The sequence below is a fragment of the Ancylobacter sp. GW821-FHT10E12 genome, from assembly GCF_058809335.1.
Window position 1 is genome coordinate 1 of the sequence record NZ_JBXASN010000007.1, and the last position, 53541, is coordinate 53541.

Annotated in this window: 58 protein-coding genes, 1 tRNA gene and 2 pseudogenes (1 of these 61 only partly in view); 43 read left to right on the plus strand and 18 right to left on the minus strand. The window is 66.0% G+C overall.

Annotation, left to right across the window (positions count from 1 at the left end):
- Both AC1RU4_RS10675 and AC1RU4_RS10680 read left to right on the plus strand, forming a co-directional pair.
- Nucleotides 1-299, plus strand: a 299-nt coding sequence (locus tag AC1RU4_RS10675) for a hypothetical protein (protein ID WP_492891061.1), incomplete at its 5' end; no start/stop codon positions are given.
- Nucleotides 300-1123: 824 nt separating this feature from the next.
- Nucleotides 1124-2356, plus strand: coding sequence for a DUF3363 domain-containing protein (locus AC1RU4_RS10680; RefSeq protein WP_492891346.1), 1233 nt, complete (start codon nt 1124-1126; stop codon nt 2354-2356).
- On the opposite strand, the gene AC1RU4_RS10685 is transcribed toward AC1RU4_RS10680, so the two are convergent.
- Nucleotides 2357-3253, minus strand: coding sequence for a LysR family transcriptional regulator (locus AC1RU4_RS10685; RefSeq protein ID WP_492891062.1), 897 nt, complete (start codon nt 3251-3253; stop codon nt 2357-2359).
- A gap of 173 nt (nt 3254-3426) precedes the next feature.
- Here AC1RU4_RS10685 and AC1RU4_RS10690 point away from each other — a divergent pair, with 173 nt between their 5' ends.
- From AC1RU4_RS10690 to AC1RU4_RS10700, 3 genes are all read left to right on the plus strand, one after another.
- A complete protein-coding gene (locus tag AC1RU4_RS10690) occupies nt 3427-4650 on the plus strand; it encodes an MFS transporter (protein ID WP_492891064.1) in 1224 nt (407 codons plus the stop codon).
- A gap of 31 nt (nt 4651-4681) precedes the next feature.
- Nucleotides 4682-5881: a serine hydrolase domain-containing protein gene (locus AC1RU4_RS10695; RefSeq protein WP_492891065.1), complete on the plus strand. Its 1200-nt coding sequence runs from the start codon at nt 4682-4684 to the stop codon at nt 5879-5881.
- A gap of 98 nt (nt 5882-5979) precedes the next feature.
- On the plus strand, nt 5980-6852 hold the full coding sequence (locus AC1RU4_RS10700; protein WP_492891066.1) for a LysR family transcriptional regulator: 873 nt from the start codon (nt 5980-5982) through the stop codon (nt 6850-6852).
- Here the strand turns inward: AC1RU4_RS10700 and AC1RU4_RS10705 are convergent.
- A complete protein-coding gene (locus tag AC1RU4_RS10705; protein ID WP_492891068.1) occupies nt 6849-7505 on the minus strand; it encodes a hypothetical protein in 657 nt (218 codons plus the stop codon). The genes AC1RU4_RS10700 and AC1RU4_RS10705 overlap by 4 nt on opposite strands.
- A 123-nt stretch (nt 7506-7628) precedes the next feature.
- Here AC1RU4_RS10705 and AC1RU4_RS10710 point away from each other — a divergent pair, with 123 nt between their 5' ends.
- Nucleotides 7629-8612, plus strand: a complete 984-nt coding sequence (locus AC1RU4_RS10710; protein WP_492891069.1) for a quinone oxidoreductase family protein — start codon at nt 7629-7631, stop codon at nt 8610-8612.
- Between the two features lie 22 nt (nt 8613-8634).
- Nucleotides 8635-9456, plus strand: coding sequence for an oxidoreductase (locus AC1RU4_RS10715; RefSeq protein WP_492891070.1), 822 nt, complete (start codon nt 8635-8637; stop codon nt 9454-9456).
- A gap of 80 nt (nt 9457-9536) precedes the next feature.
- Here the strand turns inward: AC1RU4_RS10715 and AC1RU4_RS10720 are convergent, their stop codons facing one another.
- Nucleotides 9537-9914: a winged helix-turn-helix transcriptional regulator gene (locus tag AC1RU4_RS10720; protein ID WP_492891347.1), complete on the minus strand. Its 378-nt coding sequence runs from the start codon at nt 9912-9914 to the stop codon at nt 9537-9539.
- Between the two features lie 106 nt (nt 9915-10020).
- On the opposite strand from AC1RU4_RS10720, the gene AC1RU4_RS10725 reads away from it, so the two are divergent.
- Nucleotides 10021-10632 carry an NADPH-dependent FMN reductase gene (locus AC1RU4_RS10725; RefSeq protein WP_492891071.1) on the plus strand — a complete coding sequence of 204 codons (612 nt, stop codon included), beginning with the start codon at nt 10021-10023 and terminating at the stop codon, nt 10630-10632.
- A gap of 127 nt (nt 10633-10759) precedes the next feature.
- On the opposite strand, the gene AC1RU4_RS10730 is transcribed toward AC1RU4_RS10725, so the two are convergent.
- Complete coding sequence (locus AC1RU4_RS10730) at nt 10760-11689, minus strand: AraC family transcriptional regulator (protein ID WP_492891072.1); 930 nt, start codon at nt 11687-11689, stop codon at nt 10760-10762.
- A gap of 98 nt (nt 11690-11787) precedes the next feature.
- On the opposite strand from AC1RU4_RS10730, the gene AC1RU4_RS10735 reads away from it, so the two are divergent.
- The 16 genes and pseudogenes from AC1RU4_RS10735 to AC1RU4_RS10810 all read left to right on the plus strand — a co-directional run bounded on the left by AC1RU4_RS10735 (nt 11788) and on the right by AC1RU4_RS10810 (nt 26677).
- Nucleotides 11788-12606 (plus strand): SDR family oxidoreductase, encoded by an 819-nt coding sequence (locus AC1RU4_RS10735; protein WP_492891073.1) that lies wholly within the window; start codon nt 11788-11790, stop codon nt 12604-12606.
- A gap of 182 nt (nt 12607-12788) precedes the next feature.
- Nucleotides 12789-13412, plus strand: coding sequence for a class I SAM-dependent methyltransferase (locus AC1RU4_RS10740; RefSeq protein WP_492891074.1), 624 nt, complete (start codon nt 12789-12791; stop codon nt 13410-13412).
- 113 nt (nt 13413-13525) lie between these two features.
- Nucleotides 13526-14416 (plus strand): LysR family transcriptional regulator, encoded by an 891-nt coding sequence (locus tag AC1RU4_RS10745; RefSeq protein ID WP_492891075.1) that lies wholly within the window; start codon nt 13526-13528, stop codon nt 14414-14416.
- A gap of 183 nt (nt 14417-14599) precedes the next feature.
- Nucleotides 14600-16588 carry a conjugal transfer protein TraG gene (locus tag AC1RU4_RS10750; RefSeq protein ID WP_492891076.1) on the plus strand — a complete coding sequence of 663 codons (1989 nt, stop codon included), beginning with the start codon at nt 14600-14602 and terminating at the stop codon, nt 16586-16588.
- 11 nt (nt 16589-16599) lie between these two features.
- Nucleotides 16600-17061, plus strand: a complete 462-nt coding sequence (locus tag AC1RU4_RS10755) for a CopG family transcriptional regulator (protein ID WP_492891078.1) — start codon at nt 16600-16602, stop codon at nt 17059-17061.
- A gap of 145 nt (nt 17062-17206) precedes the next feature.
- Entirely contained in the window at nt 17207-18190 is a 984-nt protein-coding gene (trbB, locus tag AC1RU4_RS10760; protein ID WP_492891079.1) for a P-type conjugative transfer ATPase TrbB, read from the plus strand.
- Entirely contained in the window at nt 18187-18519 is a 333-nt protein-coding gene (locus AC1RU4_RS10765; RefSeq protein ID WP_492891080.1) for a TrbC/VirB2 family type IV secretion system protein, read from the plus strand. The genes trbB and AC1RU4_RS10765 overlap by 4 nt, the downstream gene beginning before the upstream one ends.
- Nucleotides 18519-18800, plus strand: coding sequence for a VirB3 family type IV secretion system protein (locus tag AC1RU4_RS10770; protein WP_264812132.1), 282 nt, complete (start codon nt 18519-18521; stop codon nt 18798-18800). Before AC1RU4_RS10765 ends, AC1RU4_RS10770 begins: the two co-directional genes overlap by 1 nt.
- Nucleotides 18801-18810: 10 nt before the next feature.
- Nucleotides 18811-21248 (plus strand): annotated as a pseudogene (gene trbE / locus AC1RU4_RS10775) (conjugal transfer protein TrbE).
- A complete protein-coding gene (gene trbJ, locus AC1RU4_RS10780; protein WP_492891081.1) occupies nt 21245-22006 on the plus strand; it encodes a P-type conjugative transfer protein TrbJ in 762 nt (253 codons plus the stop codon). The pseudogene trbE and the gene trbJ overlap by 4 nt, the downstream one beginning before the upstream one ends.
- A gap of 10 nt (nt 22007-22016) precedes the next feature.
- Complete coding sequence (trbK-alt, locus tag AC1RU4_RS10785) at nt 22017-22304, plus strand: putative entry exclusion protein TrbK-alt (RefSeq protein WP_492891082.1); 288 nt, start codon at nt 22017-22019, stop codon at nt 22302-22304.
- Between the two features lie 3 nt (nt 22305-22307).
- Complete coding sequence (trbL, locus tag AC1RU4_RS10790) at nt 22308-23666, plus strand: P-type conjugative transfer protein TrbL (RefSeq protein ID WP_492891084.1); 1359 nt, start codon at nt 22308-22310, stop codon at nt 23664-23666.
- On the plus strand, nt 23663-24352 hold the full coding sequence (gene trbF, locus AC1RU4_RS10795) for a conjugal transfer protein TrbF (protein WP_492891085.1): 690 nt from the start codon (nt 23663-23665) through the stop codon (nt 24350-24352). Before trbL ends, trbF begins: the two co-directional genes overlap by 4 nt.
- Nucleotides 24349-25305 (plus strand): P-type conjugative transfer protein TrbG, encoded by a 957-nt coding sequence (gene trbG / locus AC1RU4_RS10800; protein ID WP_492891086.1) that lies wholly within the window; start codon nt 24349-24351, stop codon nt 25303-25305. The genes trbF and trbG overlap by 4 nt, the downstream gene beginning before the upstream one ends.
- Nucleotides 25302-26453 carry a TraB/TrbI/VirB10 family type IV secretion system protein gene (locus AC1RU4_RS10805; protein ID WP_492891087.1) on the plus strand — a complete coding sequence of 384 codons (1152 nt, stop codon included), beginning with the start codon at nt 25302-25304 and terminating at the stop codon, nt 26451-26453. The genes trbG and AC1RU4_RS10805 overlap by 4 nt, the downstream gene beginning before the upstream one ends.
- 2 nt (nt 26454-26455) lie before the next feature.
- Complete coding sequence (locus AC1RU4_RS10810) at nt 26456-26677, plus strand: DUF2274 domain-containing protein (RefSeq protein WP_492891088.1); 222 nt, start codon at nt 26456-26458, stop codon at nt 26675-26677.
- Between the two features lie 38 nt (nt 26678-26715).
- Here AC1RU4_RS10810 and AC1RU4_RS10815 read toward each other — a convergent pair whose 3' ends face one another.
- Nucleotides 26716-27270, minus strand: a complete 555-nt coding sequence (locus AC1RU4_RS10815; RefSeq protein WP_492891089.1) for a hypothetical protein — start codon at nt 27268-27270, stop codon at nt 26716-26718.
- A gap of 165 nt (nt 27271-27435) precedes the next feature.
- Between AC1RU4_RS10815 and AC1RU4_RS10820 the strand changes: the two genes are divergently transcribed.
- From AC1RU4_RS10820 to AC1RU4_RS10840, 5 genes and pseudogenes are all read left to right on the plus strand, one after another.
- Nucleotides 27436-27837: a GFA family protein gene (locus AC1RU4_RS10820; RefSeq protein WP_492891090.1), complete on the plus strand. Its 402-nt coding sequence runs from the start codon at nt 27436-27438 to the stop codon at nt 27835-27837.
- Between the two features lie 213 nt (nt 27838-28050).
- The gene (locus AC1RU4_RS10825) at nt 28051-28368 is read left to right on the plus strand and encodes a hypothetical protein (protein WP_492891091.1); all 318 of its coding nucleotides are present in this window, start codon (nt 28051-28053) and stop codon (nt 28366-28368) included.
- On the plus strand, nt 28365-28718 hold the full coding sequence (locus AC1RU4_RS10830; protein ID WP_492891092.1) for a toxin-antitoxin system TumE family protein: 354 nt from the start codon (nt 28365-28367) through the stop codon (nt 28716-28718). The genes AC1RU4_RS10825 and AC1RU4_RS10830 overlap by 4 nt, the downstream gene beginning before the upstream one ends.
- Nucleotides 28715-29113 carry an HVO_A0114 family putative DNA-binding protein gene (locus tag AC1RU4_RS10835; RefSeq protein ID WP_492891093.1) on the plus strand — a complete coding sequence of 133 codons (399 nt, stop codon included), beginning with the start codon at nt 28715-28717 and terminating at the stop codon, nt 29111-29113. Before AC1RU4_RS10830 ends, AC1RU4_RS10835 begins: the two co-directional genes overlap by 4 nt.
- Nucleotides 29110-30150 (plus strand): annotated as a pseudogene (locus AC1RU4_RS10840) (recombinase family protein); the annotation flags it as partial. The gene AC1RU4_RS10835 and the pseudogene AC1RU4_RS10840, both read left to right, overlap by 4 nt.
- Nucleotides 30151-30726: 576 nt before the next feature.
- Here AC1RU4_RS10840 and AC1RU4_RS10845 read toward each other — a convergent pair.
- From AC1RU4_RS10845 to AC1RU4_RS10855, 3 genes are all read right to left on the minus strand, one after another.
- A tRNA-Ser gene (locus tag AC1RU4_RS10845) sits at nt 30727-30818 on the minus strand.
- 85 nt (nt 30819-30903) lie between these two features.
- Nucleotides 30904-31611 (minus strand): hypothetical protein, encoded by a 708-nt coding sequence (locus tag AC1RU4_RS10850; RefSeq protein ID WP_492891094.1) that lies wholly within the window; start codon nt 31609-31611, stop codon nt 30904-30906.
- A gap of 169 nt (nt 31612-31780) precedes the next feature.
- Complete coding sequence (locus AC1RU4_RS10855) at nt 31781-32491, minus strand: glutathione S-transferase family protein (protein ID WP_492891095.1); 711 nt, start codon at nt 32489-32491, stop codon at nt 31781-31783.
- Nucleotides 32492-32820: 329 nt separating this feature from the next.
- On the opposite strand from AC1RU4_RS10855, the gene AC1RU4_RS10860 reads away from it, so the two are divergent.
- Nucleotides 32821-33117 (plus strand): hypothetical protein, encoded by a 297-nt coding sequence (locus tag AC1RU4_RS10860; protein WP_492891096.1) that lies wholly within the window; start codon nt 32821-32823, stop codon nt 33115-33117.
- 192 nt (nt 33118-33309) lie between these two features.
- Here the strand turns inward: AC1RU4_RS10860 and gatB are convergent, their stop codons facing one another.
- Nucleotides 33310-34785: an Asp-tRNA(Asn)/Glu-tRNA(Gln) amidotransferase subunit GatB gene (gene gatB / locus AC1RU4_RS10865; RefSeq protein ID WP_492891097.1), complete on the minus strand. Its 1476-nt coding sequence runs from the start codon at nt 34783-34785 to the stop codon at nt 33310-33312.
- Between the two features lie 205 nt (nt 34786-34990).
- Between gatB and AC1RU4_RS10870 the strand changes: the two genes are divergently transcribed.
- Complete coding sequence (locus AC1RU4_RS10870) at nt 34991-35275, plus strand: DUF6455 family protein (protein ID WP_492891098.1); 285 nt, start codon at nt 34991-34993, stop codon at nt 35273-35275.
- Nucleotides 35276-35520: 245 nt separating this feature from the next.
- Nucleotides 35521-36156: a glyoxalase superfamily protein gene (locus AC1RU4_RS10875; RefSeq protein WP_492891348.1), complete on the plus strand. Its 636-nt coding sequence runs from the start codon at nt 35521-35523 to the stop codon at nt 36154-36156.
- Nucleotides 36157-36171: 15 nt separating this feature from the next.
- On the opposite strand, the gene AC1RU4_RS10880 is transcribed toward AC1RU4_RS10875, so the two are convergent.
- The 6 genes from AC1RU4_RS10880 to AC1RU4_RS10905 all read right to left on the minus strand — a co-directional run bounded on the left by AC1RU4_RS10880 (nt 36172) and on the right by AC1RU4_RS10905 (nt 40006).
- Nucleotides 36172-36738, minus strand: coding sequence for a hypothetical protein (locus AC1RU4_RS10880; protein WP_492891099.1), 567 nt, complete (start codon nt 36736-36738; stop codon nt 36172-36174).
- Between the two features lie 130 nt (nt 36739-36868).
- Nucleotides 36869-37165, minus strand: a complete 297-nt coding sequence (locus tag AC1RU4_RS10885; protein ID WP_492891100.1) for a chorismate mutase — start codon at nt 37163-37165, stop codon at nt 36869-36871.
- Nucleotides 37165-38655 (minus strand): Asp-tRNA(Asn)/Glu-tRNA(Gln) amidotransferase subunit GatA, encoded by a 1491-nt coding sequence (gene gatA / locus AC1RU4_RS10890; protein ID WP_492891101.1) that lies wholly within the window; start codon nt 38653-38655, stop codon nt 37165-37167. Before gatA ends, AC1RU4_RS10885 begins: the two co-directional genes overlap by 1 nt.
- Nucleotides 38656-38660: 5 nt before the next feature.
- Nucleotides 38661-38948 carry an Asp-tRNA(Asn)/Glu-tRNA(Gln) amidotransferase subunit GatC gene (gene gatC, locus AC1RU4_RS10895; RefSeq protein ID WP_492891102.1) on the minus strand — a complete coding sequence of 96 codons (288 nt, stop codon included), beginning with the start codon at nt 38946-38948 and terminating at the stop codon, nt 38661-38663.
- A 108-nt stretch (nt 38949-39056) separates the two neighbouring features.
- On the minus strand, nt 39057-39362 hold the full coding sequence (locus tag AC1RU4_RS10900) for a hypothetical protein (protein ID WP_492891103.1): 306 nt from the start codon (nt 39360-39362) through the stop codon (nt 39057-39059).
- Between the two features lie 326 nt (nt 39363-39688).
- On the minus strand, nt 39689-40006 hold the full coding sequence (locus AC1RU4_RS10905; protein WP_492891104.1) for a hypothetical protein: 318 nt from the start codon (nt 40004-40006) through the stop codon (nt 39689-39691).
- 233 nt (nt 40007-40239) lie between these two features.
- Here AC1RU4_RS10905 and AC1RU4_RS10910 point away from each other — a divergent pair, with 233 nt between their 5' ends.
- Complete coding sequence (locus AC1RU4_RS10910; RefSeq protein WP_492891105.1) at nt 40240-41106, plus strand: hypothetical protein; 867 nt, start codon at nt 40240-40242, stop codon at nt 41104-41106.
- A gap of 39 nt (nt 41107-41145) precedes the next feature.
- Here AC1RU4_RS10910 and AC1RU4_RS10915 read toward each other — a convergent pair whose 3' ends face one another.
- A complete protein-coding gene (locus AC1RU4_RS10915; protein ID WP_492891106.1) occupies nt 41146-41850 on the minus strand; it encodes a metal-dependent hydrolase in 705 nt (234 codons plus the stop codon).
- Nucleotides 41851-42025: 175 nt separating this feature from the next.
- Between AC1RU4_RS10915 and ruvX the strand changes: the two genes are divergently transcribed.
- Nucleotides 42026-42505 carry a Holliday junction resolvase RuvX gene (ruvX, locus tag AC1RU4_RS10920; protein WP_492891107.1) on the plus strand — a complete coding sequence of 160 codons (480 nt, stop codon included), beginning with the start codon at nt 42026-42028 and terminating at the stop codon, nt 42503-42505.
- Nucleotides 42506-42507: 2 nt separating this feature from the next.
- Nucleotides 42508-43443: an AEC family transporter gene (locus tag AC1RU4_RS10925; protein WP_492891108.1), complete on the plus strand. Its 936-nt coding sequence runs from the start codon at nt 42508-42510 to the stop codon at nt 43441-43443.
- 101 nt (nt 43444-43544) lie between these two features.
- On the opposite strand, the gene AC1RU4_RS10930 is transcribed toward AC1RU4_RS10925, so the two are convergent.
- Nucleotides 43545-43910: a hypothetical protein gene (locus AC1RU4_RS10930; protein WP_492891109.1), complete on the minus strand. Its 366-nt coding sequence runs from the start codon at nt 43908-43910 to the stop codon at nt 43545-43547.
- 145 nt (nt 43911-44055) lie between these two features.
- Between AC1RU4_RS10930 and AC1RU4_RS10935 the strand changes: the two genes are divergently transcribed.
- The 4 genes from AC1RU4_RS10935 to dprA all read left to right on the plus strand — a co-directional run bounded on the left by AC1RU4_RS10935 (nt 44056) and on the right by dprA (nt 48087).
- Nucleotides 44056-45009, plus strand: coding sequence for an aspartate carbamoyltransferase catalytic subunit (locus AC1RU4_RS10935; RefSeq protein ID WP_492891110.1), 954 nt, complete (start codon nt 44056-44058; stop codon nt 45007-45009).
- Nucleotides 45002-46300, plus strand: a complete 1299-nt coding sequence (locus AC1RU4_RS10940; RefSeq protein WP_492891111.1) for a dihydroorotase — start codon at nt 45002-45004, stop codon at nt 46298-46300. The genes AC1RU4_RS10935 and AC1RU4_RS10940 overlap by 8 nt, the downstream gene beginning before the upstream one ends.
- A 65-nt stretch (nt 46301-46365) precedes the next feature.
- On the plus strand, nt 46366-46971 hold the full coding sequence (gene plsY, locus AC1RU4_RS10945) for a glycerol-3-phosphate 1-O-acyltransferase PlsY (protein WP_492891112.1): 606 nt from the start codon (nt 46366-46368) through the stop codon (nt 46969-46971).
- A 3-nt stretch (nt 46972-46974) separates the two neighbouring features.
- Nucleotides 46975-48087, plus strand: a complete 1113-nt coding sequence (dprA, locus tag AC1RU4_RS10950; RefSeq protein WP_492891113.1) for a DNA-processing protein DprA — start codon at nt 46975-46977, stop codon at nt 48085-48087.
- Nucleotides 48088-48091: 4 nt separating this feature from the next.
- Here dprA and AC1RU4_RS10955 read toward each other — a convergent pair whose 3' ends face one another.
- A complete protein-coding gene (locus AC1RU4_RS10955; RefSeq protein WP_492891114.1) occupies nt 48092-48280 on the minus strand; it encodes a hypothetical protein in 189 nt (62 codons plus the stop codon).
- A 238-nt stretch (nt 48281-48518) separates the two neighbouring features.
- On the opposite strand from AC1RU4_RS10955, the gene topA reads away from it, so the two are divergent.
- The 4 genes from topA to AC1RU4_RS10975 all read left to right on the plus strand — a co-directional run.
- Nucleotides 48519-51170, plus strand: coding sequence for a type I DNA topoisomerase (topA, locus tag AC1RU4_RS10960; RefSeq protein WP_492891115.1), 2652 nt, complete (start codon nt 48519-48521; stop codon nt 51168-51170).
- Between the two features lie 213 nt (nt 51171-51383).
- Nucleotides 51384-52004 carry a helix-turn-helix domain-containing protein gene (locus AC1RU4_RS10965; protein WP_492891116.1) on the plus strand — a complete coding sequence of 207 codons (621 nt, stop codon included), beginning with the start codon at nt 51384-51386 and terminating at the stop codon, nt 52002-52004.
- A 90-nt stretch (nt 52005-52094) separates the two neighbouring features.
- A complete protein-coding gene (locus tag AC1RU4_RS10970; RefSeq protein WP_492891117.1) occupies nt 52095-52955 on the plus strand; it encodes a transporter substrate-binding domain-containing protein in 861 nt (286 codons plus the stop codon).
- Nucleotides 52956-53088: 133 nt separating this feature from the next.
- Nucleotides 53089-53541: the 5' portion of an amino acid ABC transporter permease gene (locus tag AC1RU4_RS10975; protein WP_492891118.1), read on the plus strand. The gene runs 219 nt beyond the window's last position; 453 of the gene's 672 nt are visible here — the first part of the coding sequence; its start codon is at nt 53089-53091; the stop codon falls past the right edge of the window.

The following is a 53541-nucleotide window of genomic DNA, read 5'->3' on the forward strand; positions in this document are numbered from 1 at the left end:
ATCCTCCACGCTACGAAGGAACCCGACATGCTCCGATTTTGCACCACGCCAATACTGTGCAGGGACCGGACGGTTACGAAGGAGCGGAGGGCAAGATAAAGGAAACCGGCACTACGTCGGCCGGATTTCTGAAATTGTTGTTGTCTGCACCCTGGTTAGGGTCGCCGCTCGCGGCACCATGCTTTTGGACCCCGCGTGCCGCGACTTGGCGCAACGCCTTGGCTTTGCTGGGTTTCGACCGGCACCATGGCCGCCGAACGCCCGATTTTCTTGAGTTTTGGCCGGAGGCGCATCCATGAGCGCCGACGACGAAAACCGCTTCCGGCCGAAGCCCGGCCGCATCAGATCCGACGCGCGGCCGGGGAAGACCAAGAGCTTTTTCAGCCAGGCCAAGAAGATCGCCCGGCAGCATAGCGCCAGCCCTTCCAGATCGTCGCCGCGTTCAGCACAGCGCCCAGGCAAAAGCCCGACCGGCAAGAGCGCCAAAGCCTCGCGTTCGACCAAGGGGCCTGGCGTGCAACGCGGGCGCGGTGCGGCCTTCGTTCGCGCCCGCACTCTGTCGGGTGGCTGGCGACACAGCGCGCCCGGAATGCGGCGCGTCGTCGTCAAGACCCGTTACGTCCAGAACGCCGACAGGAACGGCAAGTCCGCCGCCCATCTGCGCTATATCCAGCGGGACGGCACATCGCGCGACGGCGAGCGCGGCCAGCTTTATTCGGCGACCGAGGATCGCGCCGATGGCGACGCCTTCGTTGAGCGCGGCAAGGACGATGAGCGCCAGTTCCGATTCATCATCTCGGCGGAAGACGGCGCGGACCTGACCGACCTGACCGCACACACTCGCGACCTGATGAAGCAGATCGAGGCTGACCTTGGCACGAAACTCGATTGGGTCGCGGTCAATCACTACAACACCGGCCATCCCCATGTGCATGTCATCGTCCGGGGCAAGGACGACCTGGGCGAGAATCTTGTCATCAACGGCGACTATCTCGCCAACGGAATCCGCGAGCGCGCCAGCGAGCTAACGACGCTGGAGCTAGGCCCCATGACCGAGATCGAGCAGAGCCGCAAGCTATCGGCCGAAATCGACCAGGACCGTTTCACCCGTATCGACCGGGCGATGACCGAGGAAGCGGACGAACGGTTCCTCGACCTTCGCCATGAGCCGGACGAACCGCGCCGCCAGTTCAACCGGACCCTGCGCCTGCGCCGGCTCGCCAAGCTGGAGAAGATGGGGCTGGCGATCGAGCACGCGCCGGGCGTCTGGGAAATGAGCGAGCGGATGGAACCGACCTTGCGCGAGATGGGCGAGCGCGGCGACATCATTCGCAACATGCACAAGGCGTTGAAGGCGGATGGCTTGGAGCGCGACCCGCTCACGTTCCAAATCCATGACGGGCCGCCCGAGACGCCTATCGTCGGCCGGGTTGTGGACAAATATCTGTCCGACGAGCTGGGCGAGAACCTGACCGTCGTGGTGGACGGGATCGACGGCCGGACGCACCATGTCGCCGGCATCGACCCGGCCCGCGTCGAGGATGCCCGGATCGGCAGCATCGTCGAGATAGGTCCGGCCGACACCACACAGCGGCCATCAGACCGCACCATTGCCGCCATCGCCGAGGACGGCATCTATCGGCCAAGCCGCCATCTGGAGCAGGCGAAGTTCGAGGGCCGCGTTCCAGGCGGCGACTACGAGGGCTATGTAGATGCTCATGTGCGCCGGCTGGAGGCGCTGCGCCGGGCCGGGGTCGTCGAGCGGATCGACGCCGACCAATGGCGCATCCCCGACGATTTCGAGAACCGCGCCGCCGCTTATGAGGCCGGCCGCAACAGGCAGGCCAGCGTTCGCGTCCTTTCGGTGCTCGACCTTGAAAAGCAGATCGGCGCGGATGGCGCGACCTGGCTGGACCGGCGCTTGGTGTCGCTCGATGCATCCGACCTGGCATCGGCTGGCTTCGGCCAGCAGGTGCGCGAGGCGATGGACCAGCGGCGCGAACATCATATCGACCAGGGAGACGCCAGCCGCAGCCGAGACGGCCGAACCTTCTACCGACGCAATCTTCTCGCCACGCTACGCGAGCGCGAGGTTGCCAGCGTCGGCGCGGAGATCGCCGCTAGCAAGGCGCTTCCGTTCCGCGCCGCCACGGATGGCGAGAACGTCAGCGGCAAGTTCACCGGCACCGTGCAGCTAACCAGCGGGAAGTTCGCCGTGGTCGAGCAGAGCCACGAGTTCACCCTTGTTCCGTGGCGGCCGGTCATCGACCGCCAGCTCGGCCGCGAAGTCGCGGGCGTCGTGCAGGGCGGATCGGTGTCTTGGCAGTTGGGACGGCAAAGGGGATTGGGCCTCTAGCTATCCGTGGGACGCCGGAATGAAGTTCTCTCCCATGAAATCCACAAAGGCGCGGAGCTTGGGAGAGAGATGCCGGCTGGAGGGCCAGAGGATGCGGAACGTGACGGAATGTCTGATCTTGTCATCGAGCACGCTCACCAACGATCCAGCGGCAAGCTGGTCACGGATGGCGAAGTCCGGCAGGCAGGCGACACCGAGTCCCTGTTCGGCCAGAAAGATCAGCGGCTCGATGGCGCTGGCGACGGCTGCCGTGGGAATGTCGGCGGACATGGGAGCATCTTTCCCATGCAACGGCCAGTCCTCGATCTTTCCGGTGCTCGGATAGAGATGGCGCAGCCCGCGATGGGCTGACAGATCAGCCGGCGTCTCCGGTGCGCCGCGCTCGACGAAATAGGACGGCGAGCCGACGAGTTTGTAGTAGAATGTGCCGAGTGCGCGCGTCATCAGGCGCGAATCGTTGACCTCGCCCGTCCGCACAACGGCGTCGAAGCCTTCTTCGATCACATCGACCATCCTGTCGGTAAAATCTAGATCGAGTTCGATTTCGGGCCATGCCCGCATGAAGGCGGCGAGCGTCGGCATCATCAGCATCCCCACCAGTGGCAGGCTCACCCGCAGCTTTCCGCGCGGTGCGCCCCTGGTCTGCGATAGTTCCAACTCGGCAGCCTCGATTTCGCAGAAGATGCGTCGGCAGCGTTCGAGGAACAGCGCGCCCTCTGGGGTTAGCGTGACGGTGCGCGTCGAACGATGGAAAAGACGCACGCCGAGCCGTTCTTCAAGTCGCGCCACGGCTTTGCTGATCGCCGACGACGAAACGCCGAGCTTCTGTCCGGCGGTGGTGAAGCTGCGCATCTCCGCTGCCTGGACGAAGGCATTGAGCGAGCCGAGGCTATCCATGGACACAGTTCCATTGATGACAAAAACGTCAGAAGTATTTTGAACTGTAGCCCAGTTCTCCACAAACGGAAACACGTCTAGCTTTTGGACAATGCCGTCATCGGCGGATCGCGCCGGTTCGTTCAGATCGCTCCATCCGCCAGCGGCTTCTCAGACAAGGCTCAGGCGGATCAATGACGACGACGAACACCAGCGAAACCCCTCCTAGCGAACAAGCCGACGTATCTTCCGTCGTGGGCGATAGGCTTCCGTTGGCCGCGCTTCTGGCGCTGGCCATGGCGGCGTTCATCACAATCCTGACCGAAGCCCTGCCGGCTGGGCTGTTGCCGCAGATGGGCGAAAGCCTGGCGGTTTCCGAGGCCCTAGTCGGCCAACTCGTCACCATCTACGCGGTCGGATCGCTCGTCGCAGCCATTCCGCTGACCACCGCCACGCAAGGGTGGCGGCGTCGGCCGCTGTTGCTGATTGCCATCGGCGGCTTCGCTGTCGTCAACACGGTGACGGCTGTTTCAACCAGCTACCCGATCACGCTTGTCGCACGCTTCTTTGCAGGCGTCTTCGCCGGGCTGCTTTGGGCATTGGCCGCCGGCTATGCGGCGCGCATGGTGCCCGAGCATCTGAAAGGCCGCGCCATCGCCGTCGCCATGGCCGGCACGCCCGTAGCGCTGTCGGTCGGTATCCCAGCCGGCACCTTCCTGGGCGCGGCGTTCGGCTGGCGCGTCACCTTCGGCCTCATGAGCCTGCTGACCGTCATCCTCGTCTTTTGGGTAGTCGCCAAGGTGCCGGACTTCCCCGGACAGGCGCGAGGAAAGGGCTTCGCGCTTCGAGCGGTCTTCACCCTGCCGGGTATCCGGCCAGTGCTGTTCGTCACGCTCGCCTATGTGCTCGCCCACAACATTCTCTACACCTACATCGCGCCCTTCCTCGTTCCCGCCGGCATCGCCGACCGCATCGACCTCGTGTTGCTGGTCTTCGGCGTCGCGGCGCTTCTCGGCATCTGGATCGTCGGCGTGCTGATCGACCGATGGCTTCGCGAACTCGTGCTGGCAAGCGCTGCGCTATTTGGTCTTTCCGCGCTGGCGCTCGCCATCGCTGGCACCGTCCCGGCCGTAGTTTATGCGTCTGTCGCTATATGGGGGCTGGCGTTCGGCGGCGCGGCGACGCTGTTCCAGACGGCATCGGCCAAGACGGCGGGCGAAGCGACCGATGTGGCGCAGTCCATGATCGTCACTGTCTGGAACATCGCCATCGCGAGCGGCGGGATCGTCGGCGGCATCCTGCTCGAAACCTTCGGCGTATCCGCCTTCCCGTGGAGCGTGCTGGCGCTGCTCGCCGCCGCGCTGACCGTGGCTTGGTCCGCCCGCACGAACGGCTTTGAACCAATCCGCCACGCCTGAACAAGCCCACTACACGCACACGGAGCCACCTATGTCGCAGTCTGAAACCTTCGCAGATTCCTCTAGCTCGGAAGGCGGCGTTTCTTCGCTGTCCGAACACCTTGATGCTGTCATCGACGCCGCCATCACCGAGAATCGCGTCGTCGGGGCAGTTGTCCTCGTCAGCCGCGACGGCGAGACCGTCTATGCTCGCGCCGCCGGTTTCGCTGATCGCGAGGACGGCAAGCCAATGGAGATCGAGACGCCTTTCCGCCTGTCTTCGGTGTCCAAGGTGTCTGTCTCCGTCGCGGCCATGGTGCTGGTTCGCAAGGGCAAGCTCTCACTCGATGCGCCGGTCACGACATGGTTGCCCGACTTCCGGCCGCCGTCGCCAAACGGCGAAACCCAACCGATCACCATCCGCCATCTTCTTACCCACACGGCCGGACTCGGCTATGGCTTTTTCGAGCCGGCAAACGGACCCTATCATCGGGCCGGGGTATCGGATGGGATGGACTTCTCAGACCTGACGCTGGACGAGAATGTCCGGCGTATCGGTTCGGTCCCGCTGCTGTTCGCCCCCGGCACGGCATGGCACTATTCGCTCTCGACCGATGTGCTGGGAGCCGTGATCGAACGCGCTGCCGGTCTTCCGCTCCCTGAAACGGTGCGCTCCTTCGTGACCAATCCGCTCGGGCTGACCGAAACCGGCTTTGTCATCGCCGATCCCGCGCGTCTGGCCGCTGCCTATACCGGCGAGCCTGCCGGCGTGCGCCGCATGGCCGATCTGGAAATCATCCCGCTTCCGTTCATCGAAGGCTCCGAAGGTCTGCGAATGGCCCCCGGCCGCGCTTTCGATGGAAACGCCTTCCCATCAGGCGGTGCAGGCATGATCGGCTCGGCGGGCGATCTGCTCACACTGCTCGAAACGCTGCGAAACGGCGGCGAACCTCTGCTGTCGGACGGTCTTGTCGAGGAAATGGCGACCGATCACACGCCGGACATGGAGCTTGGACCGTGGCCCGGTCGTGGCTTCGGGCTTGGTTTCACCGTCCTGCGCGATCCAGCCACGGCTGGCCTACCGGAGACACGCGGCACATGGCGGCTGGGCGGAGCCTATGGGCACTCCTGGTTCGTGGACCGGGCAGAGAGGTTGTCCGTCGTTGCCTTCACCAATGCCGGACTTGAAGGACAATCGCCTGGGGGGCGTTTCCCCGACGACATCACTCGGGCGACCTATGCTGGGCTTTGATCCACATGCGGCGGCGGCACTCAGCACCGATGGTTGACCGACAATGGGGAGCGCCTACCTCGCTGGGGTCGCGCATTCCCCTAGCGTCGCTCATCCAAATGCTCGCCGTCGCCGAGCACCTGAACTTCCGTCACGCAGCAAACGCGCTCGGCGTCAGCCTGTCGAGCGTCAGCGCGCGCGTAAAGACGCTGGAGGAAGACCTTGGCGTCCTTCTGTTCGAGCGCCATGCAAGGGGCGTCCGACTGACGGAGGCAGGACGCCTCTTCGTCGAGCGTGTCGCGGCCGGCGTCGATCAACTCGACCATGCCGTTAAGACGGCTGGCATGGCGGCGTCAGGAGAATGCGGCCGCCTGCGCATCGGCGTCCATGCCTTGATCCCTCGCAGCTTCCTCGCGCAATTGCTTCAACGATACAGGGAAGACCATCCCTGCATTGAGATCGAGATCAGGGAAGGCACGGCCCGCGACGCGCTCATGCAACTGCGCGCCGACCGCCTGGATATAGTGTTCGCGGCCGGCACGCCGGAGCTACCCGACTGTCACTCCCGGCCGATATGGAGCGAACCACTCGTCGCCGTTCTGCCGGATCGGCACCAGCTTGCCGGGCGCTCCGCCGTCACCTGGGCCGATCTTGCAGGGGAGACGTTCCTTGTCCGTCATGGTGGCACCGGGCCGCAGGTGCATGACCATATCGTCCTACGCCTTGCTGGGCGCTGGCCCGCTTCCTCTATTCACCGCTTCGACGTGGAGCGCAGCACGTTGCTGTCGATGGTCGGGCAAGGCTTCGGCATCACCATCGTTGGGGCTGCAACATCGTTCCTGACGACCTCCGGTGTCGTCTTCCTTCCCATCGCGGACGAGTCGGAGCCGGTTCCTTTCTCGGCGGTATGGTCGCCGTTCAATCGTAGCACCGCGCTACGAAACCTTCTCACCCTCGCAAACGAATTGCGGCCGTCGATCCAGGCGAACTAAACCCCGCGATTCGTATCGGCCAGTCCTACAGCGGTGGCTCGAAGCAGGTGCCGAAGGCGAGGACCAAAGTCGAGGGCTACATGCCCCCATTCCGGCACCTGTTCGTATAGCCGGGCGAGTGTCGGCGTTGGATGTGATACCTGCCAGAAACCAGCGGCAAGCATGAGCGCGGTCGCCAGCAGGTTCTGAATTTGGTCGATGGTCATGCTGCTGGCCTGAGCCAGTGTAGCGGCGATGTCGTAGTGGGCGGCAAAAGAGTTGGTTTTGAAGCGGCGAGCGCGCTCCATTTCCACGCTACCTTCCAGACTCAGCGTCACATGGGTCAGGAGGTCGCAGAAGACCGGGAGGGAGGTGATGGTGTCGGCAACGACCTCGGCAACCTCGATCGGCTCCAAGCCCGTCCGATTCCCAACACAGCCCTTGATCGTGTCGCGCCACTGCCCCCAGCCGCGCTCCGCCAGTTCAAGGAGCAGTTCCTCCTTATTGGCGTAGTAGCGTCGCACGCCGGTTCGGTGCAAGCCGGCGCGGTCGGTAACGGCCGCCACCGTCAGGAAGCGCACGCCTCCCAGCTCAAGGGCAAGGGACTCGGCTGCATCGAGCAGATTCTCAGAACGCAGCTGCTTGTCTTCGGCTGAACGGGCTCTCTCTCTCATTCTCAAATTTTAACGCATCTCGCCGTGCGTTACATCAAAAATCATGCTATTGACCATTTAACGCATCATAAGGTGCGTTAAATGTAGAGCACGTTGCCGACCCCCACAGAGAGGGAAATTCTCATGAAGGTTGTTCAGGCCACCCAGTTTGGAGACCCAACCGTCCTCGTCGTCGCGGAATTGCCAGACCCGGCACCCGGCCAAGGTGAAATCGCAATCGACGTCACCCATGCAGCGGTCGGGCTTGTCGATGTCTTCTTCCGCCAGGGACTATTCAAGGACGTGCCGGGCATGGCTCAGCCCCCCTTCATTCCCGGTCTCGAAGTGGCGGGTACGGTGCGCGCGTTTGGCGAGGGCGTCACCGGGTTCAAGATTGGCGAAGAAGTCGTCTCGATGTCGGCCGGTGCAGGCACAGGCGGCTACGCCTCCGTGTACATTGCCCCGGTGCGCGGAGTCGTGTCGATCGAAGGCTCCGGTATCGACCCGGCACTCGCTGTGGCCGTGATACCAAACGCGGCGATGGCGCATGTCGCCCTGACCAGGGTTGCGCATCTCTCCGCAGGTGAGAGCGTCCTCATCCATGGTGCGCTAGGCGGTCTTTCCGCTGCATTCCCTGGAATCGCCAAACGGCTCGGTGCGTCGCGTGTCGTCGGTACGGTGCGCACGAGCAAGCTGGACGCCGCCGCGAACACGAAGCTGCCATATGACCGGATCGTCGATTCCAGCGAATTGCCAGGAATTCTCGGCGACGAGAAGTTCGACATCATCATCGACCCTGTCGGCGGTGCAGTCCGCAGCCACAGCTTCGCACTGATGAAGCCGGGTAGCCGGCTCATCGTCGCTGGCAATGCCAGCGGTGATTGGGGACATCAAGTAAAGACCAACGACCTATGGCTGGGTAGCACGACCGTGTCCGGTTTCAACGCTGGCGCCTATCTGCCAACGCACCCCGAAGTGATCGGCCCCGCACTCGAAGCGGCATTGAAGGCTGTCGCCGCAGGATTGGGCGATACCGAAATCGACGTGCTTCCGTTTAGCGATGCCGCCCTCGCACATGAGCGGATGGAGAGTCGCGCTCTCAACGGCCGCATCGTCCTTACACCGTAGTTATGGCTGAGGAGCAACAAACATGACAATCAAGACAAAGCCTGTCGCCCTCATTACTGGAGCATCCTCCGGCATGGGCAAGGATTTCGCCCTGCGGCTGCTTTCTGAGGGTTACACCGTATATGGAGCAGCCCGCCGGATTGATCGGATGCAGGACATCGAAGCGGGTGGAGGCACAGCGCTGGCGATGGACGTCACCGAAGACGCGATGATGGTGGCCGCCGTCGATCGGATCATCAGCGAACAAGGCCGGATCGACGTGCTGATCAACGGCGCGGGCTATGGGCAGATGGGCGCGTTGGAAGATGTGCCGGTCGAAGCGGCTCGTCGTCAAATCGAGGTAAATCTCATCGGCGTAGCGCGTCTCACGCAACTCTGCCTCCCCCATATGCGCGCGAGGAAATTCGGGAAGATCATCAATATTTCTTCGATTGGCGGCAAATGCGCGTTTCCTCTGGCCGGCTGGTATCACGCCTCGAAGTTCGCGCTGGAAGGTTATTCCGATTCACTGAGGATGGAAGTTCGCCCCTTCGGCATCGACGTCATCGTGATCGAGCCGGGCGGCACCGACAGCGAATGGTTCCCCGTCGCGATTGCCCAGCTTGAGCAGTATTCCGCAAAGGGCGCTTATTCCCGTCTGGTGGCGGCAATGCAAAAGTCTCCATCCTGGAAAAGGAAGATGCCGGCACCCAAGGTCATCACTGATCTCGTTGTCAGGGCGCTCAAGGCCAGGACGCCTCGAACCCGCTATCACTGGGCTTCGGGATCGGGAATGATCCTGTTTCTGCGGCACATCCTGTCCGACCGTATGTATGACCGCCTCGTGATGTCGCAGCTTCGGTAGATCGGAAGCTGGCCAGATGCGAACATCGAGCTTCGGTATCTTCACTACTTCCTAGCCGTGGCCGAAGAAATCGGAACGATTCACTTCCTGGTCGCCGTGGCGTGTGCGTTGCGGGCGGCGACGATTTCGTCGCGATGCTTCAACGTCCATTCGTGAAGCGTCTCAAGCGGCTCGATGAGCGTGCGTCCGAGCTCGGTTAGCGCGTAGTCGACCCTCGGCGGGTTCGTCGGCGTTACCGTTCGCAGAACGAGGCCGTCGAACTCCAGACTCTTGAGGGTGAGGGTCAGCATGCGCTGGGAAATTCCTCCGATTTCGCGATGAAGCTCGCTGTAGCGAAGCGGCCCGTGCGAGAGCACGCCCACGACCATCACGGTCCACTTGTCGCCAACGCGAGCGAGCGTCTCCAACACGGGCGCACAGCTCTCGATGGCGTGTGCCAGCTTTGGACGAACAGGCATGTGCGTATCACCCAAAAAAGTGCCTCCTTGCGGAATTCTGAGCCGCGAATGATATTTTCGCAACGCACATAATGTGCGTGAAATCAAGGGTTCGCAAGGAGACTCCATGACCGATCCGCTTCGCATAGGCATCATCCCCGGAACCACGCGCGAAGGTCGCTTCGCGGACAAGCCGCTGAGCTGGCTCACCTCCCTCGCCAAGCGCCGCACCGACGCTACGTTCGAGGTCGTCGATCTCCGGGACTATCCGTTCCCGTTCTTCGACGAAGCAAGCTCGCCGATGTACGCCGCGCCGAAGAGCGAAGTCGCGCTCAGGTGGGCCGAGAAGCTCGGTGAACTCGACGCGTTCCTTTTCGTTACCGCCGAGTACAACCACTCCATCCCCGGCGTCCTCAAGAACGCGCTGGACTACGCGTACGCGGAGTTCAACCGCAAACCGGCTGCCTTTCTGGGCTACGGCACGAGCGGTGCCGCGCGCGCCGTGGAGCATCTCCGTGGTATCCTCGCCGAGCTGCAAGTCGCAACGCTGAAGCAGGCCGTCCACCTCAACTACACCGAGTTCGTGGGTATGCTAATGCAGGGCAAGACGTTCGACGATTTCGACTACCTCGAAACCGGCGCCCTGGCGATGCTCGATGACCTCGTTTGGTGGGCTGCAGCGCTGCGTGCAGCGCGTCGTCTCGACGCGGAGCGTCTCGCGGAAGCGAAGGCGACATAGTCGCCGTGCTTCCAGAGCGAATCTCGCCGGGGGCGGCAACTTCAATCGCAAGGACTCAGTCATGAACCGACTGAATGGCAAGGTGAGGTGGTCCCCGATCCCTGAACAGGGTCTGGCGCGTTCTAGGTTAGACGGTAAGTGCCCGGCTCGCGCGCGCGTATTCGCCTGGCGCTTGGCCGACCTCACGGCGAAAGGCCGTGCTGAAAGCGCTAGCGGACTGGTAGCCAATTGCGGCTGCAACAGCGTCCTGTGGCAGTTGCTCGCGGTGAAGGATATCTTTGGCAACAGCCATCCTCCATTCAAGCAGATACGTCATCGGCGGTACACCAACCAGTCGTGTGAAGCGCTCGCTAAACGCGGTCCGCGACAGATGAGCTTCCTGGGCTAGCGACGCGACGCTCCACGGGCCTGCGACATCAGTATGAAAACTGGTTAAGGCTCTCCTGACATGGCTGTCAGCAAGTCCTGTGAGCAAGCCCGGTCGAAGTTCCAGCCCAGGTCGCTCTGAACCGTAACGTAGCGCCTCAACGAGCAGCACCTCGATCAGTCGTTCCAGCACGAGGCTACGTCCAAGCCGCTTTTCGCGTGCCTCTTCCGTCAAGAGGTTGATCGTGTCGGCAAGCCTTCGGGCTGTGCTGTTAACGCAACTGATATGAACAAGGGTAGGCAGGATTTGGGTCAGCAGCGGAGCGTTGGCGGGGCTGAATCGGAAATAGCCTCCCAATAGCTGAAACTCCGGCTCGCCCCGTGTTTCGCCGTGACGAACTTCCGTCATTGCATCGGGCGTTTGGTCCGGCTCAACGCTATCAGGATCAACGTCGGGACCGCTGGCGATGACGAAACTTGGTGCGGACGGCAAAAGGATGAAATCGCCCTCTACCAGTTCCACGGGATCGCAATCCTCGACGTGCAGGTGACAGCTTCCCCTCATGACAATGCCGAGGCCGGCGCTACCGATCCGTGGATAGCGGACACCCCACCGACCGGAGCCGCTGACGACCTTCGAGACGACGGTACGGGGTTGCATGAGGGTTATGAGGGAAGAAAGCGGGTCCAATCTGTACGTCCTGTAAAGATTTGCGGACGCGAGATTATAGATCGCCCGCCGATATGACGATAGTCTCCAGTTAATATTCTTGAACGAATGGAGAACGCATGAGCACGGTCCTGATAACCGGCTGTTCCTCGGGTTTTGGCAAGGCCACGGCCCAGCTCTTCCTTGAAAGGGGCTGGAACGTCATAGCCACGATGCGCCGGCCGAGTGAGAGCGACATACAGGGGCCAGATGACCGTCTGCGGGTGCTCGCCCTCGACGTGACAGATGCAGCCAGCATCACGGCGACAGTCAGCGAAGCGACTGGCCTCTTTGGAGGCGTGGACGTTCTCGTCAACAACGCCGGAGTTGGGTTGTTCTCCCCCCTCGAAACGACTTCGGATGAAACGATACGGCATTTGTTCGAGACAAACGTCTTCGGCGCAATGGCGATGATCCGCGCGATCGTGCCGCACCTGCGCGAGCGGAGAGCGGGGACGATCGTCAACGTTACATCCAGCTCGACCTTCAGTCCTATGCCCATGACCGCTGTGTATGCCGCCAGCAAGACAGCGGTCGATGGTCTGTCCGAAGCGCTCTACTACGAACTGGCGCCGTTTGGCATCCGTGTGAAGATGGTTGAGCCCGGCTATGGCCCAGGCACGCACTTCTCCGCGAGCGCAATGGCGCTCAATGATGAAAACTCGATTCCAACTCCCTACCAGGCGCAGGCGCACGTTTTGATGAGTGCTCTGCCGCAGGTGTCAACGAGCGCGCATGATGTCGCCGAAGGCGTGCTGCGAGCGGCCAACGACACCAGCCCAGCGCTCCGGTTTCCGGCCGGGCCGGATTCGGTCGCCATCGCCACAAAGCGAGCCGAACTAACCGAAGAAGCCTTCTTGGCGATAATGCGCCAAGCATATGGCGTGCCGCAGCAATAGCGGCGAAGTCTGTCCTCGCCCGCCACACCGAGACGGCGGGCCTTAGTGATTACGGCTCAGGGGTCGCACCGACCTGGGCGGTCCAGAGGGCAAGGCTCAACATCGCAGAAGCCCTGCTGCCAGCGCCCGCACGCTTCTGGAGCGGCGGCTGGTTTGAGATCATTGATATGGAGGTTTCAGCCATGACGGCAGCCCAGACCTGTTCCGATTATTCTCGCTTCTTCCGCTCTTGGATCGCCAATCCGCTGCGCGTTGCGGCTGTTGCTCCATCGGGTCATTCACTCTCGCGCCTGATGACGGCGGAAATCTCCCCTGCGGATGGTCCGGTTCTTGAGCTGGGGGCTGGGACGGGAGCATTCACGCGAGCGCTTCTCGACCGTGGCGTCGCCGAACACGATCTCACGCTCGTCGAGTTCGGCTCTGACTTCGCCAGGCTTCTGCAATTTCGATTTCCACGGGCGCGGGTGCTCTGGATGGACGCATCGCAACTGGCCAGCCACGAGCTTTTTCACAGTGCGACCGTCGGCTCCGTGGTGAGCGGCCTGCCTCTGTTGTCGATGCCGCCCCGAAAGGTGATTGCAATCCTGTCGGGGGCGTTCAGCTACGTTCGACCCAATGGGGCCTTCTATCAGTTCACCTATGGTCCCCAATGCCCCATCCCCCGGAAGATACTGGATCGGCTTGGGCTCAAGGCAACGCGCATCGGCGGAACCGTCTGCAATCTTCCTCCGGCGGCGGTCTACCGCATCACGAGGCGACGCCCCCTCGGCATCATGCACGGGCGGGCTGCCTTCTCACCGGCATGACGATCATGCGCGCTGCGGCTCATTCCATGAGGCGGGCGTGACCGATGCGACGGCGACAGCTTCATCGTCGGGATGTCAAGGAAGTCCCTACATTATTGGGCGGCCGCATTCCGATGGCCGCGCTGATCCAGACCCTTACCGTCGCCGAATATCTGAACTTCCGCCACGCTGCGAACGCGCTCGGCGTCAGCCTGTCGAGCGTCAGTGCCCGTGTGAAGACGCTAGAGGAAGACCTTGGCGTCCTACTGTTCGAGCGCCATGCACGAGGCGTCCGGCTGACGGAAGCCGGTCGCCGCTTCGTCGAGCATGTGGCGGCCGGCGTCGATCAGCTCGACCATGCGGTGAAGACAGCTGGCATGGCGGCATCGGGGGAGTGCGGCCGCCTTCGCATCGGCGTTCATGCCCTCGTCCCCGGCAGCTTCCTCGCAGATTTGATCGAGCGATACCGCGCCGAGCATCCAGGCATTGAGGTTGAGATCACAGAGGGCACGGCCCGCGATGCCGTCATGCAATTGCGCGCCGACCGGCTGGACGTCGTGTTTGTGGCCGGGACGCCCGAACTGCCCGACTGCCATTCGCGACGGATATGGACCGAGCCGCTCCTGGCCGCGCTGCCGGAACGGCATCCGCTCGCCGGGCAGTCCGCCGTCACCTGGGCCGACCTGACGGAAGAGACCTTCCTTGTCCGCCACGGCGGCACCGGGCCGCAGGTGCATGACCATATCGTGCTGCGACTCGCCGAGCGATGGTCCGCGCCGTCGATCCTTCGCTTCGATGTCGAGCGCGGCACGCTGCTTTCGATGGTCGGACAGGGCTTCGGCGTCACCATCGTCGGCGCGGCAACGTCGCTGTTGCAAACATTTGGCGTGGCTTTCCTGCCCATCACAGACGAGCCCGAGCCGGTGGCGTTTTCGGCCATCTGGTCGCCGTTCGATCAAGGCGCGGCCGTCCGAAACCTGCTCACCCTCGCCAGCGAGATGAATCGGCTGGCCCGCGCTTCCTGAACTTCTCCGCGATTCGTTCCGGCCGTCATGATCGGGCACCGCCGAGGACGATTGCGCTGACGCAACCCGTCCTATTCGCCGCCGACAGTATCCGGCAACCCTCCCGCATCCTCTTTCCTGTTGCCTGTTCCGATTTTGCCTACTCTCTGATCGGCTCCGTCTCTTTTGCCGACTGGAGCCCGTATGCGCGGAGGCCGAATCCTATGGGGTCAGATCGCCGTGGTCTTCACCATCGTTCTGGTGATGACCTGGGCGGCGACGCAATGGACGGCGTGGCGGCTCGGCTTTCAGCCCCAGCTCGGAAATGCATGGTTCGATCTGGCCGGCTGGCCCGTCTATTATCCGCCCGCGCTGTTCTGGTGGTGGTATGCGTTCGACGCCTATGCGCCCTCGATCTTCGTGGAGGGCGGCGTCATCGCGGCGTCGGGCGACATCATCGCCATCGCCGCCGCCATCCTCATGTCGATCATCCGGGCGCGGGAGGCGCGCAACGTCGCCACCTACGGTTCGGCGCGTTGGGCGGAGGACAAGGAAATCCGCGCGGCTGGTCTGCTCGGCCCCGATGGCGTCGTGCTCGGCCGCTACGACCGGGACTATCTGCGCCATGACGGGCCGGAGCACGTCCTATGTTTTGCCCCCACCAGATCGGGCAAAGGCATCGGCCTCGTGGTGCCGACGCTGTTGACCTGGCCGGGAAGCTGCATTGTCCACGACATCAAAGGGGAGAACTGGACGCTGACAGCCGGCTTCCGGGCCAAGCACGGCCGCGTCCTGCTGTTCGACCCGACCAACGCCAAATCCTCCGCCTACAATCCGTTGCTGGAGGTGCGACAAGGCGAATGGGAAGTCCGCGACGTGCAGAACATCGCGGATATTCTGGTCGATCCCGAAGGCAGCCTCGACAAGCGCAACCATTGGGAAAAGACTTCGCACAGCCTGCTTGTCGGCGCGATCCTGCATGTCCTCTATGCCGAACCCGACAAGACGCTGGCAGGCGTCGCCAACTTCCTGTCCGACCCGCGCCGTCCGGTCGAGGCAACCTTGCGCGCGATGATGGAGACGCCGCACCTGGGCGAAGCCGGCGTTCATCCCGTCATCGCCTCGTCGGCCCGCGAGCTGCTGAACAAGAGCGAGAACGAACGGTCGGGCGTGCTTTCCACCGCGATGTCCTTCCTGGGATTGTATCGCGATCCTGTCGTGGCGCGGGTGACGGCGAGCTGCGACTGGCGCATTGCCGATCTTGTCGGCAACGAGAAGCCGGTCAGCCTCTACCTTGTCGTGCCGCCGTCCGACATCAATCGCACCAAGCCGCTCATCCGACTCATCCTCAACCAGATTGGCCGCAGGCTGACCGAGGAATTGAACACATCGGGGAAACGCCATCGCCTGCTGTTGATGCTCGACGAGTTTCCAGCGCTCGGCCGGCTGGACTTCTTTGAATCGGCATTGGCGTTCATGGCGGGTTACGGCCTCAAATCCTTCCTGATCGCACAGTCGCTCAACCAGATCGAGCGCGCCTATGGGCCGAATAACGCGATCCTCGACAACTGCCACGTCCGCGTCGCCTTCGCCACGAACGACGAGAGGACGGCGAAACGGATCAGCGATGCACTCGGCACCGCGACCGAGATGCGCGATTCCACCAACTATGCTGGTCATCGTCTCGCGCCGTGGCTGGGGCATCTCATGGTGTCGCGGCAGGAGACCGCCCGGCCTTTGCTGACGCCCGGAGAGATCATGCAGTTACCGCCATCCGATGAAATCGTGATGGTCGCGGGCACGCCGCCGATCCGGGCCGCGAAGGCTCGCTACTTCGAGGACGCGCGGTTTCAGGAGCGTATCCTGATCCCGCCCGATCCGGCGACCAAACCCACCGCTGCGAACCCATCATCGGACGACTGGTCGAGCCGCGTGATGACGGCAGCAAAGGCCACGCCCACGACCGCGACCAGCGGGACCGAGGGCGATCCTGACAATGCCGGCATCCGCCGCGAGCCGGAATTGCCCGAGCATGAGGAAATCGTCGCGCCGCCGCGTCCGCCCGAACAGGAGTTCGATTTGCTGGACGACGAACCGGACGTTGACGCGGCCAAGGCTCGCGCCATGCGTTCGCGTATGCGGACGGTGGCGCGGCAAGCGTCGCTGGACCCCGGCGACGGCATCGAGCTTTGAAGGACACGCCGATGACCAGCCGAACCCGCATGAACGTCTATTTCGCCCCGGACTTGCTCGCCCAGGTCGAGGCCCTGGCGCTGCGCCGGCAAGTGTCCAAGTCCGCCATCGTCGAGGCCGCCGTCGCATCCTTCCTTTCCGGCGACACGTCGGATCGGCTGGAAGCGGCCATGTCGCGCCGCCTCGACAGGCTCGGCCGTCAGATCGACACGCTCGACGAAGATCTCGCCGTGCTCGGCGAGGCCGTCTCGCTGTTCATTCGCATCTGGCTCGCCGCCACGCCGCCGCTGCCGGAGAGCGCGCAAGCCTCCGCCCGCGCAAAGGGAGCCGAACGGTTCGAGGGCTTCATGCAGTCGCTCGGCCGGCGTCTGGCGACCGGAGACAGGTTCCTGAAAGAGTTGTCGCGCGATGTCGATTCGCTTCAAGATGGTCCATCGCAAGATCAGCACGAGACAGACGGCGATCATCCCTGAATATTCAACCCATCCTATTCGCCGCCGATGGCCGCCGATCACCGCATCCTCTTCGATAGTTGTTGAATAGAGCCGATTTCAGGCTCTTTTAATCGACCCCGTTGCGGGGACCATCTGTCGAACCCCGCGAAGAAACGGGGCCGAGATGACTGCCACTCACCACAAACCGGAAGCGATCCAGCGCGGCGCGCGGATGCTGCGCACCGCGTTCGGCGCGGCCGTCGCGCGGTATCTCGAAGACCCGGCCGTGGTCGAGGTCATGCTGAATCCCGATGGCCGGGTTTGGGTGGACCGGCTGTCCGAAGGGCTGGCCGACACGGGTGAGATGATGTCGCCCGCGACAAGCGAACGCATCGTGCGCCTGGTCGCCCACCATGTCGGCGCGGAGGTTCATGCCCGCGCGCCGCGCGTCTCGGCCGAACTGCCCGAGGGCGGTGAGCGGTTCGAGGGGCTATTGCCGCCCGTGGTCGCCGCCCCGACCTTCGCCATCCGCAAGCCAGCCATCGCCGTGTTCACGCTCGACGACTATGTGGCGGCCGGCATCATGACCGCCGACCAGGCCGCGATGCTGCGCGCGGCCGTCGTGTCCCGCGCCAACATCCTCGTGGCGGGCGGCACCAGCACCGGCAAGACCACGCTCACCAACGCACTGCTCGCCGAGGTGGCGAAGGGGTCGGATCGCGTCGTCATCATCGAGGACACGCGCGAACTGCAATGCCGCGCGGAAAACCTCGTCGCCATGCGGACGAAGGACGGCGTGGCGACGCTATCCGATCTTGTGCGGTCCTCGCTGCGCCTGCGTCCCGACCGCATTCCCATCGGCGAGGTGCGAGGGCCGGAAGCCCTGGACCTTCTGAAAGCCTGGGGCACCGGCCATCCGGGCGGGCTCGGCACCATTCACGCCGGCTCCGGCATCGGCGCGCTCCGCCGCCTTGAACAGCTCATCCAAGAGGCTGTCGTCACGGTCCCGCGCGCTCTGATCGCAGAGACCATCGACCTTGTTGCCGTCCTTTCCGGGCGCGGTTCCGCGCGCCGGCTGGCGGAACTCGCCCGCGTCGAAGGGCTCGGCGCGGACGGCGACTACCGCATCACCCCCGCAACCCTTGACCGCACAGGAGAACCAACATGATCCGCACGCTTTCGCGCGGCTGCCGCACCATGGCGACCGCAGCCGCAACCGTTTCCATCAGCATGATGCTCGCCCCGGCCGCCCACGCTTCCGGCTCGTCAATGCCGTGGGAAGCACCGCTGCAATCCATCCTCGAATCCATCGAGGGGCCGGTCGCAAAAATCATCGCGGTGATCGTCATTATCGCCACCGGCCTCGCGCTGGCCTTCGGCGATACCTCGGGCGGCTTCCGCCGGCTGATCCAGATCGTCTTTGGTCTGTCCATTGCCTTCGCGGCATCGAGCTTCTTCCTGTCGTTCTTCTCGTTCGGCGGCGGGGCGCTCGTTTGATGGCGGCTGTCCTCGAACAACTCGACGCGGTGCCGGGATTCACTGTCCCGGTCCACCGGGCGCTGACCGAGCATATCTTGCTCGGCGGCGCTCCGCGCTCCATCGCCATCATGAACGGGACGCTGGCCGGGGCCGTGGGCCTCGGCCTGCGCCTCTGGCTGGTCGGGCTGGCAATTTGGGCCATCGGCCATTTCGCGGCCGTATGGGCGGCGAAGCGCGACCCGCTCTTTGTCGAGGTCGGGCGGCGGCACCTGCGCATCCCCGGTCATCTGGCGGTGTGAGGGCGCAGCCATGATGAACCTCGCCGAATATCGCCGCTCGGCTTCCCGCCTTGCCGACTATCTGCCCTGGGTGGCGCTCGCCGCCGAAGGCGTCGTTCTCAACAAGGACGGCAGCTTTCAGCGCAGCGCACGGTTTCGCGGCCCCGATCTGGATTCCGCCGTCGCGGCCGAACTGGTCGCTGTTGCCGGCCGCATCAACAACGCCTTCCGCCGCCTCGGATCGGGCTGGAGCATCTTTGTCGAGGCGCAGCGCAGCGAAGCCGCGACCTATCCCGACAGCATCTTTCCCGATCCGGCGTCGGCCGTGCTCGACGCCGAGCGCAAGGCGGCTTTCGAGGAAGCCGGCACGCATTTCGTGTCGGGTTACTTCTCACCTTCCTCTATCTGCCGCCGGCCGAGGACGCCGCGCGCGCGGAAACCTGGCTCTACGAGGGCCGCGAGCAATCCGGCGTCGATCCGAATGAAGTGCTGCGCGCCTTCATCGACCGCACCGACCGCGTGCTGGCGCTGCTCGACGGCTTCATGCCGGAATGCCGCTGGCTCGATGACAGCGAGACGCTGACCTATCTGCATTCCACCACCTCGACCAACCGGCATCGCGTCCGCGTTCCCGAGACGCCGATCTATCTCGACGCGCTGCTCGCCGACCAACCGCTGACCGGCGGGCTGGAGCCGCGCCTTGGCGACCAGCACCTCCGCGTCCTGACCATCATCGGCTTTCCGACCGCGACGACGCCCGGCCTGCTCGACGACCTCAACAGGCTGGCCTTTCCGTATCGGTGGAGCACCCGCGCGATCCTGCTCGACAAGACCGACGCGACAAAGCTGCTGACCCGGATCAGGCGGCAATGGTTCGCCAAGCGGAAAAGCATCGCGGCGATTTTGAAAGAGGTGATGACGAACGAGGCGTCCGTTCTCGTGGACACGGACGCGGACAACAAGGCGGCCGACGCCGATATGGCCCTGCAAGAGCTTGGGGCCGATGTCGCCGGCATGGCCTATGTCACCGCCACCATCACCGTATGGGATGCCGACCCGCGCCTCGCGGACGAGAAATTGCGGCTGGCCGAGAAGGTCATCCAGGGCCGCGATTTCACGGCCATGGTCGAGACGGTCAACGCGGTTGACGCATGGCTCGGCAGCCTGCCCGGACACGCCTACGCGAACGTCCGGCAGCCGCCCATCAGCACTTTGAATCTCGCCCACATGATTCCGCTTTCGGCGGTGTGGGCGGGGCCGGAACGGGACGAGCATTTCGGTGCGCCCCCTTTGCTCTTTGGAAAGACCGAAGGCTCCACCCCGTTCCGGTTTTCCCTTCATGTCGGCGATGTAGGCCACACGCTCGTCGTCGGCCCGACCGGCGCGGGAAAGTCGGTCCTGCTGGCTTTGATGGCGCTCCAGTTCCGACGCTACGAGGGTAGCCAGGTCTTCGCCTTCGACTTCGGCGGCAGCATCCGCGCCGCGTCGCTCGCCATGGGTGGCGACTGGCACGACCTGGGCGGCGGCCTCACCGAAGGTTCGGACGCTTCGGTTTCGCTCCAGCCGCTCGCGCGCATCCACGACACCTATGAACGCGCCTGGGCCGCCGACTGGATCGTGGCGATCCTCATGCGCGAGGGCATCCCGATCACGCCCGAGGTGAAGGAACACCTTTGGACCGCGTTGACCTCGCTCGCCTCCGCGCCGGTCGAAGAACGCACCATCACCGGCCTCGTGGTCTTGCTGCAATCCAACGATCTGAAACAGGCGCTCCGGCCGTATTGCGTCGGCGGTCCCTATGGACGGCTGCTCGACGCGGAGGCCGAGCATCTGGGCTCAGCCGACGTGCAGGCGTTCGAGATCGAGGGCCTTGTCGGCACGGGGGCCGCTCCCGCCGTGCTGGCCTACCTGTTCCATCGCATCGGCGATAGGTTGGACGGCTCCCCGACGCTGCTCATCATCGACGAGGGTTGGCTTGCGCTGGACGATGAGGGCTTTGCCAGCCAGCTCCGCGAATGGCTGAAAACGCTCCGCAAGAAGAACGCCAGCGTCATCTTCGCCACGCAAAGCCTGTCCGACATCGACGGCAGCAACATCGCTCCTGCGATCATCGAGAGCTGCCCGACGCGGCTTCTGCTCCCCAACGAGAGGGCCATCGAGCCGCAGATCACAGCCATCTATCGCCGCTTCGGCCTCAATGACCGGCAGATCGAAATCCTCGCGCGGGCGACGCCGAAACGGGATTACTACTGCCAGAGCCGCAGGGGAAACCGCCTGTTCGAGTTGGGCTTGTCCGAAGTTGGCCTCGCGCTCTGCGCCGCATCTTCCAAATCCGACCAATCGCTGATCGCCAGCCTTGTCGCCGAGCACGGCGAAGACGGCTTTCTGCCCGCGTGGCTCGCGGCCCGCGATGTCGGCTGGGCCGCTGACCTCATTCCCAACCTCGTCAATCTGGAGACCAAGCCATGAATATCCGTCGCTCACGCGCGGCGCTTCTCGCCGTGTCGATCTTCTCACTTCCCATCGCCGTTTCGCCCGTCTTTGCGCCGCCTGCCGCCGCGCAATGGATCGTCTATGACCTGACCAACTACGTCCAGAACGTGCTGTCGGCGGCACGCGCGCTGGAGCAGATCAACAATCAGATCACCTCGCTTCAAAACGAAGCGACCATGCTCATCAATCAGGCCCGCAATCTGGCGAGCCTGCCATATTCGGCGCTCCAGCAGATTCAGCAGAGTGTCCAGCGCACACAACAGCTCTTGAGCCAGGCGCAGAACATCGCCTTCGACGTGCAGCGCATCGACCAAGCGTTCCAGCAGCAATACGGCAATGTCTCGCTGTCCGCCACACAGCAACAGCTCGTCGCCGACGCCCGCACCCGCTGGCAGAACACCGTCGGCGGCTTGCAGGACGCGATGCGCGTCCAGGCCGGCGTCGTTGGCAATATCGACACCAACCGCACGCAGATGTCGGAGCTTGTCGGCCAGAGCCAGAACGCGACGGGCGCGCTCCAGGCAACGCAGGCCGGCAACCAGCTTCTCGCCCTACAATCGCAGCAGCTTTCCGACCTTGTTGCGCTTCTCGCCGCCAATGGCCGTGCCGGCGCGCTCACCGAGGCCGAACGCGCCGCCGCCGCCGAACAGGGACGCGAGCAGCGCCGCCGCTTCCTGACCCCCGGCAGCGGCTACCAGCCCGGCAACGCACAGATGTTCAACAACGGCAATTGAGGGCGCGGCCATGGACGGCAAGATGCTGGCCCGGCTGGGCGCAATTGTATTCGTCGCCATCGCCATCACGGCGACGGCCATCGAAATGACCCGCAAGGAGGACGCGCCGGCATCACCATCGGGGCGTCTTCTCCAGCCCGAACGCGACCCGTTGCGCGAAGGGCAGCGCCGATGCCAGCAGCTTGGGGCAACGGCCGCCAGCGACGCGGAATGCCTGCGCGTCTGGGCCGAAACCCGCGACCGTTTCCTTGGCCGCCCGCCCGCACCGGCATCGTCGGCCGCCAGCGAAGGGCGGTGACACATGGGCGGCGCGGGCGTCATCGACAATTTTCTCGGCACCTTCACCCGCTACATCGACAGCGGATTCGGTTTTCTCGGCGGCGAGGTGGCGTTCATCGCCACGACACTCATCGTCATCGACGTGACGCTCGCCGCTCTGTTCTGGAGCTGGAGCGCGGACGACGACATCATTGCGAGATTGGTGAAGAAGACGCTGTTCGTCGGCGTCTTCGCCTATCTGATTTCCAACTGGAACAGCCTGGCGAAGATCGTCTTCGACAGCTTCGCCGGCCTGGGGCTGAAAGCCTCCGGCACCGGCTTCACCGCGCAGGATTTGATGCGTCCCGGCAAGGTGGCGCAAACCGGCCTCGACGCAGCCCGCCCGCTGCTCGACTCCATCTCCGATTTGATGGGCTGGGTGGCGTTCTTCGAGAACTTCATCCAGATCGCGTGCCTGCTGTTCGCCTGGGCGCTCGTCATCCTCGCCTTCTTCATTCTCAGCATCCAATTGTTCGTGACGCTGATCGAGTTCAAGCTGTCCACGCTGGCCGGCTTCGTGCTGATCCCGTTCGGCCTGTTCGGCAAGACCGCTTTCATGGCCGAGCGCGTGCTTGGCAACGTCATCTCGTCGGGCATCAAGGTGTTGGTGCTCGCCGTTATCGTCGGCATCGGCTCGACGCTGTTCAGCCAGTTCACGCAAGGCTTCGGCGGTCAGACGCCGAGCATCGACGACGCCATGGCCATCGTGCTCGCCGCGCTTTCGCTCGTCGGCCTTGGCATCTTCGGTCCCGGCATTGCCTCCGGCCTTGTCAGCGGAGGCCCGCAGCTCGGTGCGGGCGCGGCGGTCGGCACGGGCCTTGCCGTTGGCGGCGCGGCGCTGGCCGCAGGCGGCGTGGCCGGCCTCGCCGTGAAGGGAGGGGCCGCCGCATTGTCAGGCGGGGCCGCAGCCGTGCGCGGCGGCGCGACAGCAGCCGGCGCAGCCTCCGCCGCCTACAGCCTTGGCTCGCTCGGCCAGTCCGGCGCGGCGGGCGTCGCCTCCGGCATGGGTGGTGTCGCGCGTGCGGCAGGCTCCGCCGCTGTTTCGCCCCTCAAGCGCGCGGTCGCGCGTGCTTCCGAAAGCGTCAAGTCCAGCTTTTCCGATGGTGTGAAGGCCGGGTTCGGCGCGACCGGCGGCACATCTTCCATGGAATCGGCTGGCGGCGCGGCCGAAGCCGCGTCCGCATCCCCGCAGGCTTCCGGCACGCCGCCCGCCTGGGCGCAGCAAATGCGCCGTGGCGGCCACATGGGCCACGCCGTCCAGACCGCCGCGCACGCCGTCCGCTCGGGCGACAGCCACGCCTCTGGTTCCTCCGTCAATCTCTCCGAAAGTGACCGCACATGAGCATCTTCAAGCGACCCGCCGTGCATTACGGCAAGACACCTCAACCCGAAACGCCCTATCAGAAGGCCGCGCAGGTTTGGGACGAGCGGATCGGATCGGCCCGCACGCAGGCGAAGAACTGGCGCTATATGGCGTTCGGCAGCCTGATCCTTTCTGCCGGCTTCGCCTCTGCGCTTGTCTGGCAATCCGCACGCGGGACTGTCGTGCCCTGGGTCGTGCAGGTTGATCGGCTCGGCCAAGCGCAGGCCGTCGCACCGGCCACGGCCGACTATCGCCCGACCGACCCACAGGTGGCATGGCATCTCGGCCGTTTCATCGAACAGGTCAGGAGCATCCCCGCCGATCCCATCATCGTCCGGCAGAATTGGCTTCGCGCCTATGAGTGGACCACGGATCGGGGGGCGGCGGCGCTCAATGACTATGCACGCGCGAACGACCCGTTCACCAAGGTCGGCAAGGAGCAAATCGCCGTCGAGGTATCGAGCGTCATCCGCGCCTCGCCGGATTCCTTCCGCGTCGCCTGGAGCGAACGCCGCTACGAGAACGGCCAGCTATCCACCACGGAGCGATGGACCGCGATCCTGACCATCGTGATTCAGCCGCCGCGCGACGCCGATCGGCTGCGCGCCAATCCGTTGGGCATCTACGTCAATGCGATTTCGTGGTCACGGGAGATGAGCCAATGAGCACGGCTCTCCATAAACCCGCGATTGCCGCCGCGCTGGCCTCAGTGACCATGCTGGCCGGTTGCGCAACCTACAAGCCGCCGCAGATCGGCTATGACGCCAGCGTGCCGCCATTGCCGGCTGTCCCCGCGGCTGTTGCGGATGATCGGCCGCGGCCCCTGCATGTCCCGCCCGCCTGGACAGTCGCACGCGGCGGCACGGCTGGCGGCACGCCGACCGCGCGCGTCGAGAACGCCAACGCCGCTGCGCGGGTGCAGCCGCGCCGTGAAGGCTACTACAACGCCATCCAGATTTATCCGTGGAGCGAAGGCGCGCTCTATCAGGTCTATGCCGCGCCCGGCCAGATCACCGACATCGCGCTTGAGCCGGGCGAGAGCCTGACCGGCGCGGGGCCGATTGCGGCCGGCGATACCGCCCGCTGGATCATCGGCGACACCGAAAGCGGGGCGGGAATCACGCGCCGCGTCCATATCCTTGTCAAACCGAGCCGGCCGGACATCACGACCAACCTCGTCGTGACGACCGACCGGCGCACCTACATGCTCGAACTGCGTTCCGGCGAGAATCCCTACATGCCGGCCGTCGCCTGGGCCTATCCGCAGCCGCCAGCCGGCCAGCGCCAGAGCGTGCCCGCCACGCCGATCATTCCGGCCGCAACCGCGCGCAATTACCGCTATGGCCTGACCGGCGACAATCCGCCCTGGAAGCCGGTTGCTGTCTATGACGACGGCAGGCGCGTCTATGTCGAGTTTCCACGCGGCATCGTGCAGGGCGAGATGCCGCCCATCTTCGTTCTCGGCGCGGACGGCGAGGCGCAAATCGTCAACAGCCGCATCCACCAACACATCCTGATCGTGGATCGCCTGTTCGGCGCGGCCGAGCTGCGCCTTGGCAGCGGCGACCGCCAGCAGACCGTCAGGATTGTCCGCACGGACGGGAGGCCATCGTCATGACGGATACCGAAACCAATGCCGCCCCGATGCGGCTTCGCGCCGACCCGCCGCGCGTCACCCGGCTTTCGCGCAAGGTGCTCGCCAGCGTGGCGGCCGTCGCCCTGGTCGGCATCGGCGGCGCGCTGATCTATGCGCTCCAGACCCGCAACGACGGCACGCGCGGCGAAGAACTCTACTCGACCAGCAACCGGCAAACCGCCGATGGGCTCGCGGGCCTGCCGCGCGACTATACCGGCCCGGTGCTCGGCCCGCCGCTGCCCGGCGACCTCGGCCGCCCTATCTTGGGCGCGCAGAACAGAGGCCAACCCGTCGCGCCGCCGACGATGACGACGCCCACGGTAGACGCGGCGGAGCAGCGCCGCTTGGCCGAAGAGGAAGCCGCGCGCGTCAGCCGTGTGTTTTTCCAGACCCAGGCGCGCACCGGCAGCCCGGCCGGAGCGCCGGGAGGCTCGACCATGCCCGGCCTCGACCTAGCGGGCCTGACAGGGCAGCCCGGCCAGCAAACCGCGCAGGATCGGCAAACCGCCTTTCTCAATGCGCCCGTGGACCGTCGCACCACGTCGGCGGATCGCGTCATGCCGCCGGCGTCGCCCTATGTGCTCCAGGCCGGGGCCGTCATTCCCGCCGCGCTCATCACCGGCATCCGTTCCGATCTTCCGGGGCAGATCACGGCGCAGGTAACGGAAAATATCTATGACAGCCCGACCGGGCGCATCCTGCTCGTGCCGCAGGGCACGCGCATCATCGGCCAGTATGACAACAACGTGCAGTTCGGCCAGCGCCGCGTCTTGCTCGTCTGGAATCGCCTCATTCTGCCGAATGGACGTTCCATCGTTCTGGAGCGGCAACCGGGTGCAGATGCACAGGGCTATGCCGGCCTGGAGGATGGCGTCGATTATCATTGGTGGGATTTGGCCAAGGCCGCCGGCCTCTCGACGCTGCTCTCGATAGGGACCGAGCTTGCCGTCGATGACGAGGACCGGCTGTTGCGCGCCATCCGCAACGGCGGCCAGGACACCATCAACGACGCCGGCCAACAGATCATCCGCCGCCAGCTCAATGTCGCGCCGACGCTGACCATCCGGCCGGGCTTCCCGGTCAGGATCGTTGTCACGCGCGATTTGATTCTCGAACCCTACCGAGGCTGACCATGGCAAAGCTGAAACTCGGCCCGATCCCCGACGACAAGCCCGTCAAGGTCACGATGGAGCTGCCCGCGCCGCTCCATCGCGATCTTGTCGCCTATGCCGAAGCCCTGGCCCGCGAGACGGGCCAGCCCGCCGCCGATCCCGTGCGCCTGATCGTGCCCATGCTGGAGCGGTTCATCGCCACGGATCGCGGCTTCGCGAAGGCCCGGCGTCCGGCCGGCTGAACCCCGTCTTTGAACGGGACCGAAAATCAGGATGACCGTCATTCTCTCGTATGGCCCTCATATTTGCCGCCGATCTTGCGCTCGAACAACACGCCCTCGTGTCGCTCCAACGCTGCCGCAAGTTCATCGGATAGTGACAGTTCGATTGTTGCAAGCTTGAGCGGCTTTTTGCGCCCAACCACGTCGGCAATCACGTCGATCTCATATGAGCCCGGCTCGAAGCGATAGGCGCTTTCATGAACGGACAGAACGAAATGATGGTTGGCGGCGAGGCCAGTTCGGCTGACATGTAGTCCGCTGCCAGCCGATAGCTTTTCCGTTTCGCCATAGCCCCAAAAGCTGAAAATCCGCTCGTCCTCGCCGCGACGAATTCTGGCATACATGCCTCCAACAACCTGCCCACGGGTGGCAGTGCTGTATAGCAGCGTTCGCAAGAATACCTTTGGTGTTGGCTTGGGAACCGTATCGAAGCCGAAGAACACAATCGTCGGCTTCGTCATCTTCAGACGCCCGCGATCCATGAAAGCGAGCCAGAACGTGCCGAGCGAAATGGCCAGCGATACGAGCGATATGGGGATGCTGATATATTCCATGTCGTTACATAGCGCGAAACTCGATTTGACAGGAACAGCAATGAAATAAGGCGCATCTGCCGCTATGCTGAAACGATGACCCGATCAGCGCCAGAATGGTTCAAGCTCAACGAGGAAGCCCCAAGCGAAGGTGGCCTTTACACAACATAGAGGAGGCACCCGCCGATGCTCAGAGGAAAATGCCATTGCGGCTCCGTGAATTGGACATTTGATGGCGATCCCGGCTCCGTGACCGCTTGCAACTGCACTGTTGACCGCCGCTATGCTGCACTATGGGCCTATGATTTCCTGGACGAGCGGATACGCATCGAAGGCCCGGTCTCGCGCTACGCAAGGACGAATGCCGCCAAGCCGAATCTCGAATGGCTGTTCTGCCCGACGTGCGGCTGCGTCGTCGCGTGGCGGGGACTGAGCGCCGACGCCGATGGAAGGACACGCGCCGCCGTCAACGTCCGGCTGGCCGATCCCGAGGCGGTCGCCGGGCTGGCGGTGGATCGCTTCGATGGCCTGAACAGCTTCGAAGACCTGCCGAGCGACGGTCGATGCGTCCACGACATGTGGTTCTGACCGGACACGTCCACGGACATCTCAAGACGGTGCTTCGCGAAGCCCCGGCGCTCGGTCGGCTGCCCCACCAGCGGCATCCCTGATAGCGAGGGGGTGCCGCGAACGCGCTATCGCGAATGCGGCACGCTACTCGCCGCCGATCCCCCTCCATGCTTCGCCTAATTCCGGGGCTTCCAGCCGCCCGGAATCCAACAGCGAACCACGGAGGATTCCATGCGCGCGAAACGCCGTCGCGTCCGAAAAGGACGCCCTCGACAGCCCATCCCGAAGACGCTCCCCGACGACCTCTACGACTATGACGACGAACCCGAGCCGCGCTTCGGTGCGCCGCGCGGAACCCCGCTCCATGTCGTTGATGTCGAGAAACTGCCCGTCATCGACGACTGGCCGGAGAAGGTGCCGATCACCGAGGAAGAGATCGACATCTTCGAGCGCTACTTCGGCGACGTGCTCGACCGGCTGTTCGGCTCCATCGACGATCCCGAAAAGAGCTTGAATTTCTTATCAGCGAATGATAAGAAAAAGCCATGAGCGAGGATCGTGACCCGAGCCTCGACACGCTACTGGACCTCGACGGCCAGGTGCTCGTTGTCGATCCCGAGGGCGGTCATTGGGTGAAGTTCGTTGTCACCCGAGTTCCGGCGTCGCCGGAGAAGCCGCACGGCCTCGATTACTCGCTCACGCTTCACGGGCCTTCGGGCGAACGGCTGGTCGGCTTCGACAATGCCCACCCGGTCGGCCGAGGCAGGCGCGGCGAGCCGATGGACCATCGGCACCGGCTCCAGACCGTGAAGCCCTACGCCTACGAAGATGCGGCCACGCTGCTGGCCGGCTTCTGGCAGGCGGTGGATGCGGTGTTGAAGGAGCGAGGCGTGCTATGACCACCCTGAAAGTCGGGATTGCCGACTACGAAGAAATGAAAGCCCGCACCATGCGGATCGCGCGCGGCGAGGAAAAGCCCGCGCCGGGCGACCCGAAGGTGTGGTTCACCTCCACGAAATCCTTTGCCCAGGTTCTCTCCACGGAGAACCGCGAGCTGCTGCGTATCATCGCGGAGAAAGCGCCGGGCTCGCTGGAGGAACTGGCCGAGATCACCGGCCGGGCCATATCCAATCTGTCGCGCACTATGAAGACGATGGAGAGCTATGGCCTGGTCCGCTTGGAAAAGGGCCAGGGCCGCAAGCTCGCGCCCAAGGTCGTGCATGATCGGGTGGAACTGGTGTTGCCCTTGATCGAGCGCGCCGAGCCCCGGAAGGCGGCGGGAGGCCGGCTATGAACATCCAGAGCCCTCATGTCGCCGTGCGCGCGGCGCTCTATCTGCGCGTCTCAACGCCCAGGCAGGCCGAACATGCCGTGTCGATTCCCGACCAGCGCAAGCAGGGCGAAGACTATTGCGCGGCGCGCGGCTACCAACTTGTCGAGACCTTCGTGGAGCCGGGCAACAGTGCTACGAACGACCGCCGGCCCGAGTTCCAGCGCATGATCGAGGCCGCCACGACCAAGCCAGCGCCGTTCGATGTCGTCGTGGTTCACAGCTTCTCGCGTTTCTTCCGCGATGAGTTCGAGATGGAGTTCGATTACCGCAAGCTGGCGAAGAACGGCGTGAAACTCGTCTCCATCACGCAGGAGCTTGGCGACGATCCAATCCACGACATGATGCGGCGGATCATGTCGCTGTTCGACGAATACCAGTCCAAGGAGAACGCCAAGCACGTCCTGCGCGCCTTGAAGGAGAATGCCCGGCAAGGCTTCTGGAACGGTTCGCTGCCGCCCATCGGCTACCGTGTCGTCGATGCCGAGCAGCGCGGTGCGAAGATCAAGAAGAAGCTCGAAATCGACCCGCTGCACGCCGACACCGTGCGGCTGATCTTCCGCCTTGCGACGGAAGGCGACGGCGCGTCCGGCCCCTTGGGCGTCAAGGCCATCGTCAACCATCTGAACAAGAACCGCATCATGACCCGCAACGGCGGACGTTGGGGCATTGGCCAGCTTCACCGCGTCCTGACCCGGCGCACCTATATCGGCGAGCATCAGTTCAACATGCGTTCCAAGCGCAAGGAGCTGAAACCCGTCGAGGAAATCGTCACCGTCCAGGTGCCGCCGCTGATCGACCTTGAGACCTTCGAGGCTATCCAGCAGCGCTTGCACGCTCGCAACCCGAAGGTGACGCCGCCGCGCGTCGTCGGCAGCCCGAACCTGCTCACCGGCATCTGCTATTGCGGCAAGTGCGGCGGGGCGATGACCCTGCGCACCGGCAAGAACGGCCGCTACCGCTACTATGCCTGCTCGACCAAGGCGCGGCAGGGTGAGACCGGCTGCAAGGGCCGCGCGATCCCCATGGACAAGCTGGACCACATGGTGGTGACGCACCTTGAGGAACGAGTGCTCGACCCCGAGCGGATCGAAATCGTGCTCGCTTCGCTTCTGGATCGCCGGCAGGAAGGTGTCGAGCGGCGCAGCCAGCATATCGGGGAGCTGCGCCAGCGTGCGACCGAGGCCGATCACCGCCTCAATCGTCTTTACGACGCCATCGAGGCGGGTTCGCTCGATCCGGCCGAATCCGCCCTAAGCGAGCGCATTGCCGGCCTTACGGCGATTCGGGATCAGGCGCGGGCCGACGCCGCCCGGATTGAGGCCATGCTGAAAAGCTCCGCCCACCGGGGCCTCACAGGGGCGGCAGTGCGGGAATTGGCGGCGGAGGCGCGCAACCGGCTGCGTCTCTTAGAGGGCGGCTATCGGCGGGATCACGTCCGGGCGTTCGCGCAGCGCGTCGAGGTCGCCGACGACGCTATCTACATCAAAGGGAGCAAAGGCACCCTGTTGAGGACGCTTGTGGCCGCAAAAGGAGGGAAATCGGCGGGAATCGGCGTTCCCGGTTTTGTTCCGAAGTGGCGGAGACGGAGGGATTCGAACCCTCGAGACCCTTGTAGGGGTCTGCTCATTTAGCAAACGAGTGCCTTCAGCCTCTCGGCCACGTCTCCTGCCGGTCCGGCCCGTTCGTCTCGCAACGAAGCGCGCCCTGCGACGGCGACCTGTCTAGGTATCAAGGCCTGTCTGGTCAAGGGCCTAATGCAGGCCGACCAGCCGCTTCATCCTGAGCGCCATGCAGATCACCAGCGCGCAGCCGATCGGGAACACGAACTCGTTCACCCCCGTGCCGATCAGGCGAGCCACGGGAACCGGCACGCCGACCTGCCCCGCGCGCCAGATGTTCAGCAGCACCACCGCGCTCGCCGCCGCCACCCCGACCCCAACGCCGAGAAACAGGTAGCTGCGCACGCGGGTGACCTCGCGCAGCGACAGATAGCCGAGCATCGCGCCGAGAAAGGCGTACTCGATCCCCTTGATGGCGCAGACGGCATAGAAGACCACGTCGATGCCCGCCGGCGTCAGGCTCATCGCCGACTGCACGGTGCGCTGCGCGCCCTTGGCGAGGCCCCAGGCCACCGGGCCGGAGATCAGGCCCAGCACCCCCATGACGAGGGTGCGGTCGCGGCCGGCCACCGTCCCCACCGCGAGGCCGATGCACACCAGGATCGCCCAGCTCACCCCCTGCACGACATCGCCGACGATGGCGATGCCGGGCCAGCTGCCGCCGAGGCCGAGATTGAGCGCGATCATCAGGAGCTGGATCAGGATGCCGAGCACCACCGCCATCCAGGCGACCATCACCGCGCGCCGCACCGCCTCGGCAGCGATCGCGCTGACGATTCCCTCGGCGAAATCGTCGGAAATCCCGGCGTTCTCGACGCCGACCGGCTCCATGTCCGTCATCGCCCGCCCTCGGGTGGTCCGGCGCGCCCGCCCTCGGGCACGGCCGCACGATGGGGCCTTACGTTAGAGCATGTGCGGGCGGAATTGAACGGCCTTGGCGCTCCCGCCGACGCCTCCCTCCCGCGCTCCGTCGCCCCGAGCCCCGAAGCCCTCGCCGCCGCGGCGCGCTTCAGCGGGCGCGCTGGCCGAACAGCACCTTCTGCGCGTCCTTGTCGGTGGCGAGGTCGGTCTTGTTGCGGTCCTCGGCATTCACCGCGAGGCCGCGCTTCACCGCCGGGCGCGCCAGCATCCGTACCAGCCAGGCCTTCAGGTTGGGGAATTCCTCGATGTTCTGCCCCTGCCGCTCCCACAGCTTCGACCAGCCGATGCTGGCCATGTCGGCGATGGAATAATCGCCGGCGAGATAGTCGCGGTCGGCGAGGCGCTTGTTCATCACCCCGTAGAGACGGTGGGTCTCGTTGGTGTAGCGGTCGATGGCGTAAGGGATCTTCTCCGGCGCATAGATGCGGAAATGGTGGGTCTGGCCGGCCATCGGCCCCAGCCCGCCCATCTGCCAGAACAGCCACTGGTCGACCTCGACGCGGCCGCGCTCGTCGGCGGGGTAGAACAGGCCGGTCTTGCGGCCGAGATATTGCAGGATCGCTCCCGATTCGAACACCGAGATCGGCGCGCCGTCCGGCCCCTGCGGATCGACGATGGCGGGGATCTTGTTGTTGGGCGAGATGGCGAGGAAATCGGGCTTGAACTGCTCGCCCTTGGCGATGTTCACCGGGATCACCTCATAGGGCAGCCCGCACTCTTCCAGCATGATGCTGATCTTCCAGCCGTTCGGCGTCGGCCAGTAATAGAGCTTGATCGGGCTCGTCTGAAGTTCGGCCATGGGCGTGGCGCCCTCCACAGTCCCGCCCCCTTTTGGGCGTCTCGCCAACAGAACTAGGGCCGCCCGCGCCCGCTGGCAAGCGATCTCGCGCCGGATGCCGGGTGGCACGCAAGACCTTGGCCCGGCGTGCAAACGCACCGTATTTTCCGATGCGTCAACCGGCATTGCTGCCGCTGCGGCACGAATTGGGATGACCGACGGTAAGTATTCGCGGATTACATTATTGTAATGACACGAATTCTGTCCTGCCGGGCCGAATTTACGACACCGGGCGGCATCTATCCTGTCCCCGTTCGCCATGGGTTGCGAACGCAATGGAGGACCAGGACATGAACCGTCACCTCTTTACCGGCCGTCGCCTCTTCACCGGAATTGCCACCGCCGCCTTCGTCGTCACCTCCGCCGCGGCCTTCGCCGCCAGCCCGGCGCCCGCGTCCACCGCCGCCGCGCCGACCGCCGGGACGACCGCCTCCGCCGCGCCGGCGACGAGCGCCAAGCCGGCCAAGCTCGCCCAGCAGGCCAAGCTCAAGAGCTGCGAGAAGGAATGGACCGCCGACAAGAAGGCCGGCACCACCCACGACATGACCCGCAAGAGCTTCCTCGCCTCCTGCGTGAAGGGCGCCTGACCGCCGCCCGAGCTTCTTCCGCTTCCCTTCCCGCCGGCGTCGCAGCCGGAGGCCGCGGAGGCCGCGCGTTCCCCCGCCCGCGCGCCTCGATTCACCGGCCTTCGCTGCGGCGTCGGTTCCTTCCGTCGGAAATCCAGCCTGAAGCCGTCGCGCCGCTTCTCGTGCGAGACCGCCTGCGAGACCGCCCCCCGCTCAGATGCCGAGCTTGCTCTTCAGCAGGTCGTTCACCGCCTGCGGGTTGGCCTTGCCGCCGGTCGCCTTCATCACCTGGCCGACGAACCAGCCGAGCAGGGTCGGCTTGGCGATGGCCTGCGCCACCTTTTCCGGGTTGGCGGCGATGATGGCGTCCACCGCCGCCTCGATGGCGCCGGTGTCGGTCACCTGCCGCATGCCGCGCGCCTCGACGAGGGCGCGCGGATCGCCGCCCTCGGTGAACACGATCTCGAACAGGTCCTTGGCGATCTTGCCGGAAATGGTGCCGTCGGCGATCAGGTCGACGATGGCGCCGATCTGCGCGGCCGAGACCGGCGAGGAATCGATGTCCTTGCCGTCCTTGTTCAGCCGGCCGAACAATTCGTTGATGACGAAATTCGCCGCCGCCTTGGCATCGCGCCCGCGCGCCGCCGCCTCGTAATAATCGGCGGTGGCCTTCTCGGCGACCAGCACGTCGGCATCATAGGCCGAGAGCCCGTATTCGGCGATGAAGCGCGCCTTCTTCTCGTCCGGCAGCTCCGGCAGGTGCGCGGCCAGCTCGTCGACGAATCCTTGCGAGAATTCCAGCGGCAGCAGGTCCGGGTCCGGGAAGTAGCGGTAGTCATGCGCCTCTTCCTTGGAGCGCATGGAGCGGGTCTCGCCGCGGCCGGGGTCGAACAGCCGCGTCTCCTGGTCGATGGTGCCGCCGTCCTCGAGGATGCCGATCTGCCGGCGCGCCTCGACCTCGACCGCCTGGCCGATGAAGCGGATCGAGTTGACGTTCTTGATCTCGCAGCGTGTGCCGAAATCGTCGCCCGGCTTGCGCACCGAGACGTTGACGTCGGCGCGCAGGCTGCCCTTCTCCATGTCGCCGTCGCAGGTGCCGAGATAGCGCAGGATGGAGCGCAGCTTGGTCACATAGGCCTTGGCCTCTTCCGAGGAGCGCAGGTCCGGCTTGGAGACGATCTCCATCAGCGCCACGCCGGAGCGGTTGAGGTCGACCAGCGACTGCGAGGGATGCAGGTCGTGGATCGACTTGCCGGCATCCTGCTCCAGATGCAGCCGCTCGATGCCGACCTCGATCGGGCCTTCCGGCATGTCGACGCGCACCACGCCCTCGCCGACGATCGGGTCCTTGTACTGGCTGATCTGGTAGCCCTGCGGCAGGTCCGGGTAGAAATAGTTCTTGCGGTCGAACACCGAGCGGCGGTGGATCTGCGCCTTCAGCCCGAGGCCGGTGCGCACCGCCTGCCGGACGCATTCGGCGTTGATCACCGGCAGCATGCCCGGCATCGCCGCGTCGACCAGCGAGACATGCGAGTTGGGCTCGCCGCCGAATTCGGTGGAGGCGCCGGAGAACAGCTTGGAGTTCGAGGTCACCTGGGCATGGATCTCCATGCCGATGACGACTTCCCAGTCGCCGGTCGCGCCCTTGATCAGCTTTTTCGGGTCGGCGGGGCGGGCATGCATGTTCATGGGTCGGGCCTGCATTGCTGGATAGACGTAAAACGCCGGTCTTTCGCCGCTTCCCTACTCCCATGAGCGTGCCGCTGGCAACCGGATCGGCCGCTCGCAAGCGCGGCGCCGCCGCTCCGGGGCGATTGCGCCACGTCAAGGCGGTGGCGGCGATCCGCCGCCACACTGCGTCCTTCGTGGAGCCGGAGAGACGGGGGAGCCAGGCATGCGCACCGACACGATCGACGAACGGCTCGCCCTGTTCCGCGCCATGGCCGGGCAGGCCGGGCTGTCGGATCTCGATCCGGCATCGATCCCGGCCGGCGAGCTGCGGGCGGCGGCGCAGCGCTGCCTCGGCTGCCGCGACGGCGAGGAATGCCGGCAATGGCTCGACGCCGCCACGCCCGAGGCGCCGCCGCCGGGCTTCTGCCGCAATGCCGAGACGTTCGGCGACTGGGTCGCGGCCGAGATCGCGGCTCAGGGCCCAGATGCCGGCGAGGCGGCGGACTGACGGCCGGCGCCGCCCGGCCCTTGCGGGTCGCCGGCCGCGCGCCCTTGCGGGGTGCCGCCCGCCCGCCTAGTCTTCCGGCCGACTGGTGCGGCCGGCCGCTCGCGCCCCTTCCGGGGCATGGTGAACGCACCGATTCCGATCCTGCCGCCGTCCTCGTCGCAAGGCGATGCCGTCAGCAATGCGAGCCCTGGCCCGACGCATCGCCGCAGACGCAGGATCGCGCGCCCATGCCTTCCTCTCCCGAAATGTCTTCCTCTCCCGAAACGTCCACCTCTTCCGAATTGCGCACCCGGCTGGATTCCCGCCGGGACGCCAAGTCGATGGCGAAGGCGCTGCGGTCCGGCCTCGCCGCCCGCGGCATCGACCTGCCGCACGGCCAGGCCCTCGACCTCGTCGCCGCCCAGTTCGGCTGCCGGGACTGGAACGTGCTCGCCGCGCTGGTGCCGGAGGAGCCGCAGGACGCCGCCGCTCCCGACCCGATCGCCTTCCGCATGACGGCGCCGATCCTGCGCATCTTCGACGAGGCGAAGGCGCGCGAGTTCTATCTCGGCTTCCTCGGCTTCACGCTGGACTGGGAGCATCGCTTCGCGGAAAGGATGCCGCTCTACGCGCAGGTCTCGCGCGCCGGCCTCGTGCTGCACCTGAGCGGCCATCACGGCGATGCCAGCCCCGGCTCCACCGTGTTCGTCGCCATGCACGGCATCCGCGCCTACCGGCAGGAGCTGATCGACCGCAACTACCCGAACATGAGGCCCGGCGTCGAGGCGCTGCCCTGGGGCCTGCAGATGCAGGTGGTGGATCCGTTCAGCAACCGCATCCGCTTCTGCGAGCAGCAGCATGGCGCGGGGCAGAAGGGCGAGGGGCAGAAGGGCGAGGAATAGCCCGATGCGCCGGCCTCATTCGATCGAGATCAGCGCATAGGGGCATTGCAGCGTCGCCGCCAGCGGGTCGTCGCGGTAGCACAGCAGGCGGCGGCTCACGTCGACGATCAGCTCGGTGGCGTCCGCCTCGCCGTTGGGGCCGGGCCGGCGCATGAACAGCATGCGGTCCGGCTCCACCGTCTTGACGATGTGGTAATATTCGGCGTTGCCGTCGGGCCGCTCCTGCAATTCGCGCCAGACCTTGTCGCCGAGATTGATGACGCTGGCGTCGAGCAGGCGATAGGTCTTGGTCCGCTCGTTGAAATAGGGCGTCTTGAAGGTGATGACCGAGGCGCTGCCGAGCGCCAGCGGCCGCTTGGCGCCGGTATAGAGCGCCACTACCGCCAGGCTCAGCGAGCCCAGCACCAGCATCGCGAACACCGCGAAGCCGATCCAGGGATGGGTGTTGCGGGTGCGGGCGAGATAGATGACGCCGGCGCAGCCGATGATCAGGCAGCACAGCGCGATGATGCCGAGCCCGGTCTCGCTCGCCGCCCGGATGATTTCCGGGCTGTTCTGGAACAGTGCCCCCAGCCACTCCATGCCCGCGCCCCCCGGCGGCCGCGCGCGTCAATCCCCCTCGTCCGCCCGGCTCCGGCGCGCAGAGTGCGCCGCAAAACGCTGCACTGCAACCACAAGATTAGTCAGGCGGAACAATGCAACCGAAGACGGCTCAGCCGAGATGCTCGTTCTCGTAGTCGACCACCCACTGGATCAGCACCCGCCACAGGGTGTCCACCAGTTCCGGCGGCACGCCCGAGGTTTCGGCGCGGGCCATCACCTTCTCGACCACGTCCTCGACCCGCTCGGGCAGCAGCGCGGCGAGCCCTTCGGCCCGCTTCACCGCGATGACGTGCTTGACCACCTCGAAGCGCCGGGCCAGCAGCTCCACCATCTGCGCGTCGATGGCGTCGATCTCCGCCCGGAAGGGCGCCAGGGCGCGCTCGTTCTCGGGCAGGAGCCGCGCCATCACAGCCACCACTTCTCGGGGCAGGTGAAGCGGCCGGCGGCCTCCTCGATCACCTGGCCGAGCGAGAACAGCGCCTCCTCGCCGAACGGCCGGCCGATCAGCTGCAGGCCGAGCGGCAGCCCGTCGGACGACAGGCCCGCCGGCACCGCGATGCCCGGCAGCCCGGCCATGTTCAGCGTCACCGTGAACACGTCCTGCAGGTACATCTCCACCGGATCGGCGCCGGACACCTCGCCGATGCCGAAGGCCTGGGACGGCGTCGCCGGCGCCAGCACCGCGTCGATGCCGGCGGCGAAGGCGGTCTCGAAGTCGCGCTTGATCAGCGTGCGCACCTTCTGCGCCCGCACGTAATAGGCGTCGTAATAGCCGGCGGACAGCACATAGGTGCCGATCATGATGCGCCGGCGCACTTCGGCGCCGAAGCCGCTCGCGCGGGTCTTCTCGTACATCTCGACGATGTCGCGGCCGGGCACCCGCTCGCCATAGCGCACGCCGTCATAGCGGGCGAGGTTGGACGAGGCTTCCGCCAGTGCCACGATGTAATAGGCCGGCAGCGCGTATTTGGTGTGCGGCAGGCTGATGTCGACCACCTCGGCGCCGGCATCGCGCAGCATGGCCGCGCCATCCTCCCACAGGGCGGCGATCTCGGGCGACATGCCCTCGACCCGGTATTCCCTGGGGATGCCGATGCGCATGCCCTTCACCGAGCCGCCGACCGCCGCCTCGAAATCCGGCACCGGCAGGTTGGCGCAGGTGGAATCCTTGGCGTCGTAGCCGGCCATCGAGCGCAGCAGCAGCGCCGCGTCGTTCACCGAGCGGGCGATCGGCCCGGCCTGGTCGAGCGAGGAGGCATAGGCGACGATGCCCCAGCGCGAGCAGCGGCCATAGGTCGGCTTGATGCCGACCGTGCCGGTGAAGGCCGCCGGCTGGCGGATGGAGCCGCCGGTATCGGTGCCGGCCGCGCCGGCGCAGATATGCGCCGCCACCGCCGCCGCCACGCCACCCGACGAGCCGCCGGGCACCAGCGGCTGGTCGGAGCCTTCGCGCCGCCACGGGTTCACCGCCGGGCCGAAGGCGCTCGATTCGGTGGACGAGCCCATGGCGAACTCGTCCTGGTTGAGCTTGCCGAGCAGCACCGCGCCGTCGCGCCACAGATTGGCGGTGACGGTGGATTCATAGGTCGGCACGAAATGCCTGAGGATGTTCGAGCAGGCGGTGGTGCGCACGCCCTGCGTCGCGAACATGTCCTTGACGCCGAGCGGGATGCCCTCCAGCGGCCCGGCCTCGCCGCTGGCGAGGCGCTCGTCGCTGGCCCTGGCCATGTCCAGCGCCTTTTCCGGCGTCGCCAGCACATAGGCGTTGAGGTCGCCGGCCGGCTCCATGGCGTCGAGATAGGCCTGGGTCAGCTCGGTGGCGGTGAAGCGGCGCTCGGCCAGTCCCTCGCGGGCGGCGGTGAGGGTGAGGCCGGTGAGGTCGGAACCCGATGTCATGGCGCTCACTCCACCACCTTGGGGACGGCGAAGAAGCCGTCCTCGGCCACCGGGGCGTTGGCGAGCACGCGCGCCGGGTAGAACCCGTCGCTCACCACGTCCTCGCGCAGCGGCAGCACCATCGGGGTGACGCTGGTCATCGGCTCGATGCCGGTCACGTCCACCTCGGCCAGCTCGTCCACGAAGGCGAGGATGGCGTTGAGCTCGCCCTGGAGATGGACCACTTCTTCCTCGGTGACGGCGATGCGCGCGAGATGCGCCACCCGCCGGACCGTCGCCTGATCGACCGACATCCGAATTCCCGAAGCTTCACGAAACAACCGCGCGCCCTATAGCAGGCGGGCGGCCCACCCCGCAACGCAAGGCGGCCGGCTCCGGGAATTCGGTGCAGGTCCGCGCCGTCAGGAACGGGCGAGCTGGAGGCAGCCGCCGGCGGCCTCGGCGGACTGGCGCGCCGTCGGCATGGCGATCTTGCCGGCCTTCGCCAGCGACTTGGTGGTGTCGGTGACCACCCCGCGCAGGTCGGCGCCGCCGGCGAGCTTGCCGAGCGAGGCGACATAGATGGTCTTGCCGTCCGGCGACAGCCCGGCGGCGCAGGCATCGGCGGCGGCCTTGTCGGCGAAGGCGGGCGAGCCGGCGAGGCCGGCGGCGAGGGTCAGCGCGAGCGCGCCGGCGAGGGAGGCGCCGCGGCGCGAAAGGCGGGTCATGATGTTCTCCGATTGTCTGGTGGCTGTAGTTGAGGGTGGATTCCGGGGGTGCCGATTCCGGGGGTGCCGAAAGCCGTGCCGCGAGTCGCGTGCCGCGATTCGCACGCTTGAAGCAGGCATGTCTCGATTGGCAGGTGTCGATCGGCAAGCCCGGATTGACGGGTTTGGGATCCGGCTGGCGGGATCGGGATGTCCCGACCTAACCGCGCCGGTGTCGAGGCGATCCCCGGCGCCCCCCATGACGCCGGGGATCCGGGCCGCCGCCGAAGCGGAGGCCCAAGCACGAACCGACCGGGTGGACCGGACGGATGGTCAAGGCGACCGGATCAGCGCAGGCCGGGGCGATTGACCGGGCCGCCGAGATTGACGCCCGCTCCCGGCCGCGCGACGGCCCGCGCGTTGGCATTGCCGACGCAGCCGACCGGGTAGCCGGGACGGCTGCAATAGACCGCGGCGCGGACGGCGGGAGCCGGGGCGACCCGCACCACGCAGCCGCGGGGATAGCCGGGGCCGGTGCAGTACACCACCGCCGCCGAAGCCGAAAATGCGCTCGCCGCCAGCGTGCCTGCCGCGACCACGGCACCGGCCGCGAACGTAACGGCCGCACGCCGCGATACGAAAAACGGGAAACCCCTGTCGTGCATGAATTCGTCCTCGCGTTGAGATGATTCTCAACCTCGAACGGCAATGAACGCCGGACGGTTCCGCTGGGCAATGCCGATTTTTGATCGCATTTCATGGCGCGTCGTTTCCATATTTCCTGATCGCCTCCTCCCGGTCGCCTCATCCGGTCGCTTCGGCTGGCCTGCGGGTTGCTGGAACGACGGTCGCGGTGTCATAACCCACTGCTAACCGGGACCCCGGGGGGAGCCCATCCATGCTCGATACGACCTCATGGTGCGCGTCGGCGGCGGAGCGCCGGCCGGACATTGCGGCGTTGCGCGCCCATCCCCGCTTCGCCGAGGCGGCGCGGCAGGCGGCCCACGGCCTTGTCGAGACCTATCGCGGCAGCGCGGTGATGAACCGGCTGCTCAACGATCGCGGCCGCTTCACGCTGTCGCTGCTGGTTTTCGTCCTGCATGCCGAGGCCCCCGGCGCCGGGCGCGGCGGCCTGACCGCCGGACGGCTGAAATCGGAAGCCGCCGCCCTCGGCATATGCAGTCCCGGCCGGGCCGGCGCGGTGCTGGCGGCCTTCCAGCTGCTCGGCCTCGTCGAATCGGTGCCCGACCCGGACCGGCGGCTGAAGCGGCTGGCGCCGACCGAGCGGCTGATGGACATGCACCGGGCGCGCTGGCGCAGCCTTCTCGCGCCGATGGCGTCCTGCATGCCGGAGGGCGCGGCCGGCCTCGCCCGGATAGGCGATGCCGATTTCCTGCCCGCCTATGTCGAGGCGCTGTTCCAGCCGTTCCGCAGCGGCTGGCGGGTGCTCGACGACGTGCCGGAACTCGCGCCCTTCGCCGACCGAGATGCCGGGATCATCATCGCCCTGTCGCTGATGGAGACGGCTTTCGGACACCCGGCGCAGCCCATCGCCCATCTCGCCCGGCAGTTCGGCGTCTCGCGCTCGCATGTGCTCGCCATGTTCAAGGCCGGCGAGGAGGCCGGGCTGCTGCGGCGTCCCGACGCCCGCGGCGGCGCGCTCGCCGAGCCGGAGCTGGTCGAGGCGCTGCACGCCTTCGTCGCCGTGGCCTTCCTCATGCAGGCGCAGGCGGTGCGTCGCGCCTGCGCGACGGCCGGCGACTGAGGCGCCGCCCGCCGGCAGGAGGCCGTCAGCTTTCGACCATCAGTTCTTGCCGAAATCCTTCGGCACGCCGCTCTCCAGCACATGCACGCTTGCCTCGCCGCCGACGAGATCCACGAAACGGCCGGCGGTCGGCTCCAGCATCGGGAACGACCCGTAATGGCAGGGGAGCACCGTGAGGCCCGGCAGGAAGCGCCGTACCGCCAGCGCCGCCGTCTCCGGGCCCATGGTGAAGCGGTTGCCGATCGGCACGATGGCGATTTCCGGCCGGTGGATCTCGGCGATCAGCTCCATGTCGGAGAAGATGTCGGTGTCGCCCATGTGCCAGACCGTCGGCTCGCCGGGAGCGTGGACGATGAGGCCGTTGGCATTGCCGAGATAGACCGAGGTGCCGTCGACCAGCGCGCCGGAGGAATGGTCGGCGCGCACCATGGTCACCGAGAAGCCGTCGAGGCCGATCGTGCCGCCGGTATTCATCATCTCGATCTTCTTCACTCCCTGCAGGCCGAGCCAGGTGGCGAGGTCGGCATTGGCGACCACGGTGGCGCCGGTCGCCTCGGCGATCTGCACGGTGTCGCCGACATGGTCGCCATGGCCATGGGTGAGCAGCACATGGGTGGTGCCGAGCACCGCCACGTCGCGGCTGGATCCGAAGCCCGGATTGCCGGACAGGAAGGGGTCGATCAGCACCGCCTTCCCGGCAAAGTCGAGACGGAAGGCGGAATGTCCGAACCACGTGATCTTCATGGGGCATCTCTCTGGCTGCCGGGGAGACCTGCAACATAGGGTGGCCCGCGCCCGGCTCAAGCCGGGTCCATCGGCCTCATCGGTCATTTGAGACTGGAAATTGGTCTCATCGTACACCTCACTGCACTCACCGGACGCTCTGGCGCGGCTCTCCCCGGCGTGCTAGCGCAGCGTCATGAGCGCCGCCATTCTCCGCATCGACGAGGCCCCGTCCCACCTGCCCGCGCGGGGCGGCCTGATCGGCCTCGATCTCGGCACCAAGACCATCGGCATCGCCAGCTGCGACCCCGACCGGCGCCTCGCCGCGGCGGTGGAAACCGTTGCGCGCAAACAGTTTACGCCGGACGCCGCCCGCATTCTGCACCTCGCCACCGAGCGCAAGGCGGTCGGCTTCGTGCTCGGCCTGCCGGTCAACATGGATGGCAGCGAAGGGCCGCGCGCCCAGTCGACCCGCGCCTTCGCCCGCAATTTCGCGCGGCTCACCGAGTTGCCGATTATCCTTTGGGACGAACGGCTTAGCACCGCTGCCGTGCAGCGCGACCTGATCGGCCAGGATGTCAGCCGGGCGAAAAGGGCGGCGGTGGTGGACCAACACGCCGCCGCCTTCATCCTGCAGGGCGCCCTTGACCGGCTGCGGTTCCTCGCGGAGTCCTGACCATGTCCGGCGTTCTCGGCGCCCTCGTCCCGGTCTTCCTCGTCATCGCCCTCGGGGCGGTGCTGAAGCGGGGGCTGCTCACCGAGGACAGTCACTGGATCGCCTTGGAAAAGCTCACCTATTTCGTGCTTTTCCCCTCGCTGATCATCGTGTCGATCGCCCGAGCCGACCTCGGCGGCGTCGCGGTGCTGGAGGTCAGCACCGCGCTTTTCGTCTCCATCGTCGGGCTGAGCCTGGTCCTGATCGCCGTGCGCGCACCGCTCAGCCGGATATTGTCGCTGGCAAGTCCTTCCTATACCTCGCTTTTCCAAGGTTCGGTGCGCTGGAACTCCTATATCGCGCTAGCCGTCGCCGGCGCGCTGGCCGGGCCGAAGGGGCTGGCCGTGGCGGCCGTCGGCCTCGCGGTGATGATCCCGGTCCTCAACATCATGTCGGTCGCGGTGCTGGCCCGTCATGGCGCCCGCGCCAGCGGCGAAGCCCCACGGGTGGTAGGTCAGATCCTGCGAAACCCCTATGTCTGGTCTTGCGCCATCGGCGCGTTGCTGAACGAGTCGAATGTCGCGATACCGGTGGTACTGATGACCTTCATCGATATTCTCGGCCGCTCCTCGCTGGCGCTCGGCCTGCTCGTCGTCGGCGCCGGGTTGCGCATCGCCGATATCCACAAGCCACGGGCAGCGACGCTAGTGGCTTGTTTCCTCAAGCTTATTCTTCTTCCCGTGCTGGCCGTGTCCCTGGGCGTCGCGCTCGGGCTGCACGGCGTCGACCTTCTCGTGGTCGCGATCGCCGCCTCGGTGCCGTCGGCGCCGAACGGCTATGTGCTGGCGCGGCAGATGGGCGGCGACGCGCCGCTGCTGGCGGAGATGCTGACCATCCAGATCATCTTCGCCGCCCTCACCATGCCGCTCGTGGTCGCGGCGGTGACATATCTTTTATAGCGGAAACTTGTCTTTTATAACAAAGGCTTGCGCGATCTTCCCGCGCAACGCGAAAACGGCGGGCCGCGACCCGCCGTCCTGGAACGCGTGCAGCGCGTGTCTCAGCAGGCCGTCCAATAGCCGGTCTGGCGGTCCGGGTTGACCTCGACCCAGCACTGGCGCGGGCCGGGTGCATAGCCGTAGCGCGCAACCGGAGCCGGCGCGTAGACCACCGCCGGCGGTGCGTCGTAGTAATAGTTCCGGCGGGACGCTCCGGCGATGGCGGCTCCCGCGACCACGCCGGCGGCAACGCCGCCCGCCACCCAGCAGCCGCGGCAGCGCACGTTCTCCACCGGCGCCGAACCCGCCTGCCCGAGTGCCGGAACGGCGGAAATCGGCGCCGCCGAAACCGGGATGGTGGCAAGCGAGGCCGCAAGCGCAAGGCCGACGACGGCAACGCGGCCTTTCTGGCTCATCGTCTTTGACATGAGGTCACTCCTGCTTTCTTTGCCCATCTGGGATCAGACCCATAACGCCATAACCCCGCACCGGGTTCCAGAACGGGATTTCCGGGACAAACGCCGATATCCGCTTGCGGGCGGGCGCGGCTGCGTCTATCCAGCCGACTTCGATATGACATCGAACCCGACTGCCTCCTTCACGCTTGCGCGCCGGGACCTTCTCGGAATCGAGGGCCTGTCCCCGGACGAGATCGTCGGCCTGCTCGACCTCGCCGAGGAGTTCGTGACCCTCAACCGGCAGGTCGAAAAAAAGCGCGCGACCCTGCGTGGCCGCACGCAGATCAACCTTTTCTTCGAGGCTTCGACCCGCACGCAATCCTCCTTCGAGCTCGCCGGCAAGCGGCTCGGGGCGGATGTGATGAACATGGCGGTGGCCAATTCCTCGCTCAAGAAGGGCGAGACGCTGATCGACACCGCCGCCACGCTCAATGCCATGCGCCCGGACGTGCTGATCGTCCGCCACAGTGCCTCCGGCGCGGTGGAACTGCTCGCCCGCAAGGTCGACTGCGCGGTGGTGAATGCCGGCGACGGCGCCCATGAGCACCCGACGCAGGCGCTGCTCGACGCGCTGACCATCCGCCGCAACAAGGGCCGGATCGAAGGGCTGACCGTCGCCATTTGCGGCGACATCACCCATTCGCGCGTCGCCCGCTCGAATATCCTGCTGCTGCAAGCACTTGGCGCGCAGGTGCGGGTCGTGGCGCCCCCGACCCTGCTGCCGCGCGACATCGACCGCTTCGGGGTCGAGGTGCATGGCGACATGCGCCGCGGCCTGAAGGACGTGGACATCGTGATGATGCTGCGGCTGCAGCGCGAGCGGATGAACGGCTCCTTCGTGCCGTCGGTGAAGGAATATTTTCATTTCTGGGGCCTCGACGAAGCCAAGCTGCGCTTTGCGAAGCCCGATGCGCTGGTGATGCATCCCGGCCCGATGAACCGGGGCGTGGAGATCGATTCGGCGGTCGCCGACGGCGCCCAGTCGCTGATCCGCGAGCAGGTGGAAATGGGCGTGGCGGTCCGCATGGCCGTCCTCGATGCGCTGTCGCGGAACCTGCCAAATGCCTGAGATTCGTCCGGTTCTGCTGGCGGGCGCCCGCATCCTCGACCCTTCGCGCGATCTCGACATCGACGGCGACCTCCTGCTGGCCGACGGCGTGATCAGGGACATCGCACCCGGCCTCGTCGATGCCGGGCTGCCCGAGGGCACCGAGATCGTCGATTGCCGCGGCAAGCTGGTCATTCCCGGCCTCGTCGACATGCGCGCCTTCATCGGCGAGCCCGGCGCCGAGCACCGCGAGACGCTCGCTTCCGCCAGCCAGGCGGCGGCGGCCGGCGGCGTGACCACCCTCGTCTGCCAGCCGGATACCGATCCCATCATCGACGAGCCGGCCATCGTCGATTTCCTGCAGCGCCGCGCCCGCGACACCGCCATCGTCCGCGTCCATCCGATGGCGGCGCTGACCAAGCGCCTCGAAGGGCGCGAGATGACCGAGATCGGCCTGCTGCAGGCCGCCGGCGCCATCGCCTTCACCGACGGCGCGCGCTCGGTGCGCTCGGCGCAGGTGCTGCGGCGGGCGCTCACCTATGCCCGCCTGTTCGACGCGCTGATCGTCCATCACACCGAGGACGCCGACCTTACCGGCGAGGGGGTGATGAACGAGGGCGAGCTCGCCGCCCGGCTCGGCCTTGCCGGCTGCCCGAAGGCGGCCGAGGCGATCGTGCTGGAGCGCGACGTGCGCCTCGCCGGCATGACGGGCGGGCGCTACCACGCCGCCTCGCTCACCTGCGCCGAATCGCTGGAGGTGCTGCGCCGGGCCAAGGAAGCCGGGCTTCAGGTGACCGCGTCGGCCTCGATCAACCACCTGACATTGAACGAGCGCGATGTCGTCGGCTACCGCACCTTCTTCAAGCTGGCGCCGCCGCTGCGCAGCGAGGACGACCGCCTGGCGCTGGCCGCCGCGGTCGACGAGGGGCTGATCGACGTCATCGTGTCCGACCACAATCCCCAGGATGTCGAGGTGAAGCGCCTGCCCTTCTCCGAGGCCGCCTGCGGCGCCATCGGGCTGGAGACCATGCTCGCCGCCGGGCTCCGGCTGGTGAATGACGGCACGATGGGGTTGATGGCACTCATCCGCGCCATGTCGACACGGCCGGCCGAGCTGCTCGGCCTGCCCGGCGGCACGCTGCGCGCCGGTCGTGCGGCCGACATCGCCGTGGTCGCGCTGGACGAGGCCTGGATCCTCGACGCGGGGGCGCTGAAATCGCGTTGCCGCAACACGCCTTTCGACGAATCCCGCTTCGAGGGACGGGTGGTCCGCACGCTGGTCGGCGGACGAACCGTCTACGAATACGTGTGAAATATCGCACTTTCCCGCCGTGATCCTCATCGCCACGGCGCCTGCGAGATTCTAAGGTCGACGCCATGACATGGTCGCTGCCTCTCCTGTCGGGATTGCTTGCGCTGGCGCTCGGCTATCTGCTGGGCTCGATCCCGTTCGGCCTGATCATTACCCGCCTCGCCGGCACGCAGGACATCCGCTCCATCGGATCGGGCAATATCGGCGCGACCAATGTGCTGCGCACCGGGCGCAAGGGCCTCGCCGCCGCCACCCTGCTCGGCGACGCGCTGAAGGGCACGGCGGCGGTGCTGATCGCCGAGCGGCTGTTCGGCTTTGAAGGTTCGCTGGTGGCCGCGCTGGGCGCCTTTCTCGGCCATTTGTTCCCGGTGTGGATCGGCTTTCGCGGCGGCAAGGGAGTGGCGACCTTTCTCGGCGTCACGCTCGGGCTCTACTGGCCGCTGGCGGTGGTGTTCGCCCTCGTCTGGCTCGGCGTCGCCCGGCTGTTCCGCTATTCCTCGCTGGCGGCGCTGGCGGCGTCGGGAGCAACGGTGCTCGCCTCCATGGTGCTGGCGAGTTCCGAGCTCGGCTTCCTTCTGACGCTGCTCGCGATCCTGCTCTGGATCATGCACCGGGCGAATATCCGCCGGCTGCTGGCCGGGACGGAAAGCCGCATCGGCTCGAAAGGCTGATCGGTGGCGGGAGCGGGCGTCCACCTCGACGACGAGCAGCGCCGCGACTGGCTGCGGCTGATCCGCACCGAGAATGTCGGCCCGCGCGCCTTCCGCAACCTCATCAACCGCTTCGGCGGTGCCCGCTCGGCGCTGGAGGCGCTGCCGACGCTGGCGCGGCGCGGCGGCAGCCTGATCCCGCCCCGCATCCCCTCGCCGGCCGAGGCGGAAGACGAGATCGCCGCCCTCGCCCGGCTGGGCGGCCGCTTCATCGCCATCGGCGAGCCGGAATACCCGCTGGCGCTGCGCCATATAGACGACGCTCCGCCGCTGATCGCCATACGCGGCCGTGCCGCGCTGCTCGGCGAGCCGGTCGTCGCCATCGTCGGTTCCCGCAACGCCTCCGGCGCCGGCCGCACGATGACGGCGCGTCTCGCCCGCGGACTCGGCGAGGCCGGGTGGGTGGTCGCCTCCGGCCTCGCCCGCGGCATCGACACCACGGCGCACGAGGCCAGCCTCGCCACCGGCACCATCGCGGTGGTCGCCGGCGGTCATGACCGTCCCTATCCACGCGAGAACGAGGCCCTGCAGGCGCGCATCGCCGAAGAGGGCGTGGTGCTCTCGGAGATGCCGATGGGCTGGGAGGCGCGCTCGCGGGATTTCCCGCGCCGCAACCGGCTGGTCTCCGGCCTGTCGCTGGGCGTCGTGGTGGTGGAGGCGGCCGAGCGCTCCGGTTCGCTGATCACCGCCCGCCTCGCCGGCGAGCAGGGCCGCGAGGTGTTCGCGGTGCCGGGTTCGCCGCTCGATCCGCGCGCCGGCGGCGCCAACGCGCTGATCAAGCAGGGCGCCGCGCTCGTGACCGGGGTGGAGGACATTCTCGACGTGCTGCGTCCGCTGGTCGGACGGGCCGAACCGCCCGCGGGTTCGCGGGAGGACGGCGGCGAACTTGCCTATGCCGAACCCGGCGACGACGCGCGCGGGCGGATCCTGTCGCTGCTCGGCCCCTCCCCGGTCGGCATCGACGAACTCGTCGTGCTGTCGGGCCGGCCGGCGAGCGAGGTGCAGATCGTCCTGCTCGAGCTTGAGCTCGCCGGCCGACTGGAACGGCACGCCGGCAACGCGGTATCCCTGATCTGAACGGTCAGCTGCCGCTGTCGGATTCCGCGCGCCGGGCGATGGTGGCGGCTTCCTCGCGTGCCATTTCCAATATGTACTGCAGCACATGCAGCCGGTCCGCCGCAGCGATCCGGGCAAGCTCGGCGGCCAGCGCCTCGATATAGGCCGCCGTTTCGCTTGGCCCCTTGCGGTGGTTGCGATCTTTATCGGTCACGGTCGTCTCATGCCCTGTGAGACGATCAGCCTACCATCGATGGCGGAAGCATTTCTATCACTGATTATTCGTATCGAATTATACTATCTATACGTGCATACATGAAAGGCTGTTCCGGGCCGCGCGACCACCCTCGCCGCCATGCGCCGTCGAGCCGATTTGACAGGCCGGACCGGGTCCCCCATTTTCCCGGCCGTTTTCTGGGCTGGACACCGAACCGAAGGACGTCGCGGGCGCAATGCAGGTCGTCATCGTCGAATCACCTGCCAAGGCGAAGACGATCAACAAATATCTCGGACCGGGATATGAGGTGATCGCCTCCTATGGCCATGTGCGCGATCTCCCCGCCAAGGATGGCTCGGTCGATCCGGAACATGATTTCCGCATGCTTTGGGACATAGATCCCAAGGCACAGAAGCGCCTTTCCGACATCGCCCGCGCGGTGAAGGGTGCCGACGGCCTTATCCTCGCCACCGACCCGGATCGGGAAGGCGAGGCGATCTCGTGGCACGTGCTTGAAATCCTTAAGGAAAAGCGCGCGATCAAGGATCAGCCGGTCTCCCGCGTCGTCTTCAACGCCATTACCAAGCAGGCAGTGCTGGAGGCGATGAAGCACCCGCGCATGATCGACGCCGCGCTGGTCGACGCCTATCTCGCCCGCCGTGCCCTCGACTATCTCGTCGGCTTCACCCTGTCGCCGGTGCTGTGGCGCAAGCTGCCGGGCGCCCGCTCGGCGGGCCGCGTGCAGTCGGTGGCGCTGCGGCTTGTCTGCGACCGCGAGCGCGAAATCGAGACATTCGTTCGCCGGGAATATTGGTCGATCGCCGCCAAGCTGGCGACGCCGCGCAACGATGTGTTCGAGGCCCGGCTCGTCGGCGCCGACGGCAAGAAGATCGGCCGGCTCGATGTCGGCACCGCGTCGGAAGCCGCCGCCTTCCGAGCGGCGCTCGAAAGCGCGAATTACGTGGTGCGCTCGGTCGAAGCCAAGCCGGCCCGCCGGCATCCCTACCCGCCGTTCACAACCTCTACGTTGCAGCAGGAGGCGAGCCGCAAGCTGGGGCTGGCCCCCGCCATCACCATGCGCATCGCGCAGCGGCTCTACGAGGGCGTCGACATTGGTGGTGAGACCGTCGGCCTGATCACCTATATGCGTACCGACGGCGTCGACATGGCGCCGGAAGCGGTTGCGTCGGCGCGTTCGGTGATCGGGCACGAGTATGGCGACCGCTACGTTCCCTCCGCGCCGCGCAAATATACCGCCAAGGCCAAGAACGCCCAAGAAGCGCACGAAGCCGTCCGCCCCACCGAACTCACCCGCCTCCCAAAGGACGTCGCCCGCTATCTCGAAGGCGATCAGGCCAAGCTCTATGAGCTGATCTGGCTGCGCACCATCGCCAGCCAGATGGAATCGGCCGAGCTGGAGCGCACCACCGTCGACATCGACGCGAAGGTGAGCGGCCGGGCGCTGGAGCTGCGCGCCACCGGCTCGGTGGTGAAGTTCGACGGCTTCCTCACGCTCTATCGCGAAGGCCGCGACGACGAGGAGGAGGACGACGAGAATCGCCGCCTGCCCTCGATGTCGGCCAATGAGACGCTCGCCAACAAGGGCATCGCCACCGACCAGCACTTCACCGAACCGCCGCCGCGCTACTCGGAAGCCTCGCTGGTCAAGCGCATGGAAGAACTCGGCATCGGCCGGCCCTCGACCTATGCCTCGGTGCTCGCGGTGCTGCGCGACCGCGAATATGTGAAGCTCGACAAGCGCCGGCTGGTGCCGGAGGACAAGGGGCGGCTCGTCACCGCCTTCCTCGAGAGCTTTTTCGACCGCTATGTCGAATACGACTTCACCGCCGACCTCGAGGAGAAGCTCGACCGCATCTCCGCCGCCGAGCTGGACTGGAAGCAGGTCCTGCGCGACTTCTGGCGCGAGTTCGCGGCCGCCGTGGGCGAGACCAAGGATCTGCGCGTCTCGGAGGTGATCGAGAGGCTCGACGAGCTGCTGACCGCCCATATCTTCCCGCCGAAGGAAGACGGCAGCGACCCGCGCCTGTGCCCCACCTGCGGCACCGGGCGCCTGTCTCTGAAAGTCGGCAAGTTCGGCGCCTTCATCGGCTGCTCGAACTATCCCGAGTGCAAATACACCCGCCCGCTGGCGGTTCAGTCCGGCGAGAATGGCGAGGCCGAGACCAACGGCACCCGCGTGCTCGGCACCGATCCCGTCACCGGGTTCGAGGTCACGGTGCGCGACGGCCGCTTCGGCGTCTATCTCCAACTCGGCGAGGGCAAGGACGGCGAGAAGCCCAAGCGCTCCAGCCTGCCCAAGGGTCTCGCGCCCGCCGATGTCGATCTCGAGACTGCGCTGGCGCTGCTGGCGCTGCCGCGCGAGATCGGCGCGCATCCCGATACCGGCGAGAAGATCCTGGCCGGCATCGGCAAGTTCGGCCCCTATGTCCAGAACGGCAAGACCTACGCCAATCTCGACGCCGGCGACGATGTGCTTTCCATCGGCATCAACCGCGCGGTGGCACTGATCGCCGACAAGCAGAACAAGGGACCGCGGCGCGGCGGCGCGGCGGCGGGCGGGCGCGAGCTCGGCGAGCACCCGACGCTCGGCGGGCCGGTATCCGTGCGTCCGGGCCGGTTCGGGCCTTACGTGAACCATGGCAAGGTCAATGCCACGCTGCCCAAGAGCCTCGATCCCGCAGCCGTCACCATGGAGCAGGCGGTGGAGCTGATCACCGCCAAGGCCGGTTCCGCCCCCGCCAAGCCGGTACGCCGCACCGCCGCCAAGGCCAGCACGAGCGACAAGCCCGCGCCCGCCAAGAAGGCCCCGGCGAAGAAGAGCCCCGCAAAGGCGCCGGCAAAGCGGAAAGTGGCCCCAGGCGAGTAAGCGACCAAAGGCGAGTAGCGACGACGCGCGCCTCCGGTCCGGGAGGCGCGCTCCGGCTATGCCGGCGAATGAAGAGCGTCGTATGCGCGCCCTGCCCCGAAATCGGCGCCGGCAACCAAGCTGAATTTCCTATGCGAATATATTGTTCGTTTGGGACAATGATGCTTTGATACTCGCTTGTAGTGCCGCATCTCGCGCCCAGGGGCCGCTGCCATGGATATGAAAATCGGCGACACCGACGGCGGCGATCTCGGCGAACGGGTGAAGGCGCTGCGACTCCGGGCGGACCTCACCATCAAGGAAGTGTCCATCCGTTCCGGCATCTCGCCCTCGGCGATTTCCAAGATCGAGAACAACCTGCTGTCGCCGACCTATGACAACATCATCCGGCTGGCGCAGGGCCTCGACGTCGACATTTCCGAGCTGTTTTCCTCGACCCGCAAGCAGATGCCGCACGGCCGGCGCTCGCTGACCCGGTCCGGCCAGGGCGATTTCATCCGCACGCAGAACTACACGTTCGAAATGCTGTGCTCCGACCTCACGGCCAAGCGCATGCAACCTATCCGGGCACGGCTGCATGCCCGCGAGATACGGGCGTTCGGCAAGCTCGCCGCCCATGCCGGAGAGGAAGTCGTCTACGTGATCAAGGGCCAGGTTCAGCTGCTGACGGAATTCTATGCGCCCGTCATGCTGAACGAGGGCGACTGCGCCTATTTCGACAGCACCATGGGCCACGCGCTGCTGTCGGCGGGGGAGGAAGATGCCGAGATCTTCTGGGTTTGCGCGGCGGACCAGGCGCTCAACCTCGACGAGGCCGCCCTGGCATCCACTTGACATGTTTCATGATAGGAATATTAATTTCTCAAAAGAAAAATTAGTTCAATTGCGAACCATAAATCACATTTCCTTTCCAGGGGTATCAGCATGACTGAACATGTCGGCAACCGTCGGACCTTTCTAGCGGCGGGCTCTCTCGTCGGCGCAGCGGCCGCCCTCGCCGCGACGTCCGGCCAGGCTCTCGCTCAGGAGACCGGCTCCCTGAAGGCCATTCGCGATCGCGGCGAGTTGCGGATCGGCGTCGCGCCGGGCGAGCCCTGGTTCTACAAGGATCAGCGCAGCGGCGAGTGGTACGGCCTCGGCTGGGGCATGGGTGTCGCCCTCGCCAAGGAGCTCGGCATCAAGCCGGTACCGGTGGAAACCACCTGGGGCAACGCCGTCGCTGCCCTGCAGGCCGGCCAGTTCGACGTCATGTTCACCATGGACGCGACGCCGCAGCGTGCCCTGGCAGTCGATTTTCCGGTCCAGCCGATGTTCTGGTATGCGCAGGGCGTCCTTCTCGCCGACGGAATCACCGTCGCCAACTGGGAGGAGATGAACAAGCCGGAATTCCGCATCGGCGTCGTGCTCGGCACCTCGCCCGATCGCGACATCACCGTTCGCCTGCCCAAGGCCAGCATCGAGCGCTTCCCGAGCGCCGACGAGACCGGCGCCGCCTTCATCGCCGGCCGCATGGACGGTATCTCGCTGTTCCACCCCGCTCTGGTGATGCTGCAGTCCCGCATCAAGCGCGGCCATATCATCCTGCCGCAGCCGCTGCGCGAATCGCCGTCGAGCGCCGCGGTGCAGAACGTCGCCGACAAGAGCTGGCGCGACTGGCTCGGCGTGGCGATGGCCTATATGTACGCGACCGGCCAGACGCAGAAGATTTTCGAGGACTACCTCGCCTTCCGCGGCATCGACCCGACCTCGACGCCCGCGATCATGCGCGAGCGCTGGAAGGCATAAGCTCCCCCGATCGCACTCCGGCGCCCGCCGAGTCCGGCGGGCGAACCCGGCGTCCTTCGCAGCCCCGTCCTCGTGACGCGCTCCGCGCCGCCCTTCGTCGGCGCGGGACGGCAGCCCGGTACAGTCGACCAGAATGCACTATGTTTGGGACTTCAGACCCGTCTGGCTCAATTTCGATATCCTGCTGGAAGGGCTCGGCAACACGCTGAAGCTCTCCGCGGTGTCGATCTGCATCGGCCTCGCCGTCGGCCTGATACTGGCGCTCGGGCGGCTGGCGCCGTCGCGGGCGCTGTCGCTGCCGGCGACAGTGATCATCGAGTTCTACCGCAACACGCCGCCGCTGGTGCATTTCTTCTGGTATTTCTATGGCCTGCCGATCCTGATCGGCGTCAGCCTCACCCCCTTCGCAGCGGCGGCGGCGGCGCTGTCGGTCCAGTCGGGCGCCTTCTTCGCCGAGGTGTTTCGCGGCGGCATCATCTCCGTCGAGCGCGGGCAGTGGGAAGGCGGGCGCGCCATCGGCATGGGCTACGCGCAGCTCATGCGGCGCATCATCCTGCCCCAGGCCTTCCGCCGCATGATCCCGCCC

What these genes read in the sequence shown, in the direction of transcription:
- AC1RU4_RS10970 (WP_492891117.1), top strand. Translation starts at nt 52,095, where the DNA reads ATGACTGAACATGTCGGCAACCGTCGGACCTTTCTAGCGGCGGGCTCT.
- AC1RU4_RS10745 (WP_492891075.1), top strand. Translation starts at nt 13,526, where the DNA reads ATGGCCGCGCTGATCCAGACCCTTACCGTCGCCGAATATCTGAACTTC.
- AC1RU4_RS10720 (WP_492891347.1), bottom strand. Translation starts at nt 9,914, where the DNA reads ATGCCTGTTCGTCCAAAGCTGGCACACGCCATCGAGAGCTGTGCGCCC.
- AC1RU4_RS10765 (WP_492891080.1), top strand. Translation starts at nt 18,187, where the DNA reads ATGATCCGCACGCTTTCGCGCGGCTGCCGCACCATGGCGACCGCAGCC.
- AC1RU4_RS10835 (WP_492891093.1), top strand. Translation starts at nt 28,715, where the DNA reads ATGACCACCCTGAAAGTCGGGATTGCCGACTACGAAGAAATGAAAGCC.
- trbB (WP_492891079.1), top strand. Translation starts at nt 17,207, where the DNA reads ATGACTGCCACTCACCACAAACCGGAAGCGATCCAGCGCGGCGCGCGG.
- AC1RU4_RS10915 (WP_492891106.1), bottom strand. Translation starts at nt 41,850, where the DNA reads ATGAAGATCACGTGGTTCGGACATTCCGCCTTCCGTCTCGACTTTGCC.
- AC1RU4_RS10715 (WP_492891070.1), top strand. Translation starts at nt 8,635, where the DNA reads ATGACAATCAAGACAAAGCCTGTCGCCCTCATTACTGGAGCATCCTCC.
- AC1RU4_RS10680 (WP_492891346.1), top strand. Translation starts at nt 1,124, where the DNA reads ATGACCGAGGAAGCGGACGAACGGTTCCTCGACCTTCGCCATGAGCCG.
- AC1RU4_RS10700 (WP_492891066.1), top strand. Translation starts at nt 5,980, where the DNA reads ATGCTCGCCGTCGCCGAGCACCTGAACTTCCGTCACGCAGCAAACGCG.
- AC1RU4_RS10815 (WP_492891089.1), bottom strand. Translation starts at nt 27,270, where the DNA reads ATGGAATATATCAGCATCCCCATATCGCTCGTATCGCTGGCCATTTCG.
- AC1RU4_RS10885 (WP_492891100.1), bottom strand. Translation starts at nt 37,165, where the DNA reads ATGGCGCGGCTCCTGCCCGAGAACGAGCGCGCCCTGGCGCCCTTCCGG.
- AC1RU4_RS10805 (WP_492891087.1), top strand. Translation starts at nt 25,302, where the DNA reads ATGACGGATACCGAAACCAATGCCGCCCCGATGCGGCTTCGCGCCGAC.
- trbG (WP_492891086.1), top strand. Translation starts at nt 24,349, where the DNA reads ATGAGCACGGCTCTCCATAAACCCGCGATTGCCGCCGCGCTGGCCTCA.
- AC1RU4_RS10830 (WP_492891092.1), top strand. Translation starts at nt 28,365, where the DNA reads ATGAGCGAGGATCGTGACCCGAGCCTCGACACGCTACTGGACCTCGAC.
- AC1RU4_RS10690 (WP_492891064.1), top strand. Translation starts at nt 3,427, where the DNA reads ATGACGACGACGAACACCAGCGAAACCCCTCCTAGCGAACAAGCCGAC.
- AC1RU4_RS10725 (WP_492891071.1), top strand. Translation starts at nt 10,021, where the DNA reads ATGACCGATCCGCTTCGCATAGGCATCATCCCCGGAACCACGCGCGAA.
- trbJ (WP_492891081.1), top strand. Translation starts at nt 21,245, where the DNA reads ATGAATATCCGTCGCTCACGCGCGGCGCTTCTCGCCGTGTCGATCTTC.
- AC1RU4_RS10710 (WP_492891069.1), top strand. Translation starts at nt 7,629, where the DNA reads ATGAAGGTTGTTCAGGCCACCCAGTTTGGAGACCCAACCGTCCTCGTC.
- AC1RU4_RS10695 (WP_492891065.1), top strand. Translation starts at nt 4,682, where the DNA reads ATGTCGCAGTCTGAAACCTTCGCAGATTCCTCTAGCTCGGAAGGCGGC.
- topA (WP_492891115.1), top strand. Translation starts at nt 48,519, where the DNA reads ATGCAGGTCGTCATCGTCGAATCACCTGCCAAGGCGAAGACGATCAAC.
- gatC (WP_492891102.1), bottom strand. Translation starts at nt 38,948, where the DNA reads ATGTCGGTCGATCAGGCGACGGTCCGGCGGGTGGCGCATCTCGCGCGC.
- AC1RU4_RS10755 (WP_492891078.1), top strand. Translation starts at nt 16,600, where the DNA reads ATGACCAGCCGAACCCGCATGAACGTCTATTTCGCCCCGGACTTGCTC.
- AC1RU4_RS10925 (WP_492891108.1), top strand. Translation starts at nt 42,508, where the DNA reads ATGTCCGGCGTTCTCGGCGCCCTCGTCCCGGTCTTCCTCGTCATCGCC.
- AC1RU4_RS10875 (WP_492891348.1), top strand. Translation starts at nt 35,521, where the DNA reads ATGTCTTCCTCTCCCGAAACGTCCACCTCTTCCGAATTGCGCACCCGG.
- AC1RU4_RS10935 (WP_492891110.1), top strand. Translation starts at nt 44,056, where the DNA reads ATGACATCGAACCCGACTGCCTCCTTCACGCTTGCGCGCCGGGACCTT.
- AC1RU4_RS10965 (WP_492891116.1), top strand. Translation starts at nt 51,384, where the DNA reads ATGGATATGAAAATCGGCGACACCGACGGCGGCGATCTCGGCGAACGG.
- plsY (WP_492891112.1), top strand. Translation starts at nt 46,366, where the DNA reads ATGACATGGTCGCTGCCTCTCCTGTCGGGATTGCTTGCGCTGGCGCTC.
- ruvX (WP_492891107.1), top strand. Translation starts at nt 42,026, where the DNA reads ATGAGCGCCGCCATTCTCCGCATCGACGAGGCCCCGTCCCACCTGCCC.
- AC1RU4_RS10825 (WP_492891091.1), top strand. Translation starts at nt 28,051, where the DNA reads ATGCGCGCGAAACGCCGTCGCGTCCGAAAAGGACGCCCTCGACAGCCC.
- AC1RU4_RS10735 (WP_492891073.1), top strand. Translation starts at nt 11,788, where the DNA reads ATGAGCACGGTCCTGATAACCGGCTGTTCCTCGGGTTTTGGCAAGGCC.
- AC1RU4_RS10860 (WP_492891096.1), top strand. Translation starts at nt 32,821, where the DNA reads ATGAACCGTCACCTCTTTACCGGCCGTCGCCTCTTCACCGGAATTGCC.
- AC1RU4_RS10740 (WP_492891074.1), top strand. Translation starts at nt 12,789, where the DNA reads ATGACGGCAGCCCAGACCTGTTCCGATTATTCTCGCTTCTTCCGCTCT.
- AC1RU4_RS10810 (WP_492891088.1), top strand. Translation starts at nt 26,456, where the DNA reads ATGGCAAAGCTGAAACTCGGCCCGATCCCCGACGACAAGCCCGTCAAG.
- AC1RU4_RS10685 (WP_492891062.1), bottom strand. Translation starts at nt 3,253, where the DNA reads ATGGATAGCCTCGGCTCGCTCAATGCCTTCGTCCAGGCAGCGGAGATG.
- trbF (WP_492891085.1), top strand. Translation starts at nt 23,663, where the DNA reads ATGAGCATCTTCAAGCGACCCGCCGTGCATTACGGCAAGACACCTCAA.
- gatB (WP_492891097.1), bottom strand. Translation starts at nt 34,785, where the DNA reads ATGAACATGCATGCCCGCCCCGCCGACCCGAAAAAGCTGATCAAGGGC.
- AC1RU4_RS10940 (WP_492891111.1), top strand. Translation starts at nt 45,002, where the DNA reads ATGCCTGAGATTCGTCCGGTTCTGCTGGCGGGCGCCCGCATCCTCGAC.
- gatA (WP_492891101.1), bottom strand. Translation starts at nt 38,655, where the DNA reads ATGACATCGGGTTCCGACCTCACCGGCCTCACCCTCACCGCCGCCCGC.
- AC1RU4_RS10880 (WP_492891099.1), bottom strand. Translation starts at nt 36,738, where the DNA reads ATGGAGTGGCTGGGGGCACTGTTCCAGAACAGCCCGGAAATCATCCGG.
- AC1RU4_RS10770 (WP_264812132.1), top strand. Translation starts at nt 18,519, where the DNA reads ATGGCGGCTGTCCTCGAACAACTCGACGCGGTGCCGGGATTCACTGTC.
- AC1RU4_RS10870 (WP_492891098.1), top strand. Translation starts at nt 34,991, where the DNA reads ATGCGCACCGACACGATCGACGAACGGCTCGCCCTGTTCCGCGCCATG.
- trbL (WP_492891084.1), top strand. Translation starts at nt 22,308, where the DNA reads ATGGGCGGCGCGGGCGTCATCGACAATTTTCTCGGCACCTTCACCCGC.
- AC1RU4_RS10820 (WP_492891090.1), top strand. Translation starts at nt 27,436, where the DNA reads ATGCTCAGAGGAAAATGCCATTGCGGCTCCGTGAATTGGACATTTGAT.
- AC1RU4_RS10855 (WP_492891095.1), bottom strand. Translation starts at nt 32,491, where the DNA reads ATGGCCGAACTTCAGACGAGCCCGATCAAGCTCTATTACTGGCCGACG.
- AC1RU4_RS10750 (WP_492891076.1), top strand. Translation starts at nt 14,600, where the DNA reads ATGCGCGGAGGCCGAATCCTATGGGGTCAGATCGCCGTGGTCTTCACC.
- AC1RU4_RS10905 (WP_492891104.1), bottom strand. Translation starts at nt 40,006, where the DNA reads ATGCACGACAGGGGTTTCCCGTTTTTCGTATCGCGGCGTGCGGCCGTT.
- AC1RU4_RS10930 (WP_492891109.1), bottom strand. Translation starts at nt 43,910, where the DNA reads ATGTCAAAGACGATGAGCCAGAAAGGCCGCGTTGCCGTCGTCGGCCTT.
- AC1RU4_RS10900 (WP_492891103.1), bottom strand. Translation starts at nt 39,362, where the DNA reads ATGACCCGCCTTTCGCGCCGCGGCGCCTCCCTCGCCGGCGCGCTCGCG.
- AC1RU4_RS10910 (WP_492891105.1), top strand. Translation starts at nt 40,240, where the DNA reads ATGCTCGATACGACCTCATGGTGCGCGTCGGCGGCGGAGCGCCGGCCG.
- AC1RU4_RS10705 (WP_492891068.1), bottom strand. Translation starts at nt 7,505, where the DNA reads ATGAGAGAGAGAGCCCGTTCAGCCGAAGACAAGCAGCTGCGTTCTGAG.
- AC1RU4_RS10850 (WP_492891094.1), bottom strand. Translation starts at nt 31,611, where the DNA reads ATGACGGACATGGAGCCGGTCGGCGTCGAGAACGCCGGGATTTCCGAC.
- trbK-alt (WP_492891082.1), top strand. Translation starts at nt 22,017, where the DNA reads ATGGACGGCAAGATGCTGGCCCGGCTGGGCGCAATTGTATTCGTCGCC.